This window comes from Campylobacter sp. JMF_06 NA1, assembly GCF_027737785.1.
Lineage (GTDB): Bacteria > Campylobacterota > Campylobacteria > Campylobacterales > Campylobacteraceae > Campylobacter_B.
Map to the genome: position 1 here is coordinate 115344 of NZ_JAOVUA010000002.1, position 56133 is coordinate 171476.

The following is a 56133-nucleotide window of genomic DNA, read 5'->3' on the forward strand; positions in this document are numbered from 1 at the left end:
ATGTATATAATTTATTTTCGTTTTCTTTATTTTTTATTGCTATGCCTTTTTTCCATTTTTCGATTAACTCTTTTTTATTAGGCAATTCTTTTTCATAAAAAAAGCTTTCAAATCTTTCAACGAAATTTCCTATTTCATTAGGCTTTGCCGTAATAATTCCTAATATTTTTGATAAAGATTTTATTCCGTCACCGTCTTTATTTTGCTTAGTAAAATATGGAGCGAAGTATAACGGAGCACCGTGAAGCTCACCAGTTCGATATACGGAACAATTATATCTTTGTATTTCTTTTTCATCGCCTAAATCTTGTATAAGTATTTCTTTGGTATTCATTGTTAAAATCCTTTCCGCAAATTGAACAAAATTTTTAACTAATTCGTTTGATGAAAATTTTGAATTATCAAATTCATCAACAATATCACGCCAAGATAGCGTAATCACCTCTATGTCATTTTCGCTTGAATAATTTGAATCGTGGATTTCGGTAAGTAAGCATAAAATCTTTTTTTCACACTTCTTATCGAATACCGAATTATATTGAGTTCTTTGTTTATCTACTTTCCCGCCTTTTATTTTACACTCAACGATTATATGTATTTTCTCGTTGTCAGTAATTTCTATATCTGTTATTCCTGCATCTCGATTTTTTTGAATTTCTATTTGATATTTTGAATAATCTGTTTTTCCAATACCTACAAGTTTCAAGAATTCAAAAAAGCAATCTTGATTTACACTTATTAAATATGCAAAAGCTTTTGATAAAGCATTTTCATTATCGCCTAATATATCAAAATAATTATACGGACTTGAATTAGAATTTGGGTATTTTAGTATCATTTTTGCCCTTTTCAAAAATATTTACATTATAATACCTCCCTCTTAATCAAAACTAAAATTTGCAATATTGATTTATAAACTATTTTAAAAGAAAATAAGTGTAATCGTAGCAAAAACTATACGCAAAAAACGCCAAAATTTTATTTTTTCGCTATCCCTACGATACGCGGGCGAATTACGATTTCGCTCAAATTTGACTTGGTTTTATACGCCTCATAGGCGAAATTTGCAATCTCGTCTGGGTCGATATAGGCGCGCTCATCACTGCTCGGCTCAAAGCGCAAATCCGCAAAAAAGGGCGTTTGCGTCATATCGGGGCTTATGCAGGTTACGCGCAAATCCTTGCGATACTCTTCAAACAAACATAGCAAAAACGCTCTTAGTCCCGCCTTGGACGCCGAATACAGCGCGCTAAATCGCGAGTGTCTGTGCGCCTCAATCGAAGCAATGCCGATGATATGGGCGTGCGAGCGTTTGAGCGAATTGATTAGCGCATTTAGGATTATCAAATTTGCGCTTAAATTCACGCTTATCACGCGCGAAATCTCATCTGCACTTACCGCCTCGAAAGGGTCGAAATTCCCCACGCCAGCGCATAAAATCACAGCATCGAAGCTCTCTTTGCTCAAATTTACTAGCTCTTTTTTAAGCGAGGCAGTATCCTCAAATCTCGAATTTAAGGTTATAATTTCAAAGCCATTTTGGCTAAATTTTCGCGCTATCGCACTGCCGATCCCGCCACCTGCGCCCGTAATCAACGCTTTTTTCATAGATTTTCCTTTATTTTGCGCATATACGCCTCTTTCATCGCGCGCTCGAATTCGTCGTTGCTGGCAAACTCGCGCCCAAAAACCTCGCCCCAGAGTGCCTCGTCCTCCATGCAAAGATAAAAAAACACTTCCTCGTGCCACGCGCGCAGGCTAGAATAGGCGAATTTAAACATTTCAAGCTTGATATTTTTGGGGTATGAAATTTTGCCGTTTGCCTGCGAAAATGGCATTTGCAAAATTTTGCTCTCTAAGCCTCTGGCGCGCAGTTTTTTGATAACTGGTTTTATAAATGTCAGCGTGCCAAAGGATACAAGTGCTACGCTACTAGGGTCAAATTCGCGCACCAATCGCGCAAAAATCGCGCTGTATTCATCACGCCAACCTTCGAAATAAATCATCGGGTGAAAGTGAAATCCCACCAAAATGCCCTTTTGCGCCAGTTTTTTGGCAGCATTTAAGCGCTCATCTAGGCTAGCGCTGAGATGTTCTTCATTTTCGATAATGATTTGCGGATTTAGCGAAAATGTCACGATGATGTTGCGCGAAATATCGTTTTGCAAAAAAAAGGAAATATTATTCGACTTGCTTTTAAGCTCCAAAATCACATTTTCATGCGCTCTGGCGAAGGAATTTAGCGCGCTTAAAATACCGAAATTATCGCCCCACATGAGCGAATCCGAGCTCTGACCTGTGCCGATATGATAAATTTTATCACTATCAAGGTGCAGTTTCGCTAGATTTGCGCCGAAATTTTCGTCAAATCCCACGACGCCGTTTTTGTAAAACGAGCCAATCGCGCAATACGAGCAGTCAAAACCGCACGAATTGACCGCATCGAGCGTGAGTAGATTGCAACAGCGCGTCCCCTCGCTAGCGACAGGACAGCGACCAAGGGCTAGCTTTTCGCCCGCAAAACGCGATATTTCGTAGCGTTTGGGCGTGTAGTGCGGAGTGAAATTTTCATACGCAGGCGGGCGCGATTTGATTAGCTCATACGCGGATTTTATGCGCGCGAAAACCTGCTTAGAAGCGTGGTTTGAGGCGGGTTTGGATTGTAAATTTGGCGCTGAATTTACGATAGGATTTTCGCTAAAATTTACGCTAGAATTTTCGGCGAAATTTGTGTTAGAATTTGCGTTAGAATTCCCGCTGAAATTCGAAGCAAAATTTTCGCCACGATTTTCGTCAAATTTCGCTATTTTTAAAATTTCCCCCACATTTTCGCCCCAAGCCTGCAAATCAGCGCAAATTTCGGCGATTTGCTTGCGCTCTTGAAAGCTAAAATGCCCCGATAGAAAAAATTCGCGCAAAAGCTCGCTATTTTCGGCGTTTAGTGCGAGTTTGAACTCGTTATTTATTTCACTCATAACTCTCCTATTTTTTCCGCATGCGCCCTAAGTAGCGCACAAGTGCTGGCTTTGTCGATTTTAGCGTCGATTAAATGGTCGCTTACGACCTTGTAGATTTTAAATTTCACGCCAAATTTAGCGCAAATTTCTTTGAATTTTGCGCTCTCCATATCGTATAAACTTATCGTGGGCGCCGAAATTTTCGTAGTTTGTGGGGTGTTAACGCAGATTAAGCTCGCCTCTTTTGGCGCACTGTTTTCGTCCCACAAAAACCCCTCGCCGACACTGATTTCATCGCTATTACAACCACAAATTCCAAAATTTATGGCTGTTTTGGGGCTAAATTTCGCCAAAATTTCGCCAAAAATTTGCGCGTTTTCGCCGTTTTTGCCAAAGCCCACACCGCAGATAAAAAGCAAAATTCCCTCGCCTAGCCACACATTGACGCTTTTTTCGCCAAAACTTGCGCCACTCTCGCCGAATTTAGCCCCTTTTTCGCCAAATTTAACGCTACTTTTTTTTAGTTTAAATCTCTCCACTAGACCCTGCGCCTCGGACTTCGTGGCGCACACGAATACTCTCATAAACTCTCCTAAACTTCGCATTTTAGCAAGCCAAGGCTAGAAAAAAGCTAAATTTGATGAAATTTTGCGTGCATTTTGTTTATTAAAACTACATAAAATTTAGCTATAATCTACGGATTAGATTTTTTAAAAGGGGCGATGATGAGCGAAACTCAATTTTCCAACTCCGTTACCTTGCGCGACAACCGCAATGGCGCGACATACGACTTCCCAATCCTTGATGGCACAATGGGTCCTAGCGTAATTGACATTTCGAATTTTTACAAAGACACTGGAATGTTTACCCTAGACAGGGGATATACCTCCACAGCCATGTGCAAAAGCTCGATTACATACATTAATGGCGAAAAGGGCGAGCTCATGCACCGCGGATACGATATCGCGTGGCTAGCGCAAAACAAACGCTACCTCGATGTCGTGTATCTACTACTAAATAAAAAACTGCCTAGCAAGGACGAATACAACGCGTTTTTATACGAGCTCAAAACCAGATCTTTTATCAACGAAAAAATCCTAAAACTTTTCGACGCATTTCCAGATCGCGCCCACCCTATGGCGGTTTTACAGGCATGTATCGCTACGCTTAGCGCGTATTACTCTAAGGATATGAGCTTTGACGATCCTAGCGAATACATGGAAATGGCAAAACGATTAGTAGCCAAAATGCCAACATTAGCAGCATTTTATTATCGCCACTCCAAAGGCTATCCTATTATTTACCCTGATTTGGCGCGCGGATTTACGGAAAATTTCTTGTATATGATGCGAAGTTTCCCGCACTCGCATGTCGATCTCAAACCAATCGAGGTCAAAGCCCTAGATAGCGTGCTTATGCTCCACGCTGACCACGAGCAAAACGCTTCAACGACGACTGTGCGCACGGTGGGTTCTACTCACGCTCACCCTTATGCGTGCATAAGCGCAGGTATCGGCGCGCTGTGGGGACACGCGCACGGCGGGGCGAACGAAAGCGTAATTCGCCAGCTAGAAATGATAGGCACACCAGAAAATGTCGATAAATACATCGCCAAAGCCAAGGACAAATCCGATCCGTTCCGCCTAATGGGCTTTGGACACCGCGTCTATAAAAACTACGATCCGCGCGCCAAGGTGCTAAAAGGTCTGCGAAATCAGCTAATCGAAGAGATCGGAATCGATACGAATTTAATCCGTGTGGCAAATAGATTAGAAGAAATCGTGCTAAATGACGAATATTTCGTATCTCGCAACCTCTATCCAAATGTCGATTTCAACTCAGGTCTAATCCTAAAAGCGCTCGGAATTCCGACAGAAATGTTTGCCGTAATCTTCGTAATGGGACGAAGTCCTGGCTGGATGGCGCAATGGATAGAGCTCAAAGAGCAAGAGAGTATCAAAATCGTCCGCCCTCGCCAACTCTACATTGGCCCAGAGCGCATAAACGAATAGCCCAAATTTAGGGCAAAATTTGGGTTAAATTTAAATGCAAAATTTAACCCAAAATTTTTGAAATAATTTAAAATTTATTAAAATTTTACGCTATAATCCTATGTTTTTATGAAAGGGGTAAAAATGAAAAGAAAATTGTTTTTAATATCTTGCGCGGTATTTTGTTTGGGCTCTTTGTCTTACGGGGCACCAGAGCTCACGGTAGAAACCATGCCAGACGCGGCAAATTTGGATTTAGGCGCATATATGACTCCTGCTAATGCAAGCGAAACAAACGCTAATGGCGAGGTCGCGGCCGAGGCAAACGCGACTGCCGCCCAGCCAAGTGCAGAGGCGAATGCTACTGAGGCAAATGCTACCGATGCGGCTGAAACCGCAGCTGATACGAACGCAACCGCAGCCACTCCTGCGCCTAGCATAAGCCCAGAAGTGGCAGAACAAGGCGCATTGCTGTATAAAACCTGCGTAGCTTGCCACGGCGCAAAAGGCGAAAAAACCTACACAAAAGTCCCACCTATCGTAAATTTATCTAGCGAAGAGAGATTAGAGAAGCTCCACGCCCTAAAAGACGGCACCGCAAACGACGGCAAAGGTTACTATGGTATGGGCGCAGTGATGAGAGGCCAACTTCGCATAAGCGACGATCAAATCGGCGTTTTAAACGCATATATCGAATCGTTTAAAAACTAATTTAACTCAAAAATTTTGCTAAATTTGGCTTTTGGCTAAATTTAGCAATCCTAAATTCCTTCAAATTTTAAAATTCGGAGTATTTATGCAAATACGAAGCGCGAAAACCGCAGATTTAGACGCTATCAAAGCCATAGAGGACATTTCATTTCCGCCAAATCAAAGGGTCAGCAAAGAGGCTTTTGGCGAGTTTTTGGTGAAATTCGTTGATGATATTTTCGTAGCCTGCGAAAATAATCAAATCATAGGCGAGATTGTGTCGCTATGCACAAATGAGCGAGATTTCGATGATGATATGTTTTTTGGCACTAAATTTTACGACAAAGACGGCGCGTGGCTAATGGGGCTAAGCCTTGGCGTGGTTCCAGAATTTAGGGGTCGTGAGATCGGCTCTGCGCTGATAGGCACCTTGCAAACACACGCCAAAGCAAACGCAAAAAGCGGAATCGTGCTAACCTGTGAAGAGCGTTTGGTGAAATTTTACGAAAAATTTGGCTTTGTAAATGAGGGAATTTGCAAATCAAAATTCGGCGATAAAAGCTGGTATCAAATGCGCTGGGAAATTTGAAAGGGCTAAATTTAAGCCAAATTTGAAAGAGAACATAAAATTTATCTAAATTTAACCCTGAATTCGCGCTAAATCGCGCGTTTTTTACTTTTTAATAATGCAATAATGCCAAAAAGTCCAAAAATAATGCCAATCACGCTAAGCAGACCTTGGTATTTCGCAAAGGCTAGCTCATCGTATTTGCTAACGCCGAAATTTTCATCAATATCCACGCTAAATTCGCTTCTGTGCTCGCCGTGGTCGCTCTGCGCGTTTATTTCGACGCGGTATTTCCCGGGAGCGGGTGGCAAAAAGGCTAGTTTGCCGTTTTCGTCCGTCTGCGCGATTTGCATAGCAAGCGCACTTTCACCATGATAAATGCGAACTTTGGCGTGTTTGGCTGGGATAGAAGTGGCAAAATTCGCATTGATTATCACAGCCTCGCCGCGCGTGATATTGTAGCTAATACCGTGCGCAAACGCCAGAATAGCGCAAAACAAAACGCTAATTAAAACTCTCATTTAAGCTCAAATGTGATTGAAGTTTGGATTAAGAGTTTGTTGGCGTTAGGGTCTGAATACTCGCTCCTAGCGCTTTTAGCAGCGATTACATTTAGCCCTTTTTCGACAGGGATTAGCGCGATACCAAACTCGTTTGTGCTAAATTCCCAGTCCTCATGCACGCCGACTTCAAATTTGGTTTTTGGCGATGGTTTGCCGTTTTTGAGCACCAAAACAGGGAGTTTGTCGCCATCTTTTAGCGCAAATGGATTAGTAAGAGCGATGATTTCGAAATCAAGTCCTATCGGGCTTAGCATTGCTTCGTTCCACGAAAAATAAGTTTTACCGATTTTAAGGCTTCTTGAATTTGCAAAAACTGCGCCTTTAACGCTCTTTAATCCGCCTTTGACGAAGCTTCCGCCCTCATCAGTTTCTATCCAATACCCAGCGTCGTAAATTCCGCTCATTACAGCCGGTTTGCTTGCTGTCAGCACGACAGGCGTGGCGTTTGCGTCGTCAAATTTATAATCAATTCCTGTTTTGATAGGTTTTAGATTTTCATCGTAGCCGTTAGCTGCGATTAACTGCTCGCTGGCATATTTTTCAAACTCGCCATGAGCCCAAAATTTGACCTCGTATTTGTTCGTGTCGATGTTTTGGATAACGATTTGGTGGGCATTTGCACACATGCAAAATGCAACGAATAAAAGTGCTTTTTTAAACATAAAATTCTCCTTGAATATTATTAAAAATGGATTAGTATTATAGCGACTAAATTTTAATATTAATTGAATTTTGGTGTTACGAATATAAATTTTTTCTTTCGTTGCAATATATACGAATTTTAAGCCCTTTTATGCTAGACTAGTAGGCTATTTCAAAGAAAAGGATATGTTATGTTTCACGAATACAGAGATTTAATCACTGAACTTAAAGGCAAAAATGCACGCTTTGATGCGTTGTTTGAAAAACACGATGAACTAGATCATCAAATCGCAGCCGCAGTCGAGGGCAGAGTGCATATGAGCGATTTAGAAGTGGATTCTCTAAAAAGAGAGAAACTTCGTGTAAAAGATGAAATCGGTATGTTTTTGGCTAAGATTAAAGCTGAAAAAGAGGGCAAATAAAAAGGTTGCGCACTCCGCGCAACCACAAATTTAATATCAAATTTATAAAATTACAAAAATAATTTATCTTCCAGGCTGTGTAAGCGTTGTAATCCGATATCGATGTATTCCATTAATTTTTCGTTGTTTTTGACCAAATCGTCGTAGTAAGCTTTGGCTTTTTCCTTCGCTACGAAGTCAGGTTCGACATATTTTATGCCTGATTTAAACAAACCCTTTGTCTCGACAAAATATGTGCCCCAAATCTTATCACAATGCTCAATGCTAGATTCTGTAAAGCTCACGATCGAATCATACGCGACATTTCCAAGTAACTCTTGCAATTTGTTAGCAGGATTTTTCAAAAACGAGTAAAAATCCTTAAACGGAGCAAATACCTGCTCTAAATTTTGCGCTGAGTCCTGATAAATCCCCTTTTTGACGCGAAACATCATCATTTCTTGCGAATTTACAAATCTCTCAACGGCTTTTATAGTATCCGCTTTATTCACTGGAAATTTCCTTTGGTTGAATTAATATAAATCGCTATTATAACACAAATTTATAAAATTTATGTTAAAATACCAGAACAAAAAGGAAAATATATACAAAAATAGGAGGTAAGTATGGAAAGACCTGTTCCCATAGATGAACAAATCGAGTTAGATTTCAGCAAAATCATCATCTCAAAGACGGATCCTCGCGGTATCATTACCTATGTCAATGATTATTTTTTGGAGGTTAGCGGATATAGCGAGGGCGAGCTCATCGGCAAACCACACTCTATCGTCAGACACCCAGATATGCCAAAAATCGCATTTAAGCTAATGTGGGATAGCATTTCTAAGGGCAGACCATTTACGGCTGCGGTGAAAAATCTAGCCAAAGACGGCAGGTATTACTGGGTCATCGCCAAGCTCGATCAAGTCATCGACCCGCATACCAAAAAGGTCGTCGGACACACGGCTATATCGGAGCATACGGCATTTCGCACGCCAGCACCAGCCGAGATAATCCAGCAAATCGAGCCGATTTACAAAAAACTAGTCGAGATCGAAAATAGCTCCGGCATAAAGGCTAGCTATGAGTATTTGGAGGGGTTTTTGCACGCCAACAATACGACTTATGACGAATTTATCGACGGAATCGTCACCAAAAAAGGATTTTTAGACAAACTCCAAGCCAAATTTGGCAAAATTTTTGGAAGATAAATTTGGGTAGAATTTAGCGTGCCGAATTTTATTTATAGAATTCGGCACTGTTTTTTGTAATATTAAATCTAAACAAAATAGGGTTTTGTTACCAGGAATAATTTACTATAAAACAAGCTTCTGGATATTCTGTAATCGTATGTAAGCGAGTTTTTATTTCGCGAAGTGGTTCGCCTGTGCATTTCATAGCATCGTAGGCTTCATCGGAAAATTGAAAATTTCCGTTTGGTGTATATAAGATTCCATCCGCTTTACGATAAACATCGCCGTGTAAATATTTTCCATCAAAACCATAATATATATAATTATGATGCGATGACCAAGCGTAATTTCTACCTAGTCTAGATGTAACTAAAATTGGTATTATAGGATAATTTCGCGATGCGTTTATAGTGACAGGAGCGAAGCGAATAGGCTTATTTTCTATCCATACCTTATACTTTTCTTCGAGTGGAGTAATGCGGTTTAAGTCGTTTTGCATGGCACTCATACGTTGATAATTGTAGTTATATTGAGCTTCTAAGGCATTTGCGTAAGCAGATGATTGTATGATTAAAAAATAAGCAGTAAAAATTACGCAAGCATTTATCGCTGCTTTCATTGGTTTTATGCCACGATCTATGCAACCTAGGAAAATAATAGAAACAATAACTCCCAAACCCATAAAGACTCTTGGGACAAAAGTAGGGTTTGATAAGACTAAATAAGCCCCTGTTTGCAACACAAAACTAACTACTATACAAATAATAGTTAAAAATAGGGCTAGAATTTTGTTTATTTTGCTTTTATAAACCATAAATATAATAAATGCTATGAGTAGATATCTAAGTGAAAATTTTAAAAATATTTCATTTACATTTTGGGAGCCGTTTAAAGCTAATGTCGGCACAGATAAGGTATATAAAATATTTATAGAAATGGAATCTAATAAACTATCAGATACTGCTGTGCCAGCGTAACCTGCTGTAACTGTTTTAAGAAGAGCGATTTTATAAAATAGTAGTGGCAAAATAAAACATACAAGTGCTACAAAGCAAAATTTAAAAATTTTATTCCATTTTTTACCTTCAAGAGCCATTTTTAGAGCCAAAAATATACTTATGATTATAAAAATACCATTTGCTGCTTGATATGTCATAGACATAATCAAAACAGAAAATAGCGAAATAATGGCAAAAAGTGGCAATCTTTTGACAAATAAAAATGGAAAAATCATCAACGCTAATGCTATTGCCATAAACGGTGAATCAAATTTAAAGCTCATATTTTCTAAATAAAATGGACTTAGTCCAACAGGCACAGTTGCCAAAACTGTCATAAAATTTAGTTTATTAGTAAAAATTTTACAAAGTGCTAATGAAGTTAAACTAACTATGCCTAATGCTACTAGTTGCGGAATCGGCGAAATGTCTGTGTTAAAAGTAAAATCCATGTGGATGATTTTGGTAAAAAATTCGCTTCCATAACGACTATACCCATAAACAGGATCTAAAAAGCCCGGAACGCCATCTATTGCTCTACGCAAATCATCTTTATAGCTAATATTTGCTCTAAAAAGTGCAAAATAACCAATCAGATAAACTCCATAAATGATAGTAAAATATTTTTTAAAATTTTTGTCAAAAAAATCTCTGCAAATCGCAAAAAAGCCTTGATTTCAAAATTTAAGTTATGTGCTTGTTGCATCTGTCTTCTAATTTGCAGATTTTATTTTAAGCAAATTTGATAAAATTTATTGTGTAGAAAGTGGTGCGCCCGAAGGAATTCGAATCCCTGACCTTTTGAACCGCAATCAAATGCTCTATCCAGCTGAGCTACGAGCGCACAATGAAAAAGAATTTTAATTATACATTTTCATAGCTTAAATTTAGCAAAAAATAAGTAAAAATTGTGCATTTTTGCTTATTGTTGATTTTAATTTTTAGTCAAATTTACTTTGCTAGATTAAATTTTATAAATTAATCCCTAAATTTTGCAAAGTTTTTATCGCTCTTTCGCAGTTGTTGTTTTTAAAAGTGTTGCAAATAACGCAAAATGAAACTAATTTTTACTTCGCAAAAGTGAGTAAATTTTTGATAAAATCGCTTTTGGAAGCAAACGAACGATGAATTTTACACTAGCATTTCGTGCAAATTCATAAAAATTTAAAAATCCAAGATTGTAGAATTCTCTTTGCACTTTAAATTCGCTAATAGCGTATTTTAGGCCACCACGACGGCTTAGTTGCGATTTGCCTGCTCGCATTTTTACTAGCATTTCAGGGATATTGTAAAATTTCGCTCCACCTAAAAGCATTCTAACCCATAAAAAATAATCTTCTGTCATCAATGCTTTTTGGTAACTTCCAGCTTTTAAAACGCCCCCTTTTTTGAACATTACGCTTGGGTGATTTAAAGGGGAACGCATTTTGGCAAATTTAGCGATTTCATCGTGATTTTGTGGAAGTTTTCGGTAAGCATAAATTTCATTTTCGTCATTTTCAAATTCGCCAACCCATGAACCGCAAATATCTAAATTTGGATTATTTTCGAAAATTTCGAGCTGTTTTTTAAATCGATTTGGAAGCGAAATATCATCACTATCCATTCTGGCAACAAATTCAAATTTGCACTTTTCTAGGCCGATTTTTAGGGCATCACCAAGTCCCATATTTTTTTCAAGTTTCACAACTTCTAAAATTTCACCAAGCTTGTTTTTCCAAATTTCAATCATTTCATAAAGTTCGTTAGTAAGTTCGCCATCTTCGACTAACACGATTTGATTTGGCTTGATTTCTTGCTCATCATAAATGCTTTTTAAAGCTCTATTTAAAAACTGGGCTTTTTCTTTGATATAAACGGACATTAGGACGGAGAAATTCATTTAGTTTTCCTTTGTGATTGTTTATTGAATATTTCTAGTGAATTGATAAAAGAAAAAAATATTTTCAAAAATAAGACAAAACAAAACATCAATACAAAAAAAGTAAAAATAGTTAAATAATTATTTCTATTTGCGAATAGAATATACATTACTATATTTGCAGCAACAAATAATCCGTACTTTGTGTAGATAAGTTTATTTTGGACAAAAGATATAAAAAAGCCTAATATAAGAGAAAAAATAACGACACTTATCATACTTCCGCCACCGAATAGCCATATTTCCGCAACAAACGAACTGCCAAGTCCATGACCAGCTAAAAATTTATCTGGGAATAGAAAGTAGGATAAGGCATCGGCTAATGATTGATGAATAGTACCAATTCGTTCATCTTGTGGCATATAATTACCTGTAATAGCATTAAATAATCCAATTAACGGATTTAATAAAAATCCAGTGTATTGTGATACAGTTTCGGTAAAATTTTCTTTAAATTCTATTACAAAACCATTAACCAAAACACTTACCCCTAAAGAATAAAATATACTAAATATTCCGCTAAAACTTATAGTATCGTTATGTCTTAAAAGCTGTATTATTGAAGCCAATAAAAACAACGATACGACAAATAAAAATAGTGTTTTAAATTTTATTTTATATGAATATACAGTGCTGTAAAGCCATAATGCATTTAATATATATAAAAAAGCCTTAGCCCTAGCACCTGATATCAAGCCTACCATAGAAAGTAAAACGAATATTATAAAAAACATTTTTGCCTTGCGTTTTTCAATTTTATTTATCATAATAAAAATAAAACCCAAAAGGAACAAATTATCTAAAAGTGAAATTATCCAAGGCGTAGAATTATCTAAATATATAGCTTCATAACCCATAGTAAAATATATTTTTATGTAAATCATCATTTTAGCCAAATATGCAAATAAACCAATAAAAAATATTATATAGCCTAATTTAAGATTAAAAATATAATTTGCTTTTGGGATGCTCATATTTGCAAATTTATTGTATTTTACAAAACCTAGCAACATTCCGATATGAATTGACAACATTGTGAATAAAAGCATAAAATTTAACTCTATAAAAGTGCTATTTGAAAAAATAAAATTTGTTAATCTTGCACTTTCATTATATGCTTCATATAAATCAGGAAAAAAGAAATTTAAAATATTTCTCATATTTAAAAAAATATTAAAACAGCCTATAAATAAAATTTCCAAACTAAACCAATTGTTGTTTATTTTATAAATAGTTGTGATAGCGTATAATGATAAAAATATATTTTGAAATTCTAAAATTTTAAAATAAGTTTCACTATATCCTATGTTAAGCAAATATTGTGAAGTTATTAAAAATAAAAAAATAAAATCAACAAATAAAAATAAAAAAATATATTTTTTATTCATAAACACTCCAATTTCACATACTTATGTTTTTATGCTTTGGTTTTTGTTGTTCTATTGGTGGTAATTTCATATAATCACCATACATTTGTGTGAGATAAAAATCATAATCTTTTGGAATAGGCAATTTTAAATTTTCAAACTTGGCTAATTCCAAATTTTCGTAAATTTCACTTTTAAAATATTCCTTTTCAGTCCAATAACCAAAAATATTTCCACGATACTCATTCGAATTTTTTGGGAAATTTAAAATTTTATTTTTATAGATTGCTTGAATTTTGTCTATCAAAAAATTTGGAGTGATTGCAAAAAATATAGCAAATAAAATTCGCGCAACTTTTCCACGATTTTTTGGTGGAATTCTCAAAACACAAGCATGATAAATGTTTGCATAAAATCTTAGTTTTTTACGAGAAATATTATCGGCGGGAACTTTATCGAGTGCGAAAACATCGATTGTCGGGGATAATTCCAGCGGATATTTTTCATTTACCAAATGCAAATGTCCCATAGGCGCATCTGGAATAATATGATTTTCGCAAAATTCATAGGTATAAGGTTTTAAATTTGATAGCAGTTTTTCGGCTTTGTCAAAATCTTCTCTCCATACGGCTATATCCATATCATCATCCCATGGAATAAAGCCTTTATGGCGAACGGCCCCCAAAACACTACCACCTAAAAGCGTATATTTTATGTCATATTTTTTAAAGAGATTATCGACTTCGGCTATCATTTTTGTCATTTCAAGTTGCATATTTTTAAGATTTAGCATCTATATCCTTTTAGTGAAAGAAAATAAAACTTCAAATATTTTAGGATTTATGTAAAATAAAATTAATTGAAATGCAATTTTTTTATTGGATTTCAAAGCAAACAATATATTTAAATTTTCATAAATATATTTATGATATTCATCGAGTTTGTATTTAAATTCATTGCTTTTATCTTTCATAACCATTTTTGCAAGCATTAAATTTGAAATACACATTTTAAGATTAGCTTCTTTTTTTAAATTGGGATATTTTTTTACAATGTTATCTGTGAAATTTTTATAAACCTCTAAAACAGCAAAATATTTTTTATTTATGCTATGCGTTATGGCTCCTGGTCTATTTTGCCTATAAAAATATAATTTTTTATTTGATATGTACATGGTATCTTGATTTGAAAAAACATCGAAGTAAATAGCAACATCTTCAAATAAAATACCGATCGGAAATCTTAAATTTTTAAATATAGATTTATGGTATAAACAACGCCAATTAAAATTATGAAAATTTGTTTTAGAAATAAGATAATTTTTAAAAAATTCTTCTATGTTAAAAGCCTGTATTGTTTTATTATTAAGATTTTGTTGTTTTATTTCTTGAATATATTCTGTGTCTGTAAACTTTTCAAAACTTACCATAGAAATTTTTGTGTTATATTTTTTTATCATATCATAAAGTGTTTCTATGTAAGTTTCATCTATCATATCATCACTATCTACGAAAGCTAGATATTCACCTTGCATTACATCAAGCCCAGCATTTCTAGCGCTTGATAATCCGCCATTTTGTTTATGTATGACTCTTATACGATTATCCTTTTTAATAAATTCATCGCACATTTTGCCGCTACTATCCGTGCTTCCATCATCGATTAAAATAATTTCTAAATTTTTGTAAGTTTGATTTGTAACCGAATCTAAACACTCTTTCAGATATTTTTCCACATTATAAACAGGGATTACTATTGAGATTAATTGATTTTCATTCATCTTTTACCTTTAAATTAATTTTAGTATATTTAAACATTACACAAAACCCAAATAAACACGCTACCAAGTATCCTAAGCCATACCCTATAACAGTGCCGTAAGCTAAAAATTTCGGTATAAAAACAATATAGCCTAAGCTAGAAAATAGCAAAACCAAAACCCATTTATAAATCAAAATTTTTCCAAGTTGCATTTTAATGATGTAAATATTTAATGCTTCATCTAAAAATATAAGTGGCAAAACGACAAGTAAAATTTTAAATACAGGGATTGTTCCACTAAATTTTGCCCCAAAAATCAAATTTATAACTAGTGGAGCTAAAAAATATAAAGTAACTGCCGTTAAAATTGCCATTGCAAACATACCAAATGCAAGTTTTAAGACATTTGATTTTATGATTTTTATATCATCAAATTTATAGACAAAAAGTGGTGCAAATGAAATTGCTATGATAGGTGAAATTGCCGTTGCAATAGTTAAAAGCGAGATAGCCGAAGTATAAAGCCCAAGAGAAAATTCATCGCCTAAATGCTTTAAAAACATAAAATCAACTCGCCTACAAACTATCATCAAAATAATTCCAGCAAAAAATGGCAAACCTAACTTTAAAAATTTGTAAATTTGAGCCTTATCGTATGTAAAAAACCACTCTTTTGTTAAAATTCTATAAACTGCTAAAAGACCAAAAGCTATCAAAAATAGTTCAAACGCCGTTGCAAAGCCATAAGCATAGATATTTGTAACACCCAAATAATAAAGAGCTAAAAACATTAAAAGTTTGATTATATGTGTTGCCATAACCAAAACCGAACGATATTTTATCATAGTTTGCGACTGTAAATATGCCGTTATAATAGCAAATGCTTCATTTACTAAGATGGATGAAGCCATAACAACGCTTAAATAAAAAATCTTTATGTCATCTGTAAAAAATACAAACAAAAGCAACGCTAAATACGCAATCACCGACGAAACAAACCTTATAACAAAGCCGTTTCCCATTATTATTTTGCGTTCTACGGCGTCAGCATTTGTTAGGCGCGGAACAACGATTTCAGCGGGATTTATATATGAAAGAGCAGAAAAAATAACAACAAGTCCTAAGATATACTGAAAATTTCCATACTCTTCTACGCTCAACACACGGGCTAAAATCATAGTAACGGCTAAGCCCATTACTATCCTAACTCCGTGTTCGCATAAAAGCCAAGCTATATTTTTTACTATTTTAGGGTTTATCGCCATTTTGTTGCTTTTTAAAATTTTTTAGGCTTTTAGATTTTTTCTCGCTGCAATTTCGCTTTTTAGCAAAACCCAAAATACACCTAAAATGCCACCTAGAAATGTAGCAATCGCTACGATTAAAAGTTTTTTAGGCTTAACGGGGGATTTGCTAGTTATGATAATGTCATCTTTTATGATGACATTGCTTAAATTTTGTTTTTCTAAACTCGCCTTTAAAATCTCTTTTTGATTTTCTAGTTTTGAAATTTCATCTTTTTTTTCATCAATTGAATTTTGAATTTTAACTATATCGTCGTTTTTAGTCTGAATTTGATTTTGCAAATCCGTTTGCGATACAAGCAAATTTTCTTTATCTTTCAAAAGATTAGGAATTTTTACAAATTCGCTATCGTGCAAATCGTGCTCGAATTTTTGTTTTGTCGTCGTGGTCGCACTCATATAGCGATTTCGCAAATCATTTAGTCGCTCTTTTAGAACTATTGCGTTATTTTGATTTAAATTTGGATTTTTTAACTCTTTTTCTATGCTTTGAATTTCTGCGTCCAGTTTCGGAATTACCTTATTTATAAGCTCATCATAAGCTTTTTTGTCATTTGGCAAGACTATATTTTGTAAATTTGCGATTTCTTTGTCTTTATTTGGGATAAAAATTTTTTCTATCTGTCTTATGCGATTTTCAAGTTTAGGCAGCTGCATATTTTGGATATGACTTATTTGAATTTCGCTATTTTTTAGACTATTTTGCAAAGTTTTTATTTTTGCGTCTGCATTATAAAGAGCGTTTTTAATGCGACTTTCTTGCAAAGATATGTTTGATTTATAAATTTCTTGCTCTTCTTTAACGATTTGATTTATCAAAGCGACAGCATCGTCGTTACTTTTGCCCATAACTTCTATATCAAAAAAATCGCTTAGGTTGTTTTTTGTGCCGCTTATTTTAGCAGGAGCTATCTTTTCTACAAATGCACTCTCTTTTGGCTGACCTTTAAGAGCGTCGATATATTTGCTTTGAATTTTATTTATTATCATATCCGCATTAGCAAAAAGCTCTTTTTTGTTTTCGCTTATATTTTTGTAGTAAGGCACCGAAATTCTAGCCTTTGCACTATACCACGGCGAGGCGATTATAGTATATAAAACACCTAACGCGAAAAACGCTAGTGTAATCATAGCAATGCTAAATTTGCCTTTCCAAATTTTGCCTAGTAACTCGAAAATATCAATTTCATCGTTTTGCGAATTGGCTGAATTCATTAAATTTTCACTCATTTGTTTTCCTTGTCTTTTAAATCTTTTTTTATCTGTGTTGTTGAAATCTCCGGCGTTCGTTTTAGATAGACAACTTCGCAGCCTTCGTCTTTTAAAAAGTCAAATTTGCCTTCCCAGTCATCGCCGATGACGAAAGTATCGACATGGTATAAATGCACATCTTCTTTTTTTTGCTCCCATGAATTTTCTGGGATCACAAGATCCACATAGCGAATCGCTTCAAGTAGGTGTTTGCGTTTTTCGTATGAAAAATAGCATTTTTTTTGCTTTGAATTCCAGTTAAACTCATCAGTAGAAAGTGCCACGATAAGGTAATCACCAAGTGCTTTTGCACGGCGAAGCAAATTTATATGCCCGTAATGAAGCATATCAAATGTGCCGTAAGTTATGACGCGTTTTATACTTTTCAATTTTTGTCCTTAAACCAAAATTTACGCCCTAAAATGGGCTTTGAATTTCGTTTTTCGAAAATTCAATTATTTCAAAAATCTTAAAAAGTTCTAATTTTATCGAAATTAAACTAAAATTTGGCTACAATGTCGCAAATTTATTTTTGGAAAATTTAATTATGAAAAAATTTTATGCTATGGCTATACTTTTAGTAGCTGATGTTTTGTGTATTTTGATATCATTTTTCATCGCTGTGAGCGTGAGAAATCTCATAGAATTCGATTTTGTGGGCAATACACCGCAGCATTATACCACCTATCTTGGCTCATTTTTTATATATGTTTTGATTATCGGCACATTAGCGTATCGCAAAATTTACACCAAACGCTATGATTTTTGGCATGAAAGTTATATTGTGTTTTCATCGTGTATGTTTGCACTGGTGATGATTTTTTTCTTGCTTGCGATTAACAAAAATGTCTCGCACTCGCGATTTGTGATATTTTTGGCGTTTGGGCTGTGCGCGGTTTTGATACCGATGTGCAAATTTTTTCTTAAAAAATACCTTTACCGTGTGGGAATTTGGCAAAAAAACGCTAGGGTTATCAATGGCGATAAAGAATTCCGCCGCGAAATCTTTAAAAACCACTATTTGGGCTATAAATTTACCCGTGGCGATGACTACGAGACCGTTTTTATCGCAAATAAAAATTTAAAGAGTATTGACGAGCTAAACAGGTTGGTCGAAGAAAATGTCATCAAAAACCGCGAGGTGATTTTCACACCTGCTTTGCAAGGATATGATTTTGCTGGCGGGGAAATTTTCAGCCTTTTTAACTCTCGCACGAATTTATTTATGCTGGAAAATTCGCTCTTAAAGCCAATAAATTATTTTATGAAGGGTTTGGTTGATTATATTGTCGTGCTTTTGGCTTTACCATTTTTGGTTGTGGCTTTTTTTGTGATTTTTGTTTTAATGAAAATCGAAGAACCAAAGGGAAAAATTTTATTTTCGCAACCACGAGCAGGCAGAAATAACAGACCTTTTAATTGCTTTAAATTTCGCTCTATGAGAGAAAACGGCGATGAAATTTTGCGAGATTATTTGCAAAAAAACCCAGACGAGGTCGAATTTTTCGATAAATACCATAAATACAAAAACGATCCACGCATTACAAAAATCGGAAATTTTATGCGTAAAACTTCGCTTGATGAGCTTCCGCAACTCATAAATGTCCTAAAAGGTGATATGAGTATCGTTGGCCCTCGTCCGTTTGTGGTCGGAGAGCGAGAAAACGGCGGAATAAGCCAAGCTGATATGAAAATTTTACTCCATGTAAAACCCGGCGTCACGGGACTAGCACAGGTTATGGGTAGAGGCGATACTGATTTTAAAATTAGAGCAAAAATGGATATTTGGTATGTCAAAAACTGGACGCTTTATGTCGATTTTGTAATTATTTTAAAAACTATAAAAGCAGTTTTATTCCGTGAGGGAGCAAGCTAAAATTTGGAATTTCAAAATTCCAAATTTCCCCCAAATTTGCTATAATCCCCCTTTAAATTTCACATTTTACAAGGACACACATGAAAGCAATTGTAACAGTAGTCGGCAAGGACAAGGTCGGCATCGTAGCTGGTGTAGCTACCAAGCTAGCCGCGCTTGGGCTTAATATCGACGATATCACACAGACCGTTTTAGACGAGTTTTTCACAATGATGGCTGTGGTCAGCAGCGATGATAAAAAGGACTTCACGGCCCTTCGCAGCGAGCTTGAAGAGTTTGGAGCTAGTTTAAATGTCAAAATCAATATCCAAAGCTCGGCGATTTTTGACGCCATGCACAATATCTAAGGCGCGCAAATGAATATCAAGCAAGTAACCGAAACAATCTCAATGATCGAGGAGCAAAATTTCGATATCCGCACCATTACAATGGGCATTTCGCTTCTTGATTGTATCGACGCAAACCCCGAAAAAGCCTGCGAGAAAATTTACACCAAAATTACAAAAAAAGCCAAAAATTTAGTCGCTGTTGGCGATGAAATTTCAGCCGAGCTTGGTATCCCAATCGTCAATAAACGCATCTGTGTAACGCCGATTTCGCTCATCGGTGCGGCCACGGATTTAGATGATTACACGATTTTTGCGCGCACGCTAGACGAGGCCGCGCACGCTGTGGGTGTGAATTTCATCGGCGGATTTAGCGCACTTGTGCAAAAAGGCTACCAAAAGGGCGATGAAATCCTAATCCACTCAATCCCGCGCGCCCTAGCCAAAACCGAGCGTGTTTGCGCTAGCGTAAATGTTGGCTCGACCAAAACCGGCATAAACATGTCCGCTGTGCGCGATATGGGCGAAATCATCAAACAAACCGCGAATTTAAGCAAATTTGGCTGCGCTAAGCTCGTAGTTTTCGCAAACGCCGTCGAGGACAATCCCTTTATGGCGGGCGCATTTCACGGAGTAGGCGAGGCTGATGTGGTTATAAATGTCGGCGTATCAGGCCCTGGCGTGGTCAAACGCGCCTTAGAAAAGGTGCGCGGAGAGAGCTTTGATATACTCGCCGAAACCGTCAAAAAAACCGCCTTTAAAATCACCCGCATAGGCCAGTTGGTCGGCTCAATGGCTAGCGAGAGGCTGGGCGTGAAATTTGGCATTGTGGATTTATCGCTAGCTCCGACGCCTGCTGTGGGGGATTCTGTGGCGAGAGTGCTCGAAGAAATGGGCTTGGAGCGCGTGGGTGCGCACGGCACGACGGCTGCGCTTGCGCTTTTAAACGACGCGGTCAAAAAAGGTGGTGTCATGGCGTGCAACCAAGTCGGAGGCCTGTCTGGGGCGTTTATACCGGTCTCTGAGGACGAGGGCATGATAGAGGCGGTCAAGGCTGGCGCGCTAAATTTAGAAAAATTAGAGGCGATGACGGCGATTTGCTCTGTGGGGCTCGATATGATTGCGATTCCGTCCGATACGCCCGCAGCTACGATTTCAGCGATGATAGCCGATGAGGCCGCAATCGGCGTGATAAACCAAAAAACTACCGCCGTGCGCATTATCCCGCTAGGCCAAAAGGGCGATATGATCGAGTTTGGCGGGTTGCTAGGCTCTGCGCCAGTGATGAGTGTAAATTCGGCTTCGTCGGCTGAATTTATCGCCAGAGGCGGGCAAATACCTGCGCCGATTCATAGTTTTAGAAATTAAAATTTTAAATTTTTAGTTTCGGCTTAAATTTGCAAATTCTCGCAGTGGCGTAAAATTTGCCATTGCGAGGCGTGCAACGCCGAAGCGTTCTAGGGAAATTTCTTACTCTTGCATTTATTATTGCATTTCGCAAGCTAAAAACACTGCCTCGATGCTTGCTATTGTCAGTGCGAGGCAGCAATGCTGTCGTAGCGATTTACGAGATTAAATTTACGATTGGTTTTGTGTCATTATGAGTAAAGCTTTGCAAAGCAAAGAAGCTTTATTTAAATTGAGTATTTTTTTTGGCGGGCAAGGATACCCACCCTACGATACTACTTTTACAACAAATCCGAGACCAGTAGAGCTAGTCGTTTTTGGAGTAATAGATTTAGTTGTGTTATTTTTTATGAGAGCCTCCTTAAATATGATGATTTAATAAAGTGTAATATAGATATAAAATAAGCATCTAGAATATGAATATGATTGTTATTTATTGTATTTCAGCTAATTGTTAGTATTATATTCTTATAATCAACATAATAAATTTTTATAAGGTTTATACTATGAAAAAATTTTTACTATGCTTTTCTATTTTATTTTTCATGCTTTCACCTAATTTATTTGCAGATACAATAGAAGATAATTTAACAACTATGAAAGATAATTTAATAACTATAGAGCATTGTTTGAACCCTGAAAATAAAAATGATGAAAGAGCAGAATGTTTTTTAATGTTTAAGCTCTTCATGAATGAAAATACTAAATTGCCATCAAAAATTGATAATAGCAATATATTGGATATTAATTACTTGGTGTATAATATATCAACAAATATAATGGAAAATAAATTAAATTTATCTTTAAGTGAATATTATGATATGTTATTATACATCATACAAAATCGCATTTTTAGTAAAGATTTAAATTATTCAACTATTGCTATGATGTCTGAAACGATATTCAATAAAAAATGTTCTTCAGAAGAATCAATTTTTAAAAACGATATATGTAGAAATTTATATAATATAGCTAAATGCAAAATTGAAAAAAATTAAATTCTATCTATCATAAAAGATAGATAGACCGCAACTTAATAGATAGACTGCATCCAAGAATAAATTCTATAAGATATCAATCTTAAAATATCTTTAATTTTTGTATTGATTTTTGTGTGTTTGTGTGAGGGTAGTAACTTGCTAGACCGCCGGGTCTAGCTCAGGTATCCCCCCCCGAGTAGCTCGGGGGAAAAGAATTCTTTTAATACAGGAAAATGAGTATATCTCAGCCATAATTCATTTAGCATATAAACTACCTTTCTTGTAAATTTATAATAAGTGTATATTAAAAGAAAGGCTGATAGAAATTTATATAAAGATAGGTATCAATTACAATTATTTTATTAGTTCTTTTAATTTTTGTTTCAGTGCTTTTTCTGCTTGTATATCTGGTTTTCCATTGTATCTCAATAATAATAATTCTGCTATTTCTTTTTTGTAAGCAAGTATAGTATTATTTATAGTTAGCATTTCTATAAATTTATTGCTGCCAACTTCTGGGCATAATCCATGCTTTAATGGATATACATATATATCTCGATTATTATACGATTTATTATCAAAATATACTTCTAAACCATTAAATATATATAAATCGGATTTATTAATATGAGAATAATGACACTGTCTAATATTTGTAAAATCAAAAAAAGTATCTTCTATAAATCTATATTTATTATTATTATGAGATATATCAACATTTAAAAAGCAATATCCAGAATCATCTTTGTATGTTTTGTTATAATCTTTATAATAATTCTCTTTAATATTAATAGTTGCAGAAGTAAATTGAATAAAAAATAAAATAATAAAAAATACTCTAAACATACTATACCTTATTAATAATAGTTTATTTGCTAAACATACTATAATTTTTATAGTATGTTTAGCAAATATGATACAGTAAAAAGACTATAAGAATTCTTAATAATTAGTGTTAGACATAAATATTAAATCGCTGCTAGTACCGTATGGTGGGTATCCTTGCTCGCCAAAAAATAGAGACTATCAATCTAATTCTGACAAATCACTTTTGTTTGAGAATTATGGGCTTTAAATTTGGATTTGTCAGAGTTTATTTTATGGTCTCAAATTTTATCCAAATTTAGAGTTTTTTCATTTTCGCTATTTCATCACGCAATGCAGCGGCTTTTTCGAATTCCAGCGCAGCAGCAGCTTCTAGCATTTGTTTGCGAAGCTCTTTTATGATTTTGGCTCTTTCGGAGGCTGGCATTTTTTCTAACTTTTTCGCTTTGGTTAAAATTTCTGCGTTATCTTCGATTTTTAGGCTTTCTTCTATGTTGCGACTTGCCGAGTGCGGCGTTATGCCGTGAGCGCGATTGTATTCATCTTGAAATTTGCGTCTAGCCGTGGTTATATCGATAGCGCTTTGCATTGAGCGGGTGATTTTTTTGCAAAACATCACAACCTGCCCGTTTAAATTCCTAGCAGCCCGCCCCATAGTCTGAATAAGGCTAGTTTCCGAGCGCAAAAATCCCTCTTTGTCGGCATCAAAAATCGCAATCAAACTAACTTCTGGCAAATCCAAGCCTTCGCGTAGCAAATTTATGCCGATTAGCATATCAAATTCGCCAGATCTCAATCCCCTGATTAGCTCATTTCGCTCTATTGCGTCGATGTCTGAATGCATATATTTGACCTTGATACCGAGTTCAAGGTAGTATTTGCTAAGCTCTTCTGCCATTTTTTTTGTTAGCACGGTTACTAAAATTCGCTCATTTCTAGCTATGACTTTCTTTGCCATGTCGTGCAGGATTTCGACTTGATTGTCGCTATCTTTTATGAGAATTTCGGGGTCTAAAAGCCCCGTCGGACGCAAAATTTGCTCTACTACTTTGCCACCGCTTAAATTCACTTCGTATTCATTTGGCGTGGCTGAAACGAATAAAAATTTGCCTTTTTTGCTAATAAATTCATCAAACATCAAAGGGCGGTTATCAAGCGCAGAAGGCAGGCGAAAGCCGTATTCTACGAGTGTTTCTTTGCGACTTCTATCGCCTGCGAACATACCGCGAAACTGCGGCAAAGAAACATGGCTTTCATCGACGATAACTAGGTAGTCTTGCCCCTTGCTCTCGTAGTAATCAAACAGCGAATACGGCGTTTCTCCGGCGTTTTGCCCTGTTAAGTAGCGTGCGTAATTTTCGATCCCTTTGCAAATGCCCGTTGCACTCATCATTTCAAGGTCGAATTCAACTCTTTGTTTTAAACGCTGAGCTTCGACAAGCTTATTTTCATTTTCAAAAAATTTTAATCTCTCACCAAGCTCTTCTTCAATGCCTTTAATCGCCGTTTTTAAGCGGTTTTCGCCGACGATAAACTGACTTGTAGGATAAAGGATAAATTTAGCCACGCTTTTTGTTTTTTTATTTTCCAAAACATCGAAATGATACATCGCTTCAAGCTCGTCGCCAAAAAATTCCAAGCGAATCGCTTCGTCGTTAAAATACGCCGGATAAATGTCGATCGTATCGCCGTTAGCGCGAAAATCGCCACGATCAAAAAAATTGTCGTTGCGTTTATATCCCATATCGACGAGTTTGCGAAGTAAAAATTTGCTAGAAAAACTTTGACCAAGTTCTAAATGAAGCACCATGCCTTTGTATTCTGACGGGTCGCCCAAGCCGTAGTTTGCTGAAACCGAAGCTATCGTAATGACATCGTCAAAACTAAGCAAACTAGCCGTCGCTGAGAGGCGAAGGCGCTCTAACTCGTCATTTATGGAGCTATCTTTTTCGATAAAAAGGTCTTGGCGTGGGATGTAGGCTTCTGGCTGATAATAATCATAATAGCTGATAAAATACTCGACATGATTTTGCGGAAAAAAGCCCTTAAATTCGCTATAAAGTTGCGCCGCAAGAGATTTGTTGTGTGTCATTATGAGAGTTGGAATTTGCAAATTTGCTATGATATTTGCCATGGTAAAGGTTTTTCCGCTTCCGGTAACTCCGAGCAGTGTTTGATATTTTTCGCCATTTTTGATACCCTGCACGATTTTTTCTATCGCGTTTTTTTGATCGTCGCTTGGTGTAAATTTTGATGATATTTTAAAATTTTGCAAATTTTTCCTTTATTTTAAAGCTAAATTTGGTTAGAATAAAAACTTTAAATTATATCTAAAAAAGGACAAATATGGAATCAATCTTTGACGAAGAAAAAAAAGTCGAGAGTTTGGGTCAAAAGGTCGAGGAGCTTATCAGAAGATATAGCGAGGCTAGGGAAGAAAACGCGAGATTGCGCGCAGAGCTAGTTAGTATCAAGGCGCAAAATGAGGCGATTAGTATGCAGCTTGGCACGCTAGAAGAGGACGCCGAGTATCGCAAACTAAGCGACGAGGAGCTTAGCAAAAAACTAGATGAAATTTTTGCAAAAGATGAATTTGACAACTAAAAATGAGAGAAATTTCAGTTAAATTTACAAGCAAATCTTTGAGTAAAGAGTATTCTATCAGCCTAGAAGATGAGTTTGCGCTCAGCTTCGAGCGGGACTGGCGCGAGATCGCAAAAGATGGTTTGCATGTAGATGTGGGCGAGCTTTTGAAGGCATATATTCAAAAGAGTTATGAAAATTATATGTTTTCTAGCAAAATAGAGGCTATTTCAAAAAACATCGATGAAGGAGTGAAAAGATGAGCAAAGGCGGAGCAGGCGGTAGCGGACTAGGTAGTTTGATTTTAATCATAGTTGTGATTTTTTTCGGCGTTAAGGTTGTGTGGCCGAAATTTACATCTCTTACAGACGGACCATTGGCGGCTTCTGCTGTGACGGATTTGGATAGGTTTTTTAAGGATATTAAAATGGACTATGATGCGCAAGGCAGATTTCGAGAGCTTAAAAACATGACGAGCGTGCGCCAGTTTAGCGACGAGGATTTAAATGCAAAAGTCGTAGTCGGCAAGCCTATCAAATACGGCGTGGGCGTCAAATCTAAGGGAAATATGGAAATGTGTGCAGATATCACGCTCAAACACGACGGAAATTTATACTTTATGGAGCTTTATCCTATAAACAAAAAAAGCAATCTTTGCAAAACTTTCCATAATTTAGAGACATTTAAAAAATATTCTCGCTTTAATGTAGGTAGAGGCTGATTAAAAAATCAGCCCTCCAAGTCCAAATTTAATCATCAACGAAAAAATAATCAAAACCCCAAGCCCAGCGAAAAATCCAGCCAAAATATCATCGCTCATCACGCCCAGACCGCCCTTGATATCGCGATCGGCGCGCCCTATGATAGATGGCTTCCATATATCAAAAACCCTAAATAGCACAAGAGATAAAATCATCGCAAGCCACGAAAGCTGGCTAGCTTCAAAGCCAGAAATAATCTGCGCGAAATCTATCCCATACACTTCGCCCACGCTAGCACCGATGCTCATAGCGATCCACACGCCCACGACCTCGTCGATTACGATTTCACTATTATCGTGCGAGCCGACCTGTTTTTCGTATTCGTCAATGATTTTTAGCGAGATTACAAAAACCAGAGCAGCGCACAAAAACAGCGTCGTTCCTCCCGCAAATGCTAAAATCACAAGCCCTACAATCCAGCCTGCCACGCTCCCCCAAGTCCCAGGCGCAGGTCGCAAAAGCCCACTTCCAAAAAATGTAACAAATAGCTTATTCAAATTTTCTCCTTTTAAATTTCAAATTTCAAGTTTTTAGCGCGCTGGTTTGATACAGCCTCATTAACTCTTCGTAAAATTCACTCTCGCTTCTAGGCTCGATAAGCCCGTCGTTAGGGAATAAATCATCGTAAAGGGCTTGCAAATCGGCGAAGCGATTAGGAAAAAGCTCGGCCAAAATCATCGCCGAAATCTCCTTTCGCATGAAAAGCGCAGGCGGCAAAATCCCAGCATAGAGCATGGCTTTGAGATTGCGCGTGTGATAATGCACATGGTGGTGCGAGCCGTGCGGGCAGTTTTTCACGCTGGAAAGGACCTTGCATTTGTTGCAATACACATACTCTGGCATGAGCCAAATTTCGAAATTTTCGTAATCGCAAAAATCCAGCACAGAGTGCATATCGCCGTGGTCGAAATACCCCGCCACATGCTTGTGTTTTTGCCCAAAGACGACCTTATTTATGCCTAGATTGTGCGCTATGGCGCATTCAAGCGTGGGGTCGGAGTGGTTGTTTAACGCGCTAAAATCGTTTAAATCTATGAGCAAAACCCGCCCTTTTACAAGAAAATTTTCGCACAAAAACTCCAAGGTTTTTTTGCGCAAATTTGCGCTAAATGCGTCGCTTCTGCTTGAACCTACCAAAAAAATCACCACAAAATCAGCCTTGTCTATCATTAGGCGAAGTAACCTTTCATGCACCCTGTGCAAGGGATCTGCCATGGTGAAAAAGGCTGAAATTCTGGGATTTTTGAAGCTTGATTTTCGCGCGAAAAATTCCGCAAACTCATCACCAATTATGCGCGAATTTAGGCTAAGCTCGCCCTTAATCGCCTCGTTTCCTGGGCGTTTGTTTTCAAAAACGGAGTTTTGTTTTTCTTCGTCCGTGATTTTTTGCGATGAAATAATTTTTAATTTTCCGCAAATTTCGCCTTCACAGATCAAATTCACTTCCGCGCCAAGTCTAAATTTCCCCGCTACAAAGGCGAAATTTTTGCCGTTTTTTAGCCTATCTTCGCCCCCAAATGCCCCAAATTTCAAAAGGTGCAGGGCGCAAAGCTCGCTTTTTGAAATTTCAATGCTATTTTTTTCGCGTGATACCATATTTTTTTCTCTTTTCCCAAAGCGATTTTCGCGAAATCCCCAAAATCGAGGCGAGTTCAGAGTCGAAATACTCGCCCTGATACGCTAAAATCGCAAATTTCAAATACTCTTCCAGGCTTAAAATTTTGTTTTTTGCGCAGTATGGAGAGAGTAAAATTTGATTTGAGTTTTCGCTAAATTCCATAGAGCAAACCTCCAAAACTAGCCGTTTTTCGGCGAAATTTGATAAAATTTGCGCTCTTTTGGCAGGTGATGTTTTATCAAATTTTTGCACGAATAAAATTTCATCTTTTATTTTTAAGTTTTCGCAATCCTCGCCATTGGCGATTATGATTTTTGCGCCAAAATTTTGGGCGATTTGATGAGCGCATAAAAGGCGCGAAATTTCATCATAACCCTTTAAAAAAAGCGGAAATTTGAGCTTTTGCGCGTTTATTTTTGGCGTGTCGTAAATTTCTTTTAGCGCGCGCAAGAGTTCGTCGTTTCGCTCTTTTTCACGCAAAATTTGTTTAAAATATGCGTAGTGATCGAGCTTTTTGATGAGATCTTCTATCATAAACGGCTTTAAAATATAATCCGTCGCGCCCGCATTTATGGGCGCTGTAACCGTGTCGTTGCTGATGTATGATACTAGCATTATCACGACTGCGTTTTTGTGGCGCGCAATCACGCTTAGCAAATCGCCACTCCCCCACGATGATGAGAGTAAAACAGCGTCGAACTCCCCAGCGTTCAGGGCTAGTGGCAGGGTGGAAACCACGGTGCATTGGTGGTTTAGCGCGCTTAGTTTTAGGCTAAGTGAGTTTGCCAGATAGCTTTCCTTTTCGGCGATTAAGATTTTCAAAACTAATCCTTGATAAGCAGTTTTTTCCAGTCAAAATATTTTAAATTCACACTCGCAATCACCGCAATGCCCTCGCTTCGCCCTACAAAGCCTAGTTTTTCGGTTGTGGTCGCTTTGACATTTACCTTGCGCGTGGCTAAAATTTCGCACAAAGCTTTTCGCATTTGCTCTTTGTATGGGCTTAGTTTGGGTTTTTGCGCCATTATGGTAATGTCTGCATTTACGATTTCAAAGCCATAGCGGTGAATTTTATCTGTTACTTTTCGTAACAAAATTTTCGAATCAATCCCTTTGTAAGCCTCGTCTGTATCAGGGAAAAGCTCGCCAATATCGCCAATCCCAGCTGCACCGCACATTGCATCGATTAGCGCGTGAATCGCCACATCGCCGTCGCTGTGAGCGATGAGCGAATACTCGCAAGGTATTTTTACGCCACAAAGCGTGATAAACGAGCCAGCTTCTAGCGCATGCACATCAAAACCGTTTCCGCAAAATGTCTCCGTGCAAACGCTAGGAAAATTAAAATTTTCTAAATCGCAAATTCGAGTGATTTTTCTAGCCGAAATTTCGCCCTTTACAAAGCTAAGGCTCCCGCCCACGCTCTTTATGGCTAAGCTATCGTCTGTGAAAATTTGCTCGCTTTGCAAGGCTTTTTTTAACAAATTTGTGCGCGAGAGTTGTGGGGTTTGGATTAGTTTGATTTCGTCGCGCGCTATCTCGCACTCGCCCAAATACGCCGTGTCATTTACGCCTAAATATGGGCTTACGCAGTCAAATTTGCCTAAATTTTCAAGTAGCGAGTTTATGAGATTTTGAGAAATACTAGCCCGCGCCACATCGCTTACTAAAACAAACTCGCTTTGCACCATTTCAAGGGCATTTTTAAGCGATTTTTGGCGCATATCGCCACCGGAGACAAATTCGAATTCATCGCAAAATGAGCGCATGTATTTTAAATCTTGCGGATTAGCTACGATTATGATTTTTGCGAAATTTGCCTTTTTTGCGAGATCTTTGGCGACATGTAGCCACAGCGGATCATCGCCTATGCGAAGCCACTGCTTTTTTACGGGGCTAGCAAAGCGCGTAGAATCCCCAGCGGCGAGTAAAACGAGTGATATTTCAGACATTTGATTTCCTAAAATTTTAAAAATGTTACGAAATTATACATATTAAATTTAAAAAATAGTGAAATTTTGGCTAAATTTTGCAAATTTTGCCAAGCGGTGTTACGAATTTAAACACGCAAAAAAGATTTAAATTTTGCTTTTTTGTAGTAAAATTCTATCAAATTTCACAAATTTTCGCATGAAAGGTCAAAAATGCAAACCCCAAATTTAAAAGACTGCGCAACCCCAACTCAACTTTTTTACGCTAAAAATGGTGTTATCACCCCACAAATGGAGGCTGTCGCAAAAACAGAGTGTTTGGAAGCCGAATTTATCCGCTCTCAAATCGCACAGGGAAAACTCATAATCCCAGCTAACATAAATCACAAAAACCTAGTTCCTATGGGCATTGGCAGGGCACTAAAATGCAAAATCAACGCAAATATCGGCTCTTCTAGTCTTAGTAGCGGCATAGATGAAGAGATCGAAAAATTGCGCCTTTCGATAAAATACGGCGCAGACACCGTCATGGATCTAAGCACGGGCGGGGATTTGGACGAAATTCGCCGTGCAATCATCGCAAATTCAACCGTTCCAATCGGCACGGTGCCGATTTATCAAATTATCCATGACATTAAGGATTTAGACAACCTAACGCCACAAATTATGCTTGATTGTATCGAAAAACAGGCTAAGCAAGGCGTTGATTATTTCACTATTCACGCTGGATTTTTGCTTAAATTTATGCCGCTTGTTGCCAAACGCAAAATGGGAATCGTAAGCAGGGGCGGCTCATTAATGGCGAGCTGGATGATGAAACACCATAAAGAAAATCCGTTTTACGAAAATTTTGACGCCATTTGCGATATTTGCGCGAGATACGATGTTTCGCTCTCACTGGGCGATAGTTTAAGGCCCGGCTGCTTGTATGACGCCACAGACGAAGCCCAAATGAGCGAACTAGCCGAGCTTGGCAAACTTGCAATTAGAGCAAATGCAAAAAATGTTCAAGTTATGATTGAAGGTCCCGGTCATGTGCCGTTTAATCAGATTGAATTTAATATGAAAGAAGAGCAAAGACTTTGTAACGACGCTCCGTTTTACATACTTGGACCACTTCCCACAGACATCGGCGCAGGGTATGATCATATCACAAGTGCGATTGGCGGGACGATGGCAGCGTTTCACGGGGCTAGCATGCTTTGCTATGTTACGCCAAAAGAGCATTTGGGTTTGCCAAACGCAAAAGATGTCAGAGAGGGCATAATAGCCCATAAAATCGCAGCCCACGCCGCAGATGTCGCTCTTGGCAAAAAAGGAGCGATCGAGCGAGATCACGCTATGAGCGACGCTAGATATAAATTTGACTGGAACAAGCAGTTTGAGCTCTCCCTTGATCCTGAGCGTGCGCGCGAATATCACGACGAGAGCCTGCCTGATGAGGGCTTCAAAAATGCAGAATTTTGCTCAATGTGCGGACCAAAATTTTGCGCTTACAAGATTTCAAAGCAAATCGCAGAGCAAAATTGCGAACACTTTCCAAAAGAGAATAAATGAATAAAACTGCCTTAATTACGGGAGCTAGTAGCGGTTTGGGGCGCGAGTTTGCGCGGATTTGTGCTGAGGGCGGATATGATTTGGTTATCACAGCGCGAAATACTGACGCGCTAAACGCCCTAAAAAACGAGCTTGAAGCTAAATTTGGCGTGAGAGTTTTTATCTTTGGGGCGGATTTATCGCAAAATATTAGCGCGGATAAAATTTGCGAATTTGTCCGTGAAAATTCCCTAAAAATCGATATTTTAATCAACAACGCAGGTTTTGGCGACCATGATGAATTTACTAAAAGTAATCTAAAAAAACAGCTTGAAATGGTGCAAGTAAATATCGCTAGTTTGCTAAATTTAACGCACTATTTCGCAAATTTAATGATTGAGCAAAATGGCGGAAAAATCCTAAATATCGCCTCTGCTGCCTCGCTCACAGCGGGTCCAAAAATGAGCGTGTATTACGCAAGCAAGGCATTTGTGCGAAATTTCAGCGTAGCCCTAGGCGAAGAGCTTCGCGCGCAAAATATCAGCGTTACGGCGTTTTGCCCGGGTCCTGTGGCTACAAATTTTGGCGAAAGGGCAAATGTAAAAAACGCTAAAATTTTTGCGCGTTCAGATGACGCTGGCGCCGTGGCAAGGCGAGGGTTTGAGGCGATGATGAGTGGCAAAACGCTAGTGTATGACGGCAGGTTTATGCTTCTAGCGAACCTTTTGACTCGCATTTTCCCGCTTAAATTTTGCGCCAAAGTAACAGGCTTTTTAAACGGCTAAATTTAAAAAAAATTTCAAACTTTTTAAATATAATGCGCCTTTTATCAAATTTCAAAGAAAGAGGAAAAATGAGTAAAGACGAAATTTTAAACGCGCTTCGAGGCGTGATTTATCCGGGGTTTTCGAAATCTATCGTTGATTTTGGCTTTGTAAAAAGCGTGAGTGAGGGCGAAAATCCTGTGATAGATATCGAAATCCCAAGCCAAAAAAGCGAAATTTCAATGCAGATTAAGGCTGAAATTTTAAATTTAATCCCAACTGCGCAAATTTCGATTAAAACACCAAAACTAGCCCCCGAGCAGAGCAATTCGCGCTCTGGTAAAAATATCGCCCCACAAATCAAACATTTTGTGATGATTAGCTCAGGCAAAGGTGGCGTTGGCAAATCCACAACAACCCTAAATTTGGCGATTTCGCTCGCAAAACTTGGTAAAAAAGTAGGCGTGCTAGACGCTGATATTTATGGTCCAAACATGCCACGCATGCTAGGCGAAGAAAACACCCAAGCTAGCGTAATTGGACAGAGATTAAAGCCAATCGAAAGCCACGGAATCGAAATGATGAGTATGGGCGTGCTAATCGAAGCAGGTCAGGGGCTAATGTGGCGTGGGGCAATGATAATGAAGGCAATCGAACAGCTTCTAAAAGATGTCGCGTGGAGTGATTTAGATGTGCTTTTCATCGATATGCCACCTGGAACTGGCGATGCGCAAATTACGCTTGCCCAAAGCGTGCCAGTAACAGCTGGTGTGTGCGTAACCACGCCTCAAACCGTAGCCTTAGATGACGGCGCTAGGGGGCTTGATATGTTTGAGAAGCTCCATATCCCGGTGGCTGGAATCATTGAGAATATGAGCGGATTTATCTGCCCTGATAATGGCAAAGAATACGATATTTTCGGTCGTGGCGGTGCGCAAAAGCTAGCTAGTGCTTACAATACCAAAGTCATCGGCGAAATCCCAATCGAAATCGCAATCCGCGAGGGCGGCGATAATGGCAAGCCAATTAGCTTTTATGCGCCAGATTCTGTGAGCGCGAAACGCTACGAGCAGGCTGCGCGCGCGCTGTGGGAAAAAATCGAAGAGGTTGATAGGGAGAATTTGGCTGATAATTCAGCGATTCAACCACAGGCTTAAATTTCAAATTTCACCTACCAAACGGCGAATTTTTGCCGTTTGGTATATAAATTTCATATATCACAAATCGTTATTTCATATTTGACTTTAAATCGTTTTTATTGATACAATCTCGCAAAAATCCAAATTTAAGAAAATATATGAAATTTAACGATATTAAAATTTTACTAGCTGGAATTTGCGCTTTTATCGTGGCTATCGGCACGGCGCGATTTGCTTTTACAGCACTTTTGCCACCAATGCTAGGTGATTTTTTAAGCGTAGAACGGGCTGGAATTCTAGCCTTTGCAAACTACACTGGATACTTCGTAGGCTCCTTTGCCACGGTCTTTGTGCGCGGGGGAGAGTTTAAAATTTTGCTTTTTAAACTAGCACTTTTTCTAAGCATTTTTACGACAATTATTTTAGCATTTAGCGAAAATTACTACCTTTGGTTTGGCGCGAGAGTGGCCGCAGGAGTGGGTTCGGCGCTGGTTATGGGCGTGGGTTCGTCATTTGTCTTTGACCTGCTATCTCATAACAAACAGGCTATGGCGTTTTATTTTGGTGCGGCTGGTATTTCTATCGTGCTAACCTCGCTTGTGGGAAATTTAGCTCTTGTGTTTTTTCACTGGAAAATCGCGTGGGTTTTTTTGATAGTTTTTTCGCTTCCTTTAAGCATTTTCGCGCTAAATACACTCACGCCTAGGCGTGGTAAAAACGCCAAATTTTTGGTCGCAAAAAGCGAAAAATTGCCAAATTTGCTAATTTTGAAAATTTTAATCTTCGCATATTTTTTGGAGGGCATGGGATTTGTGGTGCAGGCTAGCTTTTTGCCCGATATCATAAACCGTGTAAAAGGGCTAGAAAATATGGGCACTTATGCGTGGTATTTGGTGGGCGTTTTCGCGATGTTTGGGCCGTTTGTGTGGGTGAATTTGGGGCGGAGATTTGGCGGAGTAGAGATGATGATAGCCTCGCTTTTGCTACAAATTTTAGGGATTTTAATCCCAGTGTTTAGCCAAAATTTAATCTTAAATTTATTAAGCGGTGCTATATATGGAAACACGATGATGGGGCTAACTGCGCTATTTATGAGCTATGGGGCGAGTCTAGCGCCCAAATCATCGGCACCGATTATGAGTGCGCTAACGGCTGCGTATGCCATAGGAACGATAATCGCGCCGTTGTATTGTGCTAAAATCTTTAATATCTATCAAAGCTACGATAGGGCGCTAGTTTTAACCGCGATTTTTGTGGGACTTAGCGCACTTAGTCTAGGGGTGATAAAATTTTTAAAAAAGGAGCAAAAATGCCACTTATCAATGTCAAAATGACTATCGAGGACGGCGGTTTGAGCGTGGAGCAGAAGGGGGATTTAGTCCGCGAGCTAACAGACGCTTTTGTGAAAGTCGTAGGGCGTGGAGAGAAAACTTGCGTCGTCATCATAGATGAGCTTAGCACCGATAACTACGCAATCGGAGGCGAGACGATAACAAATATCCGCAAAAAGCAAAATTCTTAAATTTGATAAAATTTCTTAAATTTGGAGATAAAAATGGATTCAAATTTATTAAAAGTTTTTGTCGCAGTCGCTGGTGAGCGAAGCGGTGCAAGGCGAAGCCGAAGCAGGCGTCCTTGACTACCGCCCAAAGGTAGCTTCGCTTGAAATCGTCCGAATTTGCGCCTTACTACGCCAACTATGTCTTGAATATTTTTTAGAAAATTAAACAAATTTCTTTTTTTGTCATTCTGAGCGGAGTGTAATGGAGCGAAGAATCTCTTGATTAAATTTAAAGTTGAATTATTTTTGTAAATTTGAGTATCGTGGGGTGAGCTAGGATACCCGTCTTGCGAAACTTGATAATCCAAAAATACCAATTCTACAACAATTCATAAAATAAATGTTACAAATTTTGATATATGAGTCTAAATTTGCACAAAATCATCATTTTTAACCAAATTTCTTAAAAAATTTAAGCAAATTCTTGGGGGGGGGGGGTATAATGATTGGAAAATTATTTTAGGAGTAAAAATGTCGGGCTGGGCTTTGTTATTACTATTTATAGGCGATTTGTTATGTTTGTTTTTTATTGAAAATGTTATTAAAAATAAGTTTCTTAACATTATTTTATATCTTTTGTCGATAATTATCAGTATAATCTTTTTTGCAAATTTATTTTTTAACTCTGATTTTTCAGTCGTATTAAAAATAATTATTGCGATTGTTTGCCTATTTTTGATATTTTTTTCAACAATTGGCAAAATTTTTCTACCTATCCCTGAAAAATTCCTTGATGATGAAGAAAAATGTATGAAAATACACATTAAAAATAGCAAAAAAATGTTGGAAATTTATAAAATTCTTACCGATGAAAAAGATATAGATATGTGTTGTAGCAAACAATATTATCATTTTTCATATAAATTTGATTTATTATCCGATGCAGAAAAAGAGATTGCTCAATACTTATTTATGAATACGCATAGCCTAGGCGGTGATTATTTTGGTTCATCTATGCAAGTATCCAAAGACCCATCGCCAATGTATATTAGTTATGATGAAAGATGGAGATTTGCTTATTCGCCTTTATTTAACGGACACGATTTAGATAAAATTGTAAGCAAAAAAATGTTTTATCAAAAATATCTTACCCTGCTTTCATATCTTGAAAATTTTTTGGATAATATGTTAATAAAACTTAGAAATTTATCTTTACATTAAACACCGTAGGGTGACAAGATTGCCACCTTACTAGACCACGAAGCCATAGAGCTGGATAAAAATTAAATAAGGGAGAATAATATGGAAAATCAAGAAGAGATTGTTTTGGGAACTTTTAGCGACGAAGAGCTTAACAGTCAAACAGATGAATATGATAATTTTGAAGAAGAGTCATCAGAACCTCAAAACAAAGAAGAACAATAAATTGGTTTAGCAGGATAAAGTTGATATAATTTTATATTAACTTTATCCCAAAAATAGGAGCATAAAATATGGAAGAAATCAAACTCGGAACTTTCACGCAAGAAGATTTAAAAGAAGAAGTTGGTAGCGAAGAAATCGTTAATACATCAGTTAAACAATCTAAAAAAATCACTTTAAAAGATATTGATTTAACTAACCGTTTTACAGGCATTTCAGATGGCACAAAAGTAGCCAAGCCTTGCCATTTTGCCGCAAGGGAAGGATTAAGCGAAATAGCAAATGATGGATTTTATCTTTTACACGCAGTAGGCGATATAAAAAGCGAAGCATTAAAAAACGACCAGTCCATTTTATACACTCTAAGTTATAAAATCATAAATACCCCATTAGATGAATTAGATGAAAAAGTAGCACAGGGGCTAATAGATGAGATTAGGTGGCCGTATGAGACTATAAATGATATTTTTCATACACTAGCCGAACATGATTTTTTTGTCAAAATAGATAATAAAACCAGATTAAACACCTCTATTGATAATCTCTTTAAACGACCATTATATGTCAAATTGCAAAGTGCTATTGATGAACTGAATAAAAGGGGTGTAACTTTAAAAACAGATAATCAAGATTGGATAAATATTATAAAAGAACATAAAAAAAATCAACTAGAAGCAAAAATAAGAGATTTAAAAGCATTGGGAACAGAAAATGCTAATAAAATAGCAAATACACTCGAAGAAGATTTGAAAAATATGTCAGACCCACATTATGTCGATATAGATTATGTAGCCAGAAAAGATGTTTTGCTTGAATTTACAAGTGTTGGTCATTTATTCAAATGTAAATTAGAAGACGAAACGGATGAAATGAAAGCTGATAGCAAAGCTATGGGTCGGCTTTGGAATGATATTATGGATACCGAACCACAAAATATAGACTTTGACGCTACTATTGAGAAAATAAAAGCTATTAGATACAAATATGAAAAATCATGGCGCAAACCAGATCTTAGAGATTATCTTGATGATGATAAAAAAAGATAAATTAGAAAATTTTAAACAGGCAAATATCCCAACTACAATGATTTGCAGGAAGGATAATGTCCCAAATATCGAGCAGTATCTACGAGATATGAAATTATAAATTTATCCCAAAAATAGGAGTATAAAACATGGAAGAAATCAAACTCGGAACTTTCGCACAAGAAGATTTAAAAGAAGAAGTTGGTAGCGAAGAAATCGTTAATTTGCCACAAAAACCTAAGAAAATCACATTGAAAGATATTGATTTTTCTGACCGCAATAGCCTTCTTGGAACTGGCGAAAAAGTAGCCAAACCTTGCAGTTTTGGAGCAAGAGAAGGGCTTGCTGAAAGAGCGAAAGATATGAATGGATTATATTATTCTATTGCAGAATCGCTCGGAGAACCTGTTGGGGAGAACAAAGCATTGATTCTTGATCAAAATTATTCAAAAGCTTTGGGTATTAAAATTATGAATACACCACTTGATGAATTAGATGAAGAAATTGCAGAAAATTTGATTAATGAAATTCGTTGGCCTTATGAAACAATATCTAAAATTCGCATAAAATTGGCAACAGAAGAACTACACTATATAGAAATAAATAATAATACTAAACTAGACATTTCAAAACACCCGTTATATGCTAAATTGCAAAAAGCGATTGATGAACTAAATAAAAGAGGTGTAGTATTTAATGTAAGTAATGGCAGAATGATTGAACTCGAAAAAAAGGAACGAGAAATTTTAGGAGAAGATTATTCCAAATACAGACATAGCATAAAAATATAAGGTTTGTTAAATGGCAGAAGAAAAATTATCACAAGAAGAAATAAAAAAACTGCAAGAAGCTTATAAGCCAACAGAATAATATCAAAATAATCTTTCCCTCAAACACTGCCTTGGTAAATTTTGCTTGAAATTTAGCAAGGCAAATTTTCTCCTTTATTATCAAATTAAGCTTTATTTTGATAAAATCGCGCCTTTTAAATTACAAAAAGGAAATCTATGCAAATCCCAGAAAAGGTCGTTCCGCGCGATAAAATCATCGTTCGCACAGGGCTAGTTGGAATTCTTACAAATGTGATTTTGGCGCTGTTTAAGGGGGCGATTGGGTTTTTCACAAACTCCATTGCTATCGTAATTGACGCTATAAACAATCTAAGCGATGTGCTAAGCTCGGTCATTACGATTGTAGGGCTAAAACTTGCTGGCAAAAAGCCAGACAAAGAGCACCCTTATGGGCATGGCAGGATTGAGTATCTCACGGCTTTAAGTATCGGCGTGATTATCCTATATGCGGGGTTTGCGGCGCTTATTAGCTGTGTGCGCAAGATTTTTGCTCCACTCACGCCAGATTACGACGGCGTTTCGTTATTTTTGATTGCAGTTGCGGTCGTAGTAAAAATCGTGCTTGGCTCATACACCCAAAAAATGGGCGTTAGAGCGAATTCTGACTCGCTAATCGCAAGTGGGATTGACGCGAAATTTGACGCGTTAGTGTCGTTTTCGACGCTAGTGGCGGCGTTTATTTTTATATTTTTCGGCGTGGCTTTGGAGGCGTATTTGGGCGTGATTATTTCGCTATTGCTTATCAAAACAGCTGCCGAAATTTTAAAAGACACTATCAATAAAATTTTAGGAAGTCCCCTAAATATCGAGATTGCAAAGCAAATTTATACCGAAATCAAGAAAATCGACGGCGTGCTTGGCGCGTATGATTTGATGTTTCACGACTACGGCCCTGATAAAATGCTGGGCTCCGTGCATATCGAAGTTAGCGAGGATATGAGCGCGGCTAGCATAGATACACTCACGCGAAAAATTCAGAGTGAAATTTTTGCCAAATTTAGCGTGGTTATCGATACTGTGGGCATTTATGCGCTAAATTTAAAAGATGAGCAAACCGCTAAAATTTATAGCGAAATTCAAAAAATAGTTTTTAGCGATGAAAAAATTTTGCAAATGCACGGATTTTACGCAAATTTGACCGAAAAAATCATCAGTTTTGATGTGATTATTGATTTTGACGCGATTAACCGCGAGCAAATCCACCAAAATATCATCAAAGAAGTCAGCGCGAAATTTAGCGATTATGAAATTTTAATCGCCCTTGATAGCGATTATAGTGCCTAAATTTTGGCTAAATTTAGCCTTTTTTTGTATAATCGCAAAATTTTAAATTCCAAGGATCAAAAATGATAGAAATTAAAGATTTAGTAATGCGTTTTGGCAAACAGCTGCTGTTTGAAAATGTAAATTTGACGCTTTTAAAGGGCCATAGATACGGACTAATCGGCGCAAACGGCGCAGGTAAATCGACGCTACTTAAAATTTTAAGTGGCGAGGTCGAGCATAGTAGCGGCGAAATACTCGTCGAAAACGGCCGCAAAATCGGCGTTTTGGGGCAAAATCAATTTGCGTTTGAGGAATTTTTGGTAAAAGACGCTGTTTTGTATGGCAACAAACGCCTTTACGACGCCGTCAAAGAAAAAGAAAAACTCTACGAAAGCCCCGAATTTACCGATGAAATCAACGACCGCTTGGCTGAGCTTGAAATCATCTGCGCCGAAGAAGACCCAAACTACGAGTATGAGACAAGAATCGAGAAAATTTTAAGCTCGCTGGGATTTAGCGAAGATGAATTTGGCAAAAAAATGAGCGAAATCGAGGCTAGCGACAAGGTCAAAATTTTACTAGCTCAGGTGCTGTTTCCTAAGCCAGATATTTTGTTTTTAGACGAGCCGACAAACAACCTTGACATCGACGCGATTGCGTGGTTGGAGTTCGAGCTAAACCGCCACGAAGGCACTATGGTCGTCATCAGCCACGATAGACACTTCCTAAACCGCGTCTGCACGGACATTTTGGATGTGGATTTCAAAAAGGTGCGTGAGTTTAGCGGGAATTATGATGATTGGTTTATCGCTGCAAATTTGATAAAAAAACAGGCTGAATTCGAGCGTGATAAAAAGGTCAAAGAAAAGGCAGAACTCGAAAAATTTATCGCCCGTTTTAGCGCAAACGCTAGCAAGGCTAAACAAGCCACTTCAAGGCAAAAACTGCTCGATAAAATCGACATTAGCGAGATTGCGACATCTTCTCGCAGGGAGCCAAGCATACTTTTTAAACTAGGGCGCGAGATTGGAAATGAGATTTTAGAACTTAGCGAGATTGATAAGAGTTTCGGCGAGGTTAAAATTTTGCAAAATTTCAATTTAAAGCTCTTAAAAGGCGATAAAATCGCCGTTATCGGGCGAAACGGCGTGGGTAAATCGACGCTGTGCAAGATCATCGTGGGCGAAATGGCGCCAGATAAGGGCAAAGTGCATGTGGGCGCGACTATCGAGCAAGGATACTTCGCGCAGGATACGAGCTCGGCGGTGAGTGGCGAAGCGAAGCTGTATGATTATCTCAGAGATGAGAAAAACAAGGATTTAGACGAAATTCGCAAGTGCCTTGGGCGAATGCTTTTTAGTGGGGCTGAGCAAGAAAAAAGCGTGGGTGCGCTAAGCGGCGGCGAAAAGCACCGCGTAATGCTAAGCAAACTAATGCTAACTAAGCCAAATTTTTTGGTGCTTGATGAGCCAAACAACCACCTTGATTTGGAGGCGATTATCGCTCTTGGCGAAGCGCTGTATAACTTCGCTGGGTGCGTGATTTGCGTGAGCCACGACCGCGAATTAATCGACGCTTTTGCAAATCGAATTTTGCATTTAAAGGGAAACGGCGAGATTGTGGATTTTCGTGGGACTTACGAAGAATACAGAGCGAGCCTGGGGGAAGAGTGATGATAAAAGTGCGTGTTAATGGGCGTGAGTGCGAATTTGACGCTGATATGAGCGTGGAAGAATTTTTGCTTACGCAAGGGTTTGATTTGCGTTTTATCGCCGTGGAAGCCGACGGAGAGATTTTATCAAAAACGCTTTGGAAAAGTTCGCAAATTTCAGATTTTAAAATTTATGAAATCGTCGAATTTGTCGGTGGTGGGTGAAATGCTGAATTTAAAAAACGAAAGCGAATTTAGGGCTGAAATTTTCGCGCGAAATCCGCGTGGCGTGAGCGAAATTTTATCACGCGCCAGGGTTTGCATACTAGGAACTGGTGGGCTTGGCTCAAATGTCGCTATAATGCTTACTCGCGCTGGTGTGAGCGAGTTTTTTATCATCGATTTTGACATTGTCGAGCCGTCAAATTTAAATCGCCAGCACTACGCCTTAAAGCATTTAGGAAGCCCTAAAATAGAAGCTTTAAAAGAGCAAATTTTGGGTATTAACCCTTATGCGAAAGTGCAAATTTTAAATGAAAAAATCACTAGCGAAAATGTGCGCCATATTTTAAAAAACGAAAAAATCATCTGCGAGTGCTTTGACGGAGCCGAAAATAAGGCGATGATAGCGAATTTATCGGCTGAGTTTAAAGATAAAATTTTCGTTTGCGCTTCGGGTATGGCGGGTCTTGGGGAGGCAAATTTTATCCAAACTCGCAAATTTGGAGCGAATTTATATATTTGTGGCGATAGCACAAGCGGTGCAGGGCTTGAAAATGGGCTAATTTCTGCGCGAGTAATGCTATGCGCCGCCCACCAAGCAAACGCCGTGATAAATTTAATATTGAACCGAGCCTAATTTTATGGCTATATTTCGTTAATTTTCGCCTTTTGCTTGAAATCTTAAAATTAATTCAGATTTTCTTTGTATAATCTCACAAATCACAAAATTTAAAGGAAATTTCAATGGATAAATTAGTTTTGGGTGGCAAGGAATTTTCGTCTCGCTTCATAATGGGTTCTGGTAAATTCGACCACGAAATGATAGAAGCGTGTGTAAATGACGCAGGTTGCGAGATAGTTACCTTGGCACTGCGTCGTGTAAATGAGAGCAAAACTCGCAATATTTTAGATTTCATACCAAAAAGCGTTACGCTTTTGCCAAACACAAGCGGTGCTAGAAACGCAGATGAAGCCGTGCGTATCGCAAAACTCGCACGCGAGCTTGGCTGTGGGGATTTTGTAAAAATCGAGATTATCACAGATAGCAAATTTTTATTCCCCGATAATTACGAAACCATTAAAGCGACCGAAATTCTAGCAAATGACGGATTTATCGTGCTTCCGTATATGCACGCTGATTTAAATGTGGCTCGTAGCCTAAAAAACGCAGGAGCAGCCGCTGTAATGCCGCTTGGTGCGCCCATTGGCTCAAATCGTGGGCTTATGATGAGAGATATGATTGAAATTTTAGTCGGCGAAGTGGATTTGCCGATCATCGTCGATGCAGGTATCGGTCGCCCAAGCCAAGCGTGTGAAGCCATGGAAATGGGCTGTGCCGCGGTCATGGTAAATACCGCAATCGCCACTTCTAGCGATTTAGTCCAAATGGCAAAAGCTTTCGCAAGTGCGATAAATGCAGGGCGAGACGCCTATAATGCCAAATTTGGCGCGGTGCGAAATACTGCCGCGGCAAGTTCGCCACTAACAGGCTTTTTAAGGGACTAAAATGGAAAAAATAGACCACATGAAATACCTAGCACACATGCAAGCAATCGATGATGGCTTAATGCAAAAAGTGCTAAATTTAAGGCAAAATTATGACCCAAACGCTTATGATGAAGCCGATGTTTTAAGGGCGATAGAGAAAAAAAATAGAAATTTAGACGATTTTGGCGCACTTCTAAGCGTAGTCGGGGCTAAATTTTTAGAAGAGTTAGCAAGGGCGAGTATGAGTGAAACTAGGGCAAAATTTGGCAATAATATCTCGCTTTTTACGCCGATTTACATTTCAAATTATTGCGATAATAACTGCGTGTATTGCGGATTTAGCAAAAAAAATCAAATTAAAAGAGCCAAGCTTAGCGATGATGAGCTAATAGCCGAATACGAAGCGATAAAAAAGAGCGGACTTGAAGAGCTTTTGGTGCTAACAGGCGAGAGCAGGGTTGATAGCGATGTAAGCTATATCGCTCATGCGTGTGAAATCGCCAAAAAATATTTCAAGGTCGTAGGCGTGGAAATTTATCCTTTAAATTCCGATGAATACGCTACCCTGCATAACTCAGGCGTGGATTTTGTAACCGTTTTTCAAGAGACATACAACACAGAAAAATACGCAAAACTGCATTTAGAAGGCAATAAGCGAATTTTCCCGTATCGCTTCAATGCCCAAGAAAGGGCGATAATGGGCGGTATGCGTGGAGTGGGCTTTGCGGCACTTTTAGGTCTTGATGATTTTCGCAAGGATGCCTTTGCTACGGGCGCGCATGCGTATTTGTTGCAACAAAAATACCCGCACGCCGAAATCGCCTTTTCGGTTCCAAGACTTCGACCGATAATAAATAATAATAAAATCAACCCGCGAGATGTCCATGAAAAGGAGCTTTTGCAGGTGATTACGGCGTATAGACTACTAATCCCTAGTGCGAATATCACGATTTCGACGCGCGAAAGGGCTGGTTTTAGAGATGAAGCGATTAAAATCGCCACAAATAAAATTTCAGCAGGAGTAAGTGTGGGTATCGGCGGACACAGCCAAAAAAAGGGCGACGAGCAGTTTGAGATAGATGACGGACGAAGCGTGGCTGAGGTTTGTGCTGCGATTAGGAGTGCGGGGTTAGCGCCACTGATGAGCGAGTATATTTATCTGTAAATTTGCGAAATTTGGAGCGAAAAAGTGAAGATCACGGCGATTTCAAATTTAGAGCTTTGTGGCGGAAAAGAGGCGTTGAAAGAGAAAATTTCACGCCTTTGCGAAGCCGGGATTAGCGAAATAATCTTGCGTGAGAAAAATTTGAACGAGAGCGAATACTGCGCACTTTTTTGCGAAGTTTTGCAAATTTGCAACCATTTTGGCGTTCGCCTTTTTTTGCATAATTTTTTGGATTTAGCCTTTGATTTGGAGCATAAATTTATTTGGCTTCCTTTGGGCGTGTTGCAAAATTTCAGGCAAAATTCCACGCGAAATTTAAGCGAATTTGAAAAAATCGTGGTTTCGGCTCACAGCACGGGTGAAGCTAAAATAGCCCTAAATTTGGGTGCAAATGCACTTTGTTTGAGCCATATTTTTCCGACAAATTGTAAGGAAAATTTAGAGCCAAAGGGGCTAGATTTGATTCGCAATGTGCGTGAATTTTGGGGTGGCGAAATTTATGCCCTTGGCGGGATAAATTCTAGTAATTTTCGCTTAGCACTGGGCATGGGTGCCGATAATATCGCCATTATGAGCGAAGCGATGACATGCGAAAACGAAATAAAATTTTTAGAAAAATTCCTATAATTTTTTATTGTTCGAATTAAATAAATTTCGCCACTAGTGTCATTGCGAGGCGATTTATCGCCGAAGCAATCCAGAGATTGCAAAATTTAAAACACCTGACGGCGTGCTAGATTGCTTCGCTTTCTGCGAAAGCTCGCAATGACGGAAATTTTATAAAAAGGATTAAATTTTGGAAAATAATGAAAATTTAAACAATCAAAATTTAAAAGAGAAAAACAAGGCTATTTTTGATGAAATGGCTAGTGCTGTTAAGAATTATGACCCAAAAGAAGAATATGGAGCAAAAACAAAACGCATAATAATAGTCGAACTAATTATTGGGTATTTTATGGCTATATTTTCTTTATTGAATTATTTTGATTACCCAACAAAAGCAAATTTAAACGAAGCAAAAACACATATAGGCAAAGTAGTAGATATAGAAATCCCAAACCCTAGTTTTGGTAGGCGACCATATCACAATTCAAATTCTTGCTTTATACACTTTGAAAATTTAGACGGAACGAAAGAAAAGTTGGTTGCTAAAAATTGCACTTATGAAATAATGCCAAAAATTTGGAAAGCAAATGAAATTAAAATTTATGAAACTCCGATTTTTGGTATGAGTTTTATATATCAAATTATAAATAATAAAAATCTAATCTTATATTCAATGACAAATGGTGATTTATTGGAAGCGTGTAGTGGAAAAATAACTTTTATACTAATATTTATATTAACATTTCCAATAGGTTTGTATTCGCATATCAAATTGATAAAAATTAAAAACAAGGAGAAAAAATGAAATTTCCAAATTTCAAAGCAAGAAATGATGCTGCCGATGCAGTATCACAAGTAGTATTGTAGAGTAGATATTCTTGCTTACAAAAATAATGCAAATTTCTTTTTATTGTCCTATTATGTTTGTCGTTGCAAGAGAATAAATCCGTTATGGTAATCTACAAGCCAAAATTTACAAAAAAATTCTAAAAATAGAATTTAATCAAATTTTGGAATTTGGCTAAATTTAAAATCGTTCAATGCTAAATTTTAGGTTGAATTTTGAATTTAAATTTCTCTGGATTGCTTCGCTTTCTGCGAAAGCTCGCAATGACAGCAAATTTAGCGATAGGAATTTTTACTCGTAGATTGCCACGCTGTGCAAAAAGCGTCTTGACACTTTGCTTGTGCTCGCAATGACAGATTAGAGTAAATTTCACATTGACACAAATCAAGCTCTAAATAATAAAATTTATCGCAAAAATAAGCAACAATCAAGTTTTTTTAGAATAAAATTACAGGTTTTGTAATCTAAGTCTAAATAAATTTGAGGGAAAAAATGTCGGCAGTTATTTCAAATTTTATTTTCACCCTTGCTTTGGGATTTTACGCGCTTACTTGTTTGCAGTGGTTTTCGTATCGCCCGGAGCGCGTAATGCACCATTTCACCAAGCCTATGTGGCATTTGTATTTTTTCATAATCCCAGTTTTGGCTCAAATCGCGGCCATGTTTTGCCCGTTTTATTACGTAGCCTTGGGCGTGGTAACGGCTAGTTATATCGCTGTTTTGGCACTTTGGCACAGGGGGCTGGACAAAAAGCTAGTTTTTACCGATCGCATAAAAAGGGCGTTTGCATACATAGCCTCGTTTGCGGTGATTGTGGGGATTGCGGAAATTTTGATTGATATTAAATTTTCAACCGATATTAAAATTCCAGCTGTTATCGCGCTATTTGTGGGATTGTTTTTTCATTTCAGATACGAAAAAACGCTTTTTAATCGCTTCAAAGCTAGCGCGCTAGCCAAGCTAGGCACGATGAATAATCTAATCATCGTCCAAATCACGGCAAGTTACGGCAAGACGAGTATCAAAAACTTCCTTTATGATATCCTTAGCCCGCACTTTGTCTGCTACAAGACCCCGCGCTCGGTAAATACGCTAGCTGGGATTGTAAAGGACATAAACGATGATTTGCCAAAAAACACTCAGGTCTATATCGCAGAAGCAGGTGCCAGACTGCCCGGCGATATCGCCGAAATCACCGAATTTTTGCGCCCGCAAATTGTAGTTGTAGGCGAGATTGGTGCGCAACATTTGGAGTATTTCAAAAGCGTAGAAAATATCCGCGCTACCAAGCTTGAAGCGCTAAATTCACCGCGTCTAAAACACGCATTTGTGCATTCTAGCACGCTTTGCCACAACAGTGCCACGATTAGCACCTATGATATCGGCACGAAGGTGATTAGCTCGACACTAGACGGGATTAAATTTAGCCTTAAAATCAATGACGAAAATTTCAGACTCTCTGCGCCAGTACTTGGCGAGTTTAACGCGCAAAATCTCAGCGCATGTGTCATGGTAGCGAGGTTTTTGGGGGTAAATGATGTCTATATCCACAACGCAGTCGAAAAAGTCAGAAGCGTCGAACACCGCCTCCAAAAGATCGAAAACGGCGGCAAAATCATCATTGATGACGCATTTAACGGCAATCTAGCCGGTATGCTAGCTAGCTACGAACTATGCAAAACTTACAAGGGCAACAAGGTCATCGTAACGCCCGGAATCGTCGAATCCACCAAAGAAGATAATGAAATTTTAGCCAAAAAAATCGATGAGGTTTTTGATCTCGTGATAATAACTGGCGAGTTAAATTTAAAAACACTCAAAGACAATATAAATCCCGGCAAGGTCTATGTGCTAAAAGATAAATCGAAAATGGTTGAAATTTTGGCTAAATATACCAAAGCAGGGGATTTGGTGCTGTTTTCTAACGACGCGCCAAATTTCATATAAATTTTAAATTTTGATTATTTTTAACCCAAAATTTGTAAATTTTGGGTTATTTTGTTTTTAGCCAAACAATTCTTTTAAATCTTTAATAATACCTATTAGTGAAGCTGCACTTAAAAATAAACCTATAATTGTCAGTCTTGTCGCAAATTTATATCTTTTTTTGCTTTCTATCAAATTTGTCAGTTCTACAACCTGCATTTTTATTTCATTGTGTATATCATTAACATGATAATTTTTTTCAATTATACTCCAAATGTCGTATAGTTGGTGACGGTCTTGTTTGACTGGATTGCTAAAAAAACAGTTCAAATCAAAATCGTAAATTTCATTTCTAGTATTTATCATTTCGTTAAAAGAATTGTTTTTATAAGATTTGGAAACCTTTCGTAAAATTTCGTTTGACTTTTTGTTATAGGCTAATGCTATTAAAAATAGCAAAAGAGTTTTTTCAAATTTATTTGTATTGTTAAAATTGCATTTGTCATACCATAAAAAGCCCTTTTCACAAACTACAACCTTAATATCGCTATCGTATGAGTTATGGTCGGAAATTTTCAGTGTTTTTGACCCTCTAAGTGCTTTTGAAACATCAATATCGCTTAATTCTTGCTTTGAATAATGGCAGGTATATTGAGTTTTTTCCTCGGTATTGTTTTTAACCAAAAAATAAAATCCAAATATTGAATAAAGTTTCGTATATTTGGATTTATAAATAAAAATTTTATCGCTAACACTATCGTGCAAAAATGAGATTTTTGTTTCATCTTTTTTGTAATTTTCTAAATTATCCATTTTATCCATTGGAATAATACTATATGTCAAATCCATATTTTGCCTTTAAAATTTTGATTATTTTAAAATTTGCGAATTTTAAAAATTCGCAAATTTTGTATAATTCTCACAGACCACCAAAGAGCGCTTCGAGATTTTTTAATCCCTCTTCGTTTGATACTTTTTCGCTTGATGCGCCTGTTTCGATTAGCTCGATTTCATAGCCACTTAGCATTGAGGCTAGGCGGATATTTAGGCCGTTTTTGCCGATAGCTTTGGATTTTTGGTCAGGGTTGATATAAACAATTGCTTTGTTTTCATCTGTGATTTTGACCGAATTTACAATCGCAGGCGCCATTGCGCGCGAGATTAAAATTTCAGGCGAGGCAGAGTATTCAAACGCGTCTATGCTCTCTCCGCCAGCTTTTTTGTCCTCTTCGCTTAAATTTTTGCTCAAAAACTTACTCACAGCGTCGATTCTAGTGCCACCTTTGCCTACGGTTGCGCCCACTGGATCGATATTTGGCGAAACTGAGCTAAGAGCTATTTTCGTGCGTTTGCCCGGAATCCTAGCGCATGCTTGGATTATGACGCTTCCGTCTTTGATTTCAGGCACTTCTGTGCGTAAAATCGCCTCTAAAAATTTAGGGCTTGTGCGCGAAAGCTCTAATTTTATGCCTTGATTTTTGTCGATATAGGCGTTTTTGATGACGGCTTGGACGACATCGCCCACTTTGAAACTCTCGCCTTTTATGCGGTTTTTTTGTGGCATGTAGGCTTTGATATCGTCGATTTCGACAAATGTCGTTTCGCTAGCGTCGATTTTGGTGACGGTGCCGTGGGCTAGGGTGCCGATTTTGTTTTTATAGCTTTCGAAAATTTTCTCTTCGAGTAGGCGTTGGATATGGTAATTTAGCTCTTTTGCCAAAACCTGCGAAGCTGTGCGGCCGAGATTTTCGATATTTATATCATAGCTTAGCTCGTCGCCAATCTCAGCGTCCCCATGCTTTTTGGCTTCGCTAATTGCGATGAAATTATCCTGTCCTGCGCGCTCGTCATTATCGGCTACGACCTGGACTTTTTGGTAGAGTTTGACCTTTTTAGTAACGGGATCTACCTCGCTGTCGTAGATAAACTGCTCGCCAAATAGCCTTTTTGCGGTTTGGATAAAGGCTGTTTTGACCCGTGCGCCCACATCTGCGGGATCAAGTCCTTTTTCGTTTGCGATAGACTCGATTATGTCTGTGATTTTTTCCATAATTTTCCTTTTCTTACACTGCTAAATTTTGGGATTTTTAAAATTTTCGAGTTCGGTATTATATTAAATTTAGACTTTATTTTTATTTAAACGAATTATTATATTAATTTTGCTAAACTCATCAGTTTAAAATTTGAAATACGAAAGGATGAAGCAATGCAAGTAAAACTCGCTAGAACTAGCCTAGAAGCGAAGCCAAAGAGTGCAAAAGTCGAAGATTTGGAAGCTCAAATCGCAAAAAGTGGTCAAAAAATTTTCTATTTAGATAGAGAAAATTCGCATAAAGATATCATTGCGTTGATAGAATTTTTCGAAAAAAAGGGATTTTCGGTCTATCAAAGAAGCGTGTATTATGGTCTAAATGAAAACGAATATATGTATGAGGTGCATATAGTTTGAAAAAATTTCTCTACATACAAACCCTCGGTTGTGCGATGAATGTGCGTGATAGCGAGCACATCATCGCCGAACTAAAAAACCAAAATTACGAACTCACAAACGATATTAACATTGCTGATTTAATCCTTATAAACACCTGCTCTGTGCGTGAAAAGCCCGTGCATAAGCTTTTTAGCGAGATTGGCGCATTTGACAAAGTTCGCAAGGCTGGCTCAAAAATCGGAGTTTGTGGCTGCACTGCTAGCCACTTGGGCGCTGAAATTTTCAGGCGCGCTCCGTTCGTGGATTTCGTCCTAGGCGCACGAAATGTATCGAAAATCTCGCAAGCTGTGCAAACGCCAAAATTTATTAGCACCGATATAAACTACGATGAGAGCGAGTTTGCCTTTGGCGAATTTCGGGGCAGTCCTTACAAATCATACATAAATATTATGATTGGTTGCGACAAAAAATGTTCGTATTGTATCGTGCCACAAACCAGAGGCGACGAGCTCTCAATCCCAGCAAAAATCATACTTGATGAGGCGCGCAGAAGTGCCCAGCGTGGGGCAAAAGAGATATTTTTGCTCGGTCAAAATGTCAATAACTATGGCAAAAGATTTTCCAATGCGCACGAAAAAATCGATTTTAGCGACCTTTTAGTAAGGCTAAGCGAGATTGAGGGGATTGAGCGGATTCGCTTTACTAGCCCGCACCCGCTTCACATGGACGATAAATTTTTAGAAGTTTTTAGCTCAAATTCTAAAATTTGCAAATCCATGCACATGCCACTACAAAGCGGTTCGACTAAGGTTTTGCGCGATATGAGGCGTGGATATAGCAAGGAGTGGTTCCTTGATCGCGCGCTAAAACTGCGAGATTTATGCCCAGATGTGAGCATTAGCACCGATATCATCGTGGCTTATCCGACGGAGAGCGAGGCGGATTTCGCCGATACGATTGATGTGCTAAAACAGGTGAAATTCGAGCAGGTTTTTAGCTTTAAATTTAGTCCGCGTCCGCACACGCCAGCGCAGAATTTAGTGCTAATCGACGATAAAGTCGCAAGTGCGCGCCTTAGCTATTTGCAGGGTCTGCATAATGAAATTTTAGATGAGATTATGAGCGCGCAGGTAGGTAGAGGGCACGAGGTGTATTTCGAGGAACTGCGCGAAAACAATCAAGTAGCTGGCAGAAGTTTTTCGAATTTTTTGGTTTGCGTAAATGGTAGCGAGGAACTGCTTGGGCGCACACTAAATGTAAAAATCGAAAAAGCCGCTAGAATGGCACTTTATGGAAAAGTTACCCTTTAAAAAACGCATTATCTTTTTTTGTGTAGAATATATTGGGACTTTTTTGATACGCTTGATTTATCTTACTTGTAGGGTTAAATTTAGCGATACAAAATTATCAGATGAAACTTGCGTGGTGGTGTTTTGGCACGGCAGACTTGCAATGATGCCTTTTGCCTATCTTCGCTACTGGAAACGGTATTATGGCGAAAAAAGAAAGGTAAAGGTCATCATCTCGGACCACAAAGACGGCGAGATTATCACGAGAGTGATTTCGCATTTTGGTATTGGCGCGATTAGAGGATCGAGCTCCAAAGGCGCAGTTAGGGCGCTGATGAACGCATTTAGCGAAATCAAAAACGGCGTAGATGTCATCATCACCCCAGATGGTCCCAGAGGTCCAAGACACAGCGTCGCAGACGGAGCTGTCACGATCGCGCAGAAAAAAAATCTCAAAATTTACGCGCTAAATTACGAAGCGAGCCGTTTTTGGGAGTTTAGAAGCTGGGATAAAATGGTCTTGCCAAAGCCCTTTTCGCGCATAAATTACAGCCTAAGCGAGCCACTAGATATCGCTGGATTGGGGCTAGAAGAGGCGAAAGAGAAAATAGCAAATTTGCTTTTTGCTCAGGCCGAAAAAGATAAAAATTTCGATTTTTAGTTTTGCATAAACGATTTTTGGTATAATTAGCATTTTTTAGGAGAAAAAATGGGACTTTTCAAGGCTAAATCTTTTCTAAGCGTGGCGCAAAATGATAGCGAGTGCGAATTTGTTTTTAGAAAACTTGGATTTAGTAAAAAAATCGTAGATGAAAAGACGCTCAAATTTAGCGTCGATAGTGCAACTGATTTTGCGGCGCAAATGGCGGAATTTAGGCAAGGGATTGCCAAAAGTTTGCACGCAAATATACTAATCGACGATCCAGCGCAAAGGGTGATTTTTTCTAGCGAGCCTAAAAGGACTGACGAGTGCTTTTATCAAAGCGTCGATAGCGATTTTACCGTGGAATTCCCGCGCAGTGCGACAACGGGGAGCGACGAGAAATTCGGCGCGAGCTTCAACTCTTATGAAAGCCTTTTTAAGGTGCTTTATTTTTTATACAAAAATCAGCATGAAATCGATAGTGTCGCGATGTTTGTGCTTAAATTTAACGACCGCGTGGCGTTTTTGGTGGCAAACAAAAAACGCGCTCTTTATGCCGATATGATTCTCATAGATGACGAGATGAAGGGCATGATGAGCGATAGCGATGAGTTGTTTTATGAGATTTTAAATTTCCAAATCGACAATTTTTACCAGTCAAAAAACAGCGAGTTTTTGACAAATGTTTTCATTTACTCAGACGGCACGCTCAGCAATGAGATCGGCTATGTGATTTTTACACGAATCCATATCAAAACAAATCTTATCAACCTAAATTTCGCCGATTTTATCAACAAAATCGCTATGGTCGAGGCCAGAAATTAGCCCTTCGCACTCTGCTAAAATTTCGCTTCTAGCGAAAATATAGGGGCGAATTAGTGGCGGAATTTTTAAAATTCGGCATTTTTCTTTGAATTTTTTATCCATTTTTGTTTTCTCAAATGGGGCGACGAAGTAGAATTTTTCGTTTTTGCAAACGCAAATTTTACCCGAAAGGACGCAGTCTGTTTTTTGGATTTCTTTTCGTTGATTTTGGCTAAGAACGACGCCTAAAATTTTACACGCTTTATCGATTAAATTTAGGCTTTTTTGCGAATTTTCAAGCACAAAAAATTTATCTTTTTGATATACAAATTCGCCCATTAAATTTGCTTTGTCGAGCGATAAAAACTCAAAACTTTTGGCTAAATTTAAAGCGTATTTTTCTACGAATTTATCGCTAAATTCAGCCCTTACGGCGTTCCTTGCAAATTTAGTATTTTTGTTTGAAATATCGTTAAAAAATTTGATTTTATTTTCGCTTAAAAACTCTAAAATTTGCGTTTTGCTGACATTATAAAATGGTCGCACGATAGCGTAATTTGTGCGATTTTCGATTTTTTCAAAGCCAAGCAGATTTGCTAGACCTGCGCCTCGTCCAAGTTGCATTAAAAACCACTCAAATTTATCGTTTAATTGGTGCGCTGTGATAAGTGTGTCGTGTCCGAATTTAGCGCAGATTTCATCAAAAAAATCGTAGCGAATTTTGCGCGCAGTATTTTCGAAATCGCCTGAATTTTCTAAATTTAGCGGAGCAGTTTTGATATAAATTTTAACGCCAAATTTATCGCAAAGCTCTTTTGCAGAAATTTCTTCTAAATCGCTATTTTCGCGGGTTTTATAATTTATCAAAGCACAATCAAATTTAACGCCCAAATTTAAAAGCGTATAAAAAAGCGCCGTGCTGTCGCTTCCATGCGAAAAAGCAAGTAAATTTTTCCTACCACGCAAAAAGTCCAAAATTTCGGTGTCAATGTTTAAGGTTTTCAAAATCTTTCTTTCTAAAAATATCTGTAATGATAGCTAAAAAGTGATTAATTTTGAATTTTTTTGTCATTGAGAGACTTTGTGAAAGCAAAGTCGTGGCAATCCAGCAAATGGCAAAGCCGTTTTTGTAGGGTTGGCATTTGCCCCACCATTTTGATTTGCCAAATTTTTTGGTGGGCAAGGATACCCACCCTACGCTTCTAGCCGTTTATTTACTGTTATTATCAAATTTTTCTTTTAATTCTATCAATAAATTTTTGAAATCGTTATCATGTAAATACTCAGCAAATTCTATTAAAATATTAAAGCCTTTATTGTTAATATTGTTTATAAGCAATTTTTGTTGATTGCAATCTGATTCTAATAGCTTTTTAAAGCTGTTTATTATATATTCATATTCTACATAATCTTTAAGCAGAATATTATTTGTATCGCAAAACCACCATAGATTAAATGTTTCATATATAAATTTATTTTGGTTTATTTTATTATCATTAAATTCTTTCTCCAATTTTTTAAAATCTTTATAATATACTCTTTCTGCTTCTGTTTTTGCTGTTTCAAATAAAAGTTTATTGAATTTTTTCTCAACCAAAAAATCAGACCATTTACCCACAATATTATTTTTTGCAGTATGTTCTTTTATTTTTTCTAAGCATAATTCTAAATCTTTCATATATTGCCTTTATTGATATTGAGTAATTTTTACTTTTAAGGTTTTTCCGTCATCTGCATAACGAGCAGAGTAACTTAAAGATAAATTAAGTAATTTGGCTTCACAACGCGATTCTCTATCTTGTTGTTCAATAGTATCGATTTCAGTTGGCATTGCTTGTTTTAGTTTCTCTATATCTTTAAGCAATTTTTCTTTGTTAATATCCTTGCACACATAAAATTGCATCACTTCTTCGACTGACAGCTTATCTTTTATGGCAGCGCAAGCACAATAACCGACTCCGGCTCTGGGGCAAATATCGCTTGAAACTATTATTTTTTTCACGGTTTCTTTTACATCGGTATCGCCACAACTTGGGGCTTTTGGTTTTGCTCCTATTCCGTCATCGCCACAACCATAAAACAACATTGCACCAAAAATCATACAAATCAAATGTTTTTTCATTTTTACACCTTTAATAAAAAATCTTACTATTATACCAAGCTTTTACTTAAATCTTATAAAATTTAAGGAATATATCCTTTTAAAATTAAAAATATAAGTATTATTTCCTTTGTTAGATACAAAAACTTTTATCCGTATAATTTCTGCAAAATTCAAGGATAAAAAATGCCAAAAAAATTAACAAAACGAGATATTTGTGGGATTTTGGGGATTGATACAAAAACGCTGTATAATTGGCGTAAAAACAAGCCCGAACTTTATCGCATTGTTATGCTTGGATTTAAATTTGATGAACTTCTGAAAGCCCACGAAGAAATTTACACTGAACTTTTAAAAATAGCCGAAGAAAATAGGGAATTTAGGTTGAAATAGTTTTGTCATTGCGAGAATTTGCGTAGCAAATTTGAAGCAATCCAGCAACGGCGAAGCCGTTTTTTTAAAATCAAACATTATTTAAATTTACTGGATTGCTTCGTTTTACTTCGTAAAACTCGCAATGACATTAAATTTGTTTTGTAATTTTCCCTATGAGTTTTCCGCCGACGAATTCGCTAATCTCGCACTCATATAGCTGTCCGATTTGCAAATTTTCAATCTCGCTTTCGTTGATTAAAATCTCGCCGTCGATGTCTTTGTCCCAAAGAGCTAGTTTTGCGCCGTAAAAAAACTCGCCTTCTGAGCTAATGCCTGTGATTTCCACGCTTTGCGTGGTGCCTACAAGCCCGGAAAAACTCGCCAAAATCGCTTTATCCACGATTTTTTCGATTTTATTTAGCCGTTTTGTGATAACGCGAGTTGGAATTTGCTCCATTTCACAACTTGCCGTGTCTTCTTCTTTGGAGTAGGCAAAGGCTGAAATTCTATCAAATTTAAACTCGCTTAAAAACTCGCAAAGCTCGTTAAATTCCGCTTCGCTCTCGCCCGGGTGCCCGATTATCACGCCGGTTCGCAAAAACGAATTTGGAGCAGAGCGCATTAAATTTAGCAAATTTAAAATTTCATTTTTAGCATTTCCACGCTTCATAATTTTTAGCATTTCGTCATTTATGTGCTGGATTGGCATATCGAAATAATTCACAAAAACGGGTGAGCTTATGATAGTTTTAATCAAATTTTCGCTCGTCGTGGTCGGATAAAGATAAAGAATTCGCGCAAATTTCACACCCTCAATCTTTTCAATGCGATTTATAAGCGCGATTAGCCCGTCTTTTTCGCCTCTATCTCGCCCATAGCTGCTCGTATCTTGCGCGATAAAGCTAAAATCATAAAATCCCTGTGCGACCAAATCCCTGACTTCGGCTTCGATGTCATCTAAACTGCGACTTTTTAGTCGCCCTTTGAAGCTTGGAATCGCGCAAAAACTGCATTTTTGGTTGCACCCTTCGGCGATTTTAATGTAAGCGTGAAAATTTGAGCCAGTGATTACCCTTTTTTGCGTGGTTTGCAAGTAAGTATTTGGCGAAAATAGATTTTGTTTTTTGAGTATCATCTCGTCTATTTTATCGTAGTCGCCGACACCGC

64 protein-coding genes and 1 tRNA gene (2 of these 65 running past the window's edge) are annotated in these 56133 nt (G+C 37.7%); 36 read left to right on the forward strand and 29 right to left on the reverse strand.

The window, feature by feature from the left end; genetic code table 11:
• The 4 genes from OFO07_RS03290 to OFO07_RS03305 all read right to left on the reverse strand — a co-directional run.
• Nucleotides 1–838, reverse strand: the 5' portion of a protein-coding gene (locus OFO07_RS03290; protein WP_270870918.1) for a hypothetical protein. 167 nt of this gene lie to the left of the window's left edge; the window shows 838 of its 1005 coding nt (coding positions 1–838); it begins with the start codon at nt 836–838; its stop codon lies off the left edge, out of view.
• A 140-nt stretch (nt 839–978) separates the two neighbouring features.
• Nucleotides 979–1608, reverse strand: coding sequence for an SDR family oxidoreductase (locus OFO07_RS03295; RefSeq protein ID WP_270868960.1), 630 nt, complete (start codon nt 1606–1608; stop codon nt 979–981).
• The gene (locus tag OFO07_RS03300; RefSeq protein ID WP_270870919.1) at nt 1605–2975 is read right to left on the reverse strand and encodes an SPL family radical SAM protein; all 1371 of its coding nucleotides are present in this window, start codon (nt 2973–2975) and stop codon (nt 1605–1607) included. Before OFO07_RS03300 ends, OFO07_RS03295 begins: the two co-directional genes overlap by 4 nt.
• Complete coding sequence (locus OFO07_RS03305; RefSeq protein WP_270870920.1) at nt 2972–3562, reverse strand: hypothetical protein; 591 nt, start codon at nt 3560–3562, stop codon at nt 2972–2974. Before OFO07_RS03305 ends, OFO07_RS03300 begins: the two co-directional genes overlap by 4 nt.
• A gap of 120 nt (nt 3563–3682) precedes the next feature.
• Here OFO07_RS03305 and OFO07_RS03310 point away from each other — a divergent pair, with 120 nt between their 5' ends.
• From OFO07_RS03310 to OFO07_RS03320, 3 genes are all read left to right on the forward strand, one after another.
• Nucleotides 3683–4969, forward strand: coding sequence for a citrate synthase (locus OFO07_RS03310; RefSeq protein WP_270870921.1), 1287 nt, complete (start codon nt 3683–3685; stop codon nt 4967–4969).
• 123 nt (nt 4970–5092) lie between these two features.
• Nucleotides 5093–5659 carry a c-type cytochrome gene (locus tag OFO07_RS03315; protein WP_270862281.1) on the forward strand — a complete coding sequence of 189 codons (567 nt, stop codon included), beginning with the start codon at nt 5093–5095 and terminating at the stop codon, nt 5657–5659.
• 85 nt (nt 5660–5744) lie between these two features.
• On the forward strand, nt 5745–6227 hold the full coding sequence (locus OFO07_RS03320) for a GNAT family N-acetyltransferase (RefSeq protein WP_270870922.1): 483 nt from the start codon (nt 5745–5747) through the stop codon (nt 6225–6227).
• Between the two features lie 68 nt (nt 6228–6295).
• Here the strand turns inward: OFO07_RS03320 and OFO07_RS03325 are convergent, their stop codons facing one another.
• Together OFO07_RS03325 and OFO07_RS03330 are read right to left on the reverse strand one after the other, a co-directional pair.
• The gene (locus OFO07_RS03325; RefSeq protein ID WP_270870923.1) at nt 6296–6727 is read right to left on the reverse strand and encodes a hypothetical protein; all 432 of its coding nucleotides are present in this window, start codon (nt 6725–6727) and stop codon (nt 6296–6298) included.
• Nucleotides 6724–7431 (reverse strand): DUF4198 domain-containing protein, encoded by a 708-nt coding sequence (locus OFO07_RS03330; RefSeq protein WP_270870924.1) that lies wholly within the window; start codon nt 7429–7431, stop codon nt 6724–6726. The genes OFO07_RS03325 and OFO07_RS03330 overlap by 4 nt, the downstream gene beginning before the upstream one ends.
• 171 nt (nt 7432–7602) lie before the next feature.
• Here OFO07_RS03330 and OFO07_RS03335 point away from each other — a divergent pair, with 171 nt between their 5' ends.
• Nucleotides 7603–7833, forward strand: coding sequence for a YdcH family protein (locus OFO07_RS03335; protein WP_270870925.1), 231 nt, complete (start codon nt 7603–7605; stop codon nt 7831–7833).
• Between the two features lie 50 nt (nt 7834–7883).
• On the opposite strand, the gene OFO07_RS03340 is transcribed toward OFO07_RS03335, so the two are convergent.
• Complete coding sequence (locus OFO07_RS03340; protein ID WP_270858311.1) at nt 7884–8324, reverse strand: hypothetical protein; 441 nt, start codon at nt 8322–8324, stop codon at nt 7884–7886.
• 114 nt (nt 8325–8438) lie between these two features.
• Here OFO07_RS03340 and OFO07_RS03345 point away from each other — a divergent pair, with 114 nt between their 5' ends.
• Nucleotides 8439–9023 carry a PAS domain-containing protein gene (locus OFO07_RS03345; RefSeq protein WP_270862277.1) on the forward strand — a complete coding sequence of 195 codons (585 nt, stop codon included), beginning with the start codon at nt 8439–8441 and terminating at the stop codon, nt 9021–9023.
• A gap of 88 nt (nt 9024–9111) precedes the next feature.
• Here OFO07_RS03345 and OFO07_RS03350 read toward each other — a convergent pair whose 3' ends face one another.
• The 9 genes from OFO07_RS03350 to tagD all read right to left on the reverse strand — a co-directional run bounded on the left by OFO07_RS03350 (nt 9112) and on the right by tagD (nt 17996).
• Nucleotides 9112–10662, reverse strand: a complete 1551-nt coding sequence (locus OFO07_RS03350) for a glucosyltransferase domain-containing protein (protein ID WP_333720484.1) — start codon at nt 10660–10662, stop codon at nt 9112–9114.
• 108 nt (nt 10663–10770) lie between these two features.
• Nucleotides 10771–10847, reverse strand: a tRNA-Arg gene (locus OFO07_RS03355).
• A gap of 216 nt (nt 10848–11063) precedes the next feature.
• Nucleotides 11064–11885 (reverse strand): glycosyltransferase, encoded by an 822-nt coding sequence (locus OFO07_RS03360; RefSeq protein ID WP_270858308.1) that lies wholly within the window; start codon nt 11883–11885, stop codon nt 11064–11066.
• Nucleotides 11882–13312: an O-antigen polysaccharide polymerase Wzy gene (gene wzy, locus OFO07_RS03365; protein ID WP_270870926.1), complete on the reverse strand. Its 1431-nt coding sequence runs from the start codon at nt 13310–13312 to the stop codon at nt 11882–11884. Before wzy ends, OFO07_RS03360 begins: the two co-directional genes overlap by 4 nt.
• A 13-nt stretch (nt 13313–13325) precedes the next feature.
• Nucleotides 13326–14084 carry a LicD family protein gene (locus OFO07_RS03370; RefSeq protein ID WP_270858306.1) on the reverse strand — a complete coding sequence of 253 codons (759 nt, stop codon included), beginning with the start codon at nt 14082–14084 and terminating at the stop codon, nt 13326–13328.
• The gene (locus OFO07_RS03375; protein WP_270870927.1) at nt 14085–15071 is read right to left on the reverse strand and encodes a glycosyltransferase family 2 protein; all 987 of its coding nucleotides are present in this window, start codon (nt 15069–15071) and stop codon (nt 14085–14087) included.
• Complete coding sequence (locus OFO07_RS03380) at nt 15064–16317, reverse strand: oligosaccharide flippase family protein (RefSeq protein WP_270870928.1); 1254 nt, start codon at nt 16315–16317, stop codon at nt 15064–15066. Before OFO07_RS03380 ends, OFO07_RS03375 begins: the two co-directional genes overlap by 8 nt.
• A 21-nt stretch (nt 16318–16338) precedes the next feature.
• Nucleotides 16339–17586 carry a Wzz/FepE/Etk N-terminal domain-containing protein gene (locus tag OFO07_RS03385; RefSeq protein WP_270870929.1) on the reverse strand — a complete coding sequence of 416 codons (1248 nt, stop codon included), beginning with the start codon at nt 17584–17586 and terminating at the stop codon, nt 16339–16341.
• A complete protein-coding gene (gene tagD, locus OFO07_RS03390) occupies nt 17583–17996 on the reverse strand; it encodes a glycerol-3-phosphate cytidylyltransferase (protein WP_333720414.1) in 414 nt (137 codons plus the stop codon). The genes OFO07_RS03385 and tagD overlap by 4 nt, the downstream gene beginning before the upstream one ends.
• 143 nt (nt 17997–18139) lie before the next feature.
• Between tagD and OFO07_RS03395 the strand changes: the two genes are divergently transcribed.
• The 5 genes from OFO07_RS03395 (at nt 18140) to OFO07_RS03415 (ending at nt 22214) form a co-directional block, all read left to right on the forward strand.
• Complete coding sequence (locus OFO07_RS03395) at nt 18140–19483, forward strand: sugar transferase (RefSeq protein WP_270870930.1); 1344 nt, start codon at nt 18140–18142, stop codon at nt 19481–19483.
• An 80-nt stretch (nt 19484–19563) separates the two neighbouring features.
• Nucleotides 19564–19830, forward strand: a complete 267-nt coding sequence (locus OFO07_RS03400) for an ACT domain-containing protein (RefSeq protein WP_270858301.1) — start codon at nt 19564–19566, stop codon at nt 19828–19830.
• Between the two features lie 9 nt (nt 19831–19839).
• On the forward strand, nt 19840–21177 hold the full coding sequence (locus OFO07_RS03405) for a PFL family protein (RefSeq protein WP_270870931.1): 1338 nt from the start codon (nt 19840–19842) through the stop codon (nt 21175–21177).
• 232 nt (nt 21178–21409) lie between these two features.
• Nucleotides 21410–21595 (forward strand): hypothetical protein, encoded by a 186-nt coding sequence (locus OFO07_RS03410; protein ID WP_270870932.1) that lies wholly within the window; start codon nt 21410–21412, stop codon nt 21593–21595.
• A 127-nt stretch (nt 21596–21722) separates the two neighbouring features.
• Nucleotides 21723–22214 carry a hypothetical protein gene (locus tag OFO07_RS03415; protein WP_270870933.1) on the forward strand — a complete coding sequence of 164 codons (492 nt, stop codon included), beginning with the start codon at nt 21723–21725 and terminating at the stop codon, nt 22212–22214.
• A 336-nt stretch (nt 22215–22550) separates the two neighbouring features.
• On the opposite strand, the gene OFO07_RS03420 is transcribed toward OFO07_RS03415, so the two are convergent.
• Together OFO07_RS03420 and uvrB are read right to left on the reverse strand one after the other, a co-directional pair.
• Complete coding sequence (locus OFO07_RS03420; RefSeq protein WP_270870934.1) at nt 22551–23042, reverse strand: hypothetical protein; 492 nt, start codon at nt 23040–23042, stop codon at nt 22551–22553.
• A 277-nt stretch (nt 23043–23319) separates the two neighbouring features.
• Nucleotides 23320–25296 (reverse strand): excinuclease ABC subunit UvrB, encoded by a 1977-nt coding sequence (gene uvrB, locus OFO07_RS03425; protein ID WP_270870935.1) that lies wholly within the window; start codon nt 25294–25296, stop codon nt 23320–23322.
• Between the two features lie 71 nt (nt 25297–25367).
• Between uvrB and OFO07_RS03430 the strand changes: the two genes are divergently transcribed.
• The 3 genes from OFO07_RS03430 to OFO07_RS03440 are packed head-to-tail and all read left to right on the forward strand — an operon-like array spanning nt 25368 to nt 26325.
• A complete protein-coding gene (locus OFO07_RS03430) occupies nt 25368–25625 on the forward strand; it encodes a hypothetical protein (RefSeq protein ID WP_270858296.1) in 258 nt (85 codons plus the stop codon).
• Between the two features lie 2 nt (nt 25626–25627).
• A complete protein-coding gene (locus tag OFO07_RS03435) occupies nt 25628–25867 on the forward strand; it encodes a hypothetical protein (RefSeq protein WP_270868940.1) in 240 nt (79 codons plus the stop codon).
• A complete protein-coding gene (locus OFO07_RS03440) occupies nt 25864–26325 on the forward strand; it encodes a hypothetical protein (protein ID WP_270870936.1) in 462 nt (153 codons plus the stop codon). Before OFO07_RS03435 ends, OFO07_RS03440 begins: the two co-directional genes overlap by 4 nt.
• On the opposite strand, the gene OFO07_RS03445 is transcribed toward OFO07_RS03440, so the two are convergent.
• Genes OFO07_RS03445 through OFO07_RS03460 form a run of 4 tightly spaced genes read right to left on the reverse strand, consistent with a single transcriptional unit; the run spans nt 26326 to nt 29935 of the window.
• Nucleotides 26326–26862, reverse strand: coding sequence for a phosphatidylglycerophosphatase A family protein (locus OFO07_RS03445; RefSeq protein WP_270870937.1), 537 nt, complete (start codon nt 26860–26862; stop codon nt 26326–26328).
• Between the two features lie 25 nt (nt 26863–26887).
• Entirely contained in the window at nt 26888–27961 is a 1074-nt protein-coding gene (locus tag OFO07_RS03450) for a sulfate adenylyltransferase (protein WP_270870938.1), read from the reverse strand.
• Entirely contained in the window at nt 27939–28805 is an 867-nt protein-coding gene (locus OFO07_RS03455) for a hypothetical protein (protein ID WP_270870939.1), read from the reverse strand. Before OFO07_RS03455 ends, OFO07_RS03450 begins: the two co-directional genes overlap by 23 nt.
• 2 nt (nt 28806–28807) lie before the next feature.
• On the reverse strand, nt 28808–29935 hold the full coding sequence (locus tag OFO07_RS03460; RefSeq protein WP_270870940.1) for a bifunctional 2-C-methyl-D-erythritol 4-phosphate cytidylyltransferase/2-C-methyl-D-erythritol 2,4-cyclodiphosphate synthase: 1128 nt from the start codon (nt 29933–29935) through the stop codon (nt 28808–28810).
• Between the two features lie 192 nt (nt 29936–30127).
• Here OFO07_RS03460 and thiC point away from each other — a divergent pair, with 192 nt between their 5' ends.
• The 5 genes from thiC (at nt 30128) to OFO07_RS03485 (ending at nt 34875) form a co-directional block, all read left to right on the forward strand.
• Entirely contained in the window at nt 30128–31471 is a 1344-nt protein-coding gene (gene thiC, locus OFO07_RS03465) for a phosphomethylpyrimidine synthase ThiC (protein WP_270870941.1), read from the forward strand.
• The gene (locus tag OFO07_RS03470) at nt 31468–32235 is read left to right on the forward strand and encodes an SDR family NAD(P)-dependent oxidoreductase (protein ID WP_270870942.1); all 768 of its coding nucleotides are present in this window, start codon (nt 31468–31470) and stop codon (nt 32233–32235) included. The genes thiC and OFO07_RS03470 overlap by 4 nt, the downstream gene beginning before the upstream one ends.
• 68 nt (nt 32236–32303) lie before the next feature.
• Complete coding sequence (locus OFO07_RS03475) at nt 32304–33371, forward strand: Mrp/NBP35 family ATP-binding protein (protein ID WP_270866730.1); 1068 nt, start codon at nt 32304–32306, stop codon at nt 33369–33371.
• 140 nt (nt 33372–33511) lie between these two features.
• Nucleotides 33512–34687 (forward strand): YbfB/YjiJ family MFS transporter, encoded by a 1176-nt coding sequence (locus tag OFO07_RS03480; RefSeq protein WP_270870943.1) that lies wholly within the window; start codon nt 33512–33514, stop codon nt 34685–34687.
• Nucleotides 34663–34875, forward strand: coding sequence for a tautomerase family protein (locus tag OFO07_RS03485; protein WP_270869135.1), 213 nt, complete (start codon nt 34663–34665; stop codon nt 34873–34875). The genes OFO07_RS03480 and OFO07_RS03485 overlap by 25 nt, the downstream gene beginning before the upstream one ends.
• Here OFO07_RS03485 and OFO07_RS03490 read toward each other — a convergent pair.
• Nucleotides 34872–35231, reverse strand: coding sequence for a hypothetical protein (locus tag OFO07_RS03490; RefSeq protein WP_270870944.1), 360 nt, complete (start codon nt 35229–35231; stop codon nt 34872–34874). The two genes, OFO07_RS03485 and OFO07_RS03490, sit on opposite strands and share 4 nt — an antisense overlap.
• Before the next feature lie 154 nt (nt 35232–35385).
• On the opposite strand from OFO07_RS03490, the gene OFO07_RS03495 reads away from it, so the two are divergent.
• The 13 genes from OFO07_RS03495 (at nt 35386) to OFO07_RS03555 (ending at nt 47344) form a co-directional block, all read left to right on the forward strand.
• Complete coding sequence (locus tag OFO07_RS03495) at nt 35386–36075, forward strand: hypothetical protein (RefSeq protein ID WP_270870945.1); 690 nt, start codon at nt 35386–35388, stop codon at nt 36073–36075.
• A gap of 81 nt (nt 36076–36156) precedes the next feature.
• Entirely contained in the window at nt 36157–36279 is a 123-nt protein-coding gene (locus OFO07_RS03500) for a hypothetical protein (protein WP_270870946.1), read from the forward strand.
• Nucleotides 36280–36347: 68 nt separating this feature from the next.
• A complete protein-coding gene (locus OFO07_RS03505) occupies nt 36348–37322 on the forward strand; it encodes a hypothetical protein (RefSeq protein ID WP_270870947.1) in 975 nt (324 codons plus the stop codon).
• A gap of 128 nt (nt 37323–37450) precedes the next feature.
• On the forward strand, nt 37451–38092 hold the full coding sequence (locus OFO07_RS03510; protein WP_270870948.1) for a hypothetical protein: 642 nt from the start codon (nt 37451–37453) through the stop codon (nt 38090–38092).
• A gap of 216 nt (nt 38093–38308) precedes the next feature.
• On the forward strand, nt 38309–39436 hold the full coding sequence (locus OFO07_RS03515; protein WP_270870949.1) for a cation diffusion facilitator family transporter: 1128 nt from the start codon (nt 38309–38311) through the stop codon (nt 39434–39436).
• 62 nt (nt 39437–39498) lie between these two features.
• Nucleotides 39499–41091: an ABC-F family ATP-binding cassette domain-containing protein gene (locus tag OFO07_RS03520; RefSeq protein ID WP_270870950.1), complete on the forward strand. Its 1593-nt coding sequence runs from the start codon at nt 39499–39501 to the stop codon at nt 41089–41091.
• A complete protein-coding gene (thiS, locus tag OFO07_RS03525; RefSeq protein WP_270870951.1) occupies nt 41091–41294 on the forward strand; it encodes a sulfur carrier protein ThiS in 204 nt (67 codons plus the stop codon). Before OFO07_RS03520 ends, thiS begins: the two co-directional genes overlap by 1 nt.
• 1 nt (nt 41295) lies before the next feature.
• A complete protein-coding gene (gene thiF / locus OFO07_RS03530; RefSeq protein ID WP_270870952.1) occupies nt 41296–41928 on the forward strand; it encodes a sulfur carrier protein ThiS adenylyltransferase ThiF in 633 nt (210 codons plus the stop codon).
• A 107-nt stretch (nt 41929–42035) separates the two neighbouring features.
• Nucleotides 42036–42797, forward strand: coding sequence for a thiazole synthase (locus OFO07_RS03535; protein WP_270870953.1), 762 nt, complete (start codon nt 42036–42038; stop codon nt 42795–42797).
• A gap of 1 nt (nt 42798) precedes the next feature.
• Nucleotides 42799–43944: a 2-iminoacetate synthase ThiH gene (thiH, locus tag OFO07_RS03540; RefSeq protein WP_270870954.1), complete on the forward strand. Its 1146-nt coding sequence runs from the start codon at nt 42799–42801 to the stop codon at nt 43942–43944.
• A gap of 24 nt (nt 43945–43968) precedes the next feature.
• Complete coding sequence (locus OFO07_RS03545) at nt 43969–44571, forward strand: thiamine phosphate synthase (protein WP_270870955.1); 603 nt, start codon at nt 43969–43971, stop codon at nt 44569–44571.
• Nucleotides 44572–44740: 169 nt separating this feature from the next.
• Nucleotides 44741–45355, forward strand: a complete 615-nt coding sequence (locus OFO07_RS03550; RefSeq protein WP_270870956.1) for a hypothetical protein — start codon at nt 44741–44743, stop codon at nt 45353–45355.
• A gap of 534 nt (nt 45356–45889) precedes the next feature.
• Nucleotides 45890–47344: a Mur ligase family protein gene (locus OFO07_RS03555; protein WP_270870957.1), complete on the forward strand. Its 1455-nt coding sequence runs from the start codon at nt 45890–45892 to the stop codon at nt 47342–47344.
• A 57-nt stretch (nt 47345–47401) separates the two neighbouring features.
• Here OFO07_RS03555 and OFO07_RS03560 read toward each other — a convergent pair whose 3' ends face one another.
• Together OFO07_RS03560 and nusA are read right to left on the reverse strand one after the other, a co-directional pair.
• Nucleotides 47402–48145, reverse strand: coding sequence for a hypothetical protein (locus OFO07_RS03560; protein ID WP_270870958.1), 744 nt, complete (start codon nt 48143–48145; stop codon nt 47402–47404).
• A gap of 97 nt (nt 48146–48242) precedes the next feature.
• Nucleotides 48243–49373: a transcription termination factor NusA gene (gene nusA / locus OFO07_RS03565; protein WP_270870959.1), complete on the reverse strand. Its 1131-nt coding sequence runs from the start codon at nt 49371–49373 to the stop codon at nt 48243–48245.
• Between the two features lie 156 nt (nt 49374–49529).
• Between nusA and OFO07_RS03570 the strand changes: the two genes are divergently transcribed.
• Genes OFO07_RS03570 through OFO07_RS03585 form a run of 4 tightly spaced genes read left to right on the forward strand, consistent with a single transcriptional unit; the run spans nt 49530 to nt 52511 of the window.
• Nucleotides 49530–49772 carry an HP0268 family nuclease gene (locus OFO07_RS03570; RefSeq protein ID WP_270858271.1) on the forward strand — a complete coding sequence of 81 codons (243 nt, stop codon included), beginning with the start codon at nt 49530–49532 and terminating at the stop codon, nt 49770–49772.
• Nucleotides 49769–51064, forward strand: a complete 1296-nt coding sequence (gene miaB / locus OFO07_RS03575) for a tRNA (N6-isopentenyl adenosine(37)-C2)-methylthiotransferase MiaB (RefSeq protein ID WP_270865081.1) — start codon at nt 49769–49771, stop codon at nt 51062–51064. Before OFO07_RS03570 ends, miaB begins: the two co-directional genes overlap by 4 nt.
• Complete coding sequence (locus OFO07_RS03580) at nt 51045–51704, forward strand: lysophospholipid acyltransferase family protein (RefSeq protein ID WP_270870960.1); 660 nt, start codon at nt 51045–51047, stop codon at nt 51702–51704. The genes miaB and OFO07_RS03580 overlap by 20 nt, the downstream gene beginning before the upstream one ends.
• A 48-nt stretch (nt 51705–51752) precedes the next feature.
• Complete coding sequence (locus OFO07_RS03585; protein ID WP_270865083.1) at nt 51753–52511, forward strand: hypothetical protein; 759 nt, start codon at nt 51753–51755, stop codon at nt 52509–52511.
• Here the strand turns inward: OFO07_RS03585 and tilS are convergent.
• From tilS to OFO07_RS03600, 3 genes are all read right to left on the reverse strand, one after another.
• Complete coding sequence (tilS, locus tag OFO07_RS03590; RefSeq protein WP_270870961.1) at nt 52458–53495, reverse strand: tRNA lysidine(34) synthetase TilS; 1038 nt, start codon at nt 53493–53495, stop codon at nt 52458–52460. The two genes, OFO07_RS03585 and tilS, sit on opposite strands and share 54 nt — an antisense overlap.
• Nucleotides 53496–53700: 205 nt before the next feature.
• The gene (locus tag OFO07_RS03595; RefSeq protein WP_270870962.1) at nt 53701–54168 is read right to left on the reverse strand and encodes a hypothetical protein; all 468 of its coding nucleotides are present in this window, start codon (nt 54166–54168) and stop codon (nt 53701–53703) included.
• A gap of 9 nt (nt 54169–54177) precedes the next feature.
• On the reverse strand, nt 54178–54612 hold the full coding sequence (locus tag OFO07_RS03600; RefSeq protein WP_270870963.1) for a hypothetical protein: 435 nt from the start codon (nt 54610–54612) through the stop codon (nt 54178–54180).
• Between the two features lie 165 nt (nt 54613–54777).
• On the opposite strand from OFO07_RS03600, the gene OFO07_RS03605 reads away from it, so the two are divergent.
• On the forward strand, nt 54778–54984 hold the full coding sequence (locus OFO07_RS03605; RefSeq protein ID WP_270858265.1) for a transcriptional regulator: 207 nt from the start codon (nt 54778–54780) through the stop codon (nt 54982–54984).
• A gap of 130 nt (nt 54985–55114) precedes the next feature.
• On the opposite strand, the gene rimO is transcribed toward OFO07_RS03605, so the two are convergent.
• A protein-coding gene (gene rimO / locus OFO07_RS03610; protein WP_270870964.1) for a 30S ribosomal protein S12 methylthiotransferase RimO crosses the window boundary here: on the reverse strand, nt 55115–56133 show its 3' portion. The gene runs 289 nt beyond the window's last position; only the last 1019 of its 1308 coding nucleotides appear in the window; its start codon lies off the right edge, out of view — the gene reads right to left on this strand; its stop codon occupies nt 55115–55117.

Excerpts from the sequence above, each read along its gene's own strand:
- OFO07_RS03295 (WP_270868960.1), bottom strand. The coding sequence starts at position 1,608 with ATGAAAAAAGCGTTGATTACGGGCGCAGGTGGCGGGATCGGCAGTGCG.
- OFO07_RS03300 (WP_270870919.1), bottom strand. The coding sequence starts at position 2,975 with ATGAGTGAAATAAATAACGAGTTCAAACTCGCACTAAACGCCGAAAAT.
- OFO07_RS03305 (WP_270870920.1), bottom strand. The coding sequence starts at position 3,562 with ATGCGAAGTTTAGGAGAGTTTATGAGAGTATTCGTGTGCGCCACGAAG.
- OFO07_RS03310 (WP_270870921.1), top strand. The coding sequence starts at position 3,683 with ATGAGCGAAACTCAATTTTCCAACTCCGTTACCTTGCGCGACAACCGC.
- OFO07_RS03315 (WP_270862281.1), top strand. The coding sequence starts at position 5,093 with ATGAAAAGAAAATTGTTTTTAATATCTTGCGCGGTATTTTGTTTGGGC.
- OFO07_RS03320 (WP_270870922.1), top strand. The coding sequence starts at position 5,745 with ATGCAAATACGAAGCGCGAAAACCGCAGATTTAGACGCTATCAAAGCC.
- OFO07_RS03325 (WP_270870923.1), bottom strand. The coding sequence starts at position 6,727 with ATGAGAGTTTTAATTAGCGTTTTGTTTTGCGCTATTCTGGCGTTTGCG.
- OFO07_RS03330 (WP_270870924.1), bottom strand. The coding sequence starts at position 7,431 with ATGTTTAAAAAAGCACTTTTATTCGTTGCATTTTGCATGTGTGCAAAT.
- OFO07_RS03335 (WP_270870925.1), top strand. The coding sequence starts at position 7,603 with ATGTTTCACGAATACAGAGATTTAATCACTGAACTTAAAGGCAAAAAT.
- OFO07_RS03345 (WP_270862277.1), top strand. The coding sequence starts at position 8,439 with ATGGAAAGACCTGTTCCCATAGATGAACAAATCGAGTTAGATTTCAGC.
- OFO07_RS03360 (WP_270858308.1), bottom strand. The coding sequence starts at position 11,885 with ATGAATTTCTCCGTCCTAATGTCCGTTTATATCAAAGAAAAAGCCCAG.
- wzy (WP_270870926.1), bottom strand. The coding sequence starts at position 13,312 with ATGAATAAAAAATATATTTTTTTATTTTTATTTGTTGATTTTATTTTT.
- OFO07_RS03370 (WP_270858306.1), bottom strand. The coding sequence starts at position 14,084 with ATGCTAAATCTTAAAAATATGCAACTTGAAATGACAAAAATGATAGCC.
- OFO07_RS03375 (WP_270870927.1), bottom strand. The coding sequence starts at position 15,071 with ATGAATGAAAATCAATTAATCTCAATAGTAATCCCTGTTTATAATGTG.
- OFO07_RS03380 (WP_270870928.1), bottom strand. The coding sequence starts at position 16,317 with ATGGCGATAAACCCTAAAATAGTAAAAAATATAGCTTGGCTTTTATGC.
- OFO07_RS03385 (WP_270870929.1), bottom strand. The coding sequence starts at position 17,586 with ATGAGTGAAAATTTAATGAATTCAGCCAATTCGCAAAACGATGAAATT.
- OFO07_RS03400 (WP_270858301.1), top strand. The coding sequence starts at position 19,564 with ATGAAAGCAATTGTAACAGTAGTCGGCAAGGACAAGGTCGGCATCGTA.
- OFO07_RS03405 (WP_270870931.1), top strand. The coding sequence starts at position 19,840 with ATGAATATCAAGCAAGTAACCGAAACAATCTCAATGATCGAGGAGCAA.
- OFO07_RS03410 (WP_270870932.1), top strand. The coding sequence starts at position 21,410 with ATGAGTAAAGCTTTGCAAAGCAAAGAAGCTTTATTTAAATTGAGTATT.
- OFO07_RS03415 (WP_270870933.1), top strand. The coding sequence starts at position 21,723 with ATGAAAAAATTTTTACTATGCTTTTCTATTTTATTTTTCATGCTTTCA.
- OFO07_RS03420 (WP_270870934.1), bottom strand. The coding sequence starts at position 23,042 with ATGTTTAGAGTATTTTTTATTATTTTATTTTTTATTCAATTTACTTCT.
- OFO07_RS03430 (WP_270858296.1), top strand. The coding sequence starts at position 25,368 with ATGGAATCAATCTTTGACGAAGAAAAAAAAGTCGAGAGTTTGGGTCAA.
- OFO07_RS03435 (WP_270868940.1), top strand. The coding sequence starts at position 25,628 with ATGAGAGAAATTTCAGTTAAATTTACAAGCAAATCTTTGAGTAAAGAG.
- OFO07_RS03440 (WP_270870936.1), top strand. The coding sequence starts at position 25,864 with ATGAGCAAAGGCGGAGCAGGCGGTAGCGGACTAGGTAGTTTGATTTTA.
- OFO07_RS03450 (WP_270870938.1), bottom strand. The coding sequence starts at position 27,961 with ATGGTATCACGCGAAAAAAATAGCATTGAAATTTCAAAAAGCGAGCTT.
- OFO07_RS03460 (WP_270870940.1), bottom strand. The coding sequence starts at position 29,935 with ATGTCTGAAATATCACTCGTTTTACTCGCCGCTGGGGATTCTACGCGC.
- thiC (WP_270870941.1), top strand. The coding sequence starts at position 30,128 with ATGCAAACCCCAAATTTAAAAGACTGCGCAACCCCAACTCAACTTTTT.
- OFO07_RS03470 (WP_270870942.1), top strand. The coding sequence starts at position 31,468 with ATGAATAAAACTGCCTTAATTACGGGAGCTAGTAGCGGTTTGGGGCGC.
- OFO07_RS03475 (WP_270866730.1), top strand. The coding sequence starts at position 32,304 with ATGAGTAAAGACGAAATTTTAAACGCGCTTCGAGGCGTGATTTATCCG.
- OFO07_RS03480 (WP_270870943.1), top strand. The coding sequence starts at position 33,512 with ATGAAATTTAACGATATTAAAATTTTACTAGCTGGAATTTGCGCTTTT.
- OFO07_RS03485 (WP_270869135.1), top strand. The coding sequence starts at position 34,663 with ATGCCACTTATCAATGTCAAAATGACTATCGAGGACGGCGGTTTGAGC.
- OFO07_RS03495 (WP_270870945.1), top strand. The coding sequence starts at position 35,386 with ATGTCGGGCTGGGCTTTGTTATTACTATTTATAGGCGATTTGTTATGT.
- OFO07_RS03500 (WP_270870946.1), top strand. The coding sequence starts at position 36,157 with ATGGAAAATCAAGAAGAGATTGTTTTGGGAACTTTTAGCGACGAAGAG.
- OFO07_RS03505 (WP_270870947.1), top strand. The coding sequence starts at position 36,348 with ATGGAAGAAATCAAACTCGGAACTTTCACGCAAGAAGATTTAAAAGAA.
- OFO07_RS03510 (WP_270870948.1), top strand. The coding sequence starts at position 37,451 with ATGGAAGAAATCAAACTCGGAACTTTCGCACAAGAAGATTTAAAAGAA.
- OFO07_RS03515 (WP_270870949.1), top strand. The coding sequence starts at position 38,309 with ATGCAAATCCCAGAAAAGGTCGTTCCGCGCGATAAAATCATCGTTCGC.
- OFO07_RS03520 (WP_270870950.1), top strand. The coding sequence starts at position 39,499 with ATGATAGAAATTAAAGATTTAGTAATGCGTTTTGGCAAACAGCTGCTG.
- thiS (WP_270870951.1), top strand. The coding sequence starts at position 41,091 with ATGATAAAAGTGCGTGTTAATGGGCGTGAGTGCGAATTTGACGCTGAT.
- thiF (WP_270870952.1), top strand. The coding sequence starts at position 41,296 with ATGCTGAATTTAAAAAACGAAAGCGAATTTAGGGCTGAAATTTTCGCG.
- OFO07_RS03535 (WP_270870953.1), top strand. The coding sequence starts at position 42,036 with ATGGATAAATTAGTTTTGGGTGGCAAGGAATTTTCGTCTCGCTTCATA.
- thiH (WP_270870954.1), top strand. The coding sequence starts at position 42,799 with ATGGAAAAAATAGACCACATGAAATACCTAGCACACATGCAAGCAATC.
- OFO07_RS03555 (WP_270870957.1), top strand. The coding sequence starts at position 45,890 with ATGTCGGCAGTTATTTCAAATTTTATTTTCACCCTTGCTTTGGGATTT.
- OFO07_RS03560 (WP_270870958.1), bottom strand. The coding sequence starts at position 48,145 with ATGGATAAAATGGATAATTTAGAAAATTACAAAAAAGATGAAACAAAA.
- nusA (WP_270870959.1), bottom strand. The coding sequence starts at position 49,373 with ATGGAAAAAATCACAGACATAATCGAGTCTATCGCAAACGAAAAAGGA.
- OFO07_RS03570 (WP_270858271.1), top strand. The coding sequence starts at position 49,530 with ATGCAAGTAAAACTCGCTAGAACTAGCCTAGAAGCGAAGCCAAAGAGT.
- OFO07_RS03580 (WP_270870960.1), top strand. The coding sequence starts at position 51,045 with ATGGAAAAGTTACCCTTTAAAAAACGCATTATCTTTTTTTGTGTAGAA.
- OFO07_RS03585 (WP_270865083.1), top strand. The coding sequence starts at position 51,753 with ATGGGACTTTTCAAGGCTAAATCTTTTCTAAGCGTGGCGCAAAATGAT.
- OFO07_RS03595 (WP_270870962.1), bottom strand. The coding sequence starts at position 54,168 with ATGAAAGATTTAGAATTATGCTTAGAAAAAATAAAAGAACATACTGCA.
- OFO07_RS03600 (WP_270870963.1), bottom strand. The coding sequence starts at position 54,612 with ATGAAAAAACATTTGATTTGTATGATTTTTGGTGCAATGTTGTTTTAT.
- OFO07_RS03605 (WP_270858265.1), top strand. The coding sequence starts at position 54,778 with ATGCCAAAAAAATTAACAAAACGAGATATTTGTGGGATTTTGGGGATT.